Here is a 57,671-nt window from a genome sequence, read left to right on the forward strand (position 1 = left end):
CCTGGTCATCGAGCGCGCGGTGAGTGTGAACACTGCAGCGGCGGGTGGTAATGCAAGTCTGATGACCATTGGCTGAGGCTGAGGGTTGTTGACGAAAAGGGAGAGCTTCGGCTCTCCTTTTTTTTATGGGTGCTTGGCTTGGAATTGGATTTGGGCTGACAGGTGATCGGCACAACATTATCTGCGCTCGATCTCACAGGCGCAGAAAGCATCAAGGCAAGCACCTGTATGCCCCACCCGTTCTAACCCATATCACTTAAACCTATTAACCTCCCCCCTGACCAGCCGATTCCCTACACTCGCAGCATCCCGCCTCAGGACCGCCACCATGCCCGAGACCTTGCTCAGCCACCGCAACCTGGCCTTCGAACTCTACGAAGTCCTCGACGCCGAAGCCCTCACCCAGCGCCCGCGCTTCGCCGAGCACAGCCGCGAAACCTTCGACGCGGCGCTGTCTACCGCCCGCACCATCGCCGAAAAGTATTTCGCCCCGCACAACCGCAAGGCCGACGAAAACGAGCCGCGCTACGTGGACGGCCGTGCGGAACTGATCCCCGAAGTGAAGCCCGCCGTCGATGCCTTCCTCGAAGCCGGCTTCCTCAACGCCAACCGAGACTTCGAGGTCGGCGGCATGCAACTGCCCAACCTGGTCTCGCAAGCCTGCTTCGCCCACTTCCAGGCCGCCAACGCTGGCACCACGGCCTACCCGTTCCTGACCATGGGCGCGGCCAACCTGATCGAGAGCTTTGGCTCCGATGAACAGAAGCGCCTGTTCCTGCAGCCGATGATCGAAGGCCGCTACTTCGGCACCATGGCGCTGACCGAACCCCACGCCGGCTCGTCGCTGGCCGACATCCGCACCCGCGCCGAACCAGCAGGCGACGGCAGCTACCGGCTCAAGGGCAACAAGATCTTCATCTCCGGCGGCGATCACGAACTGTCGGAAAATATCGTACACATGGTCTTGGCCAAGCTGCCCGATGCACCGCCCGGCGTTAAAGGCATCTCGCTGTTCATCGTGCCCAAGTACCACGTCAACCCGGACGGCAGCCGTGGCCCGCGCAACGATGTGCTGCTGGCTGGGCTGTTCCACAAGATGGGCTGGCGCGGCACCACCTCCACTGCACTCAACTTCGGCGACAAAGGCCAGTGCATCGGCTATCTCGTCGGCCAGCCGCACCAAGGCTTGGCCTGCATGTTCCAGATGATGAACGAAGCCCGTATCGGCGTTGGCATGGGGGCGGTCATGCTCGGTTACGCCGGCTACCTGTATTCGCTGGAGTACGCCCGCCAGCGACCGCAAGGCCGGCTGCCGGACAACAAGGACCCACACAGCCCGGCGGTGCCGATCATCGAGCACACGGATGTGAAACGTATGCTGCTGGCGCAGAAAGCCTACGTAGAAGGCGCCTTTGACCTGGGCCTGTACGCCGCGCGCCTGTTCGACGACACCCATACGGCCGCTGACGAAAACGCCCGCAAACTGGCGCACGACCTGCTCGACCTGCTGACCCCGATCGTCAAATCCTGGCCCTCGGCGTTCTGCCTCAAGGCCAACGAACTGGCGATCCAGATTCTTGGCGGCCACGGCTACACCCGCGAGTACCCGGTTGAGCAGTACTATCGCGACAACCGTCTGAATCCTATCCACGAAGGTACCGAGGGTATCCAGTCGCTCGATCTGCTCGGCCGCAAGCTGGCACAGCACAATGGTGCCGGACTCAAGCAACTGATCCGCCTGATCGCCGCCACCTGCGAGCGCGCCAGCCATCACCCCAAGCTTGACGCACTGCGTCAGCCGCTGGAGCAACTGACCAACCGCCTGCAAAGCGTCACCCTGGCCCTGCTCGGTGACCTGGCCCACGGCAAGATCGCTGGAGCCCTGGCCAACTCTGCCTTGTACCTCAAGGCCTTCGGTCACTGCGTGATCGGCTGGCGCTGGCTGGAGCAGGCGGTTCACGCCGAGCTTGGCCTGCTCCAGGGAACCGCTGCTGATCGCGACTTCTACCTCGGCAAGCTGCAAGCTGCGCGTTATTTCCTGACCTGGGAAGTGCCAGGCTGCCATAATGAGCTGGCATTGCTCGAGGCACACGACGATACCTGCCTCGCCATGCAAGACGGGTGGTTCTAGGGGGAGCCACCGTGTACACGGAGGCATCCGCATGTTCGATTCCAGCGCCCTGCTGCGCCAGCGCTTTGCTGCGCTGCGCAGTACGGCCGAGTTGTTTTCACTGCGCCATGTAAAACAGTCGCACCAGGCGCTTTCGGTGCGACGCAACGTCGCCGAACCACCCTTCTTCAGCCAGGATGAGGGCGCCATGCTCACCGTGCGGGTCAATGGCGTGGAGGCCTACGCGGCCACCGCCGACCTGTCCCAGGCTGGCCTGCAGCGCGCACTTGAGCAAGCCGAGGTGCTGGCGCGGCAGATCGCCCGGCACAGCCTGCTGGACCTGCGCGAACACGCCGTGACCAGCGCACGCCACGACCATGTGTCGCCCAACTTCGACCAGCCCGTCCCCAGCCTTGCCGATTGCCTGGGCCTGCTTGCCGCCGAATCGGCCAGCGTGCCCAAGGACAGCCGCCTGGTGGACTGGCAGGCCAGCCTGGGCCTGAGCCTGGTCGAGCAAACCTATCTCAACTCGGCCGGCGCCGAACTGCGCCATGCCCAACGCTTTCTGTTCCCAGGCCTTGGCGTAACGGCCAGTGATGGCCAGGACAGCCAGAGCCGCAGCCTGGGACGCGACAACTTCGGCCAGCAGGGTGGTGTCGAGATCATCGAGCGCTGTGGCCTGGTCGGCGCGGCCAGTCGGGTGGCCGACGAAGCGCTGCGACTGCTGCTGGCACCGAACACCCCCAGTGGCCCGCGCGACCTGCTGTTGATGCCGGACCAGATGATGCTGCAGATTCACGAATCCATCGGCCACCCGCTGGAGATGGACCGCATTCTCGGCGACGAGCGCAACTACGCCGGCACCAGTTTCGTCAAAGCCAGCGACTTCGGCCATCTGCAGTACGGTTCCAGCCTGCTGAACGTGACCTTCGACCCGACCATTGGCGAGGAGCTGGCCAGCTACAGTCACGACGACGACGGCACCCCGGCCAGCAAACAGTTCTTGATCCGCGACGGTCTGCTGCTGCGCCCGCTGGGTGGCGCGCTGTCTCAGTTCCGCTCTGGCCTGGACGGCGTGGCCAACAGCCGTGCCTGCGGCTGGAACCGCGCGCCGATCGACCGCATGGCCAACCTCAACATCGAGCCGGGCGACCAGTCTTTCGAGCAACTGATCGGAGGCATCGAGCACGGCATCCTGATGCGTACCAACCGTTCCTGGTCCATCGACGATGCGCGCAACAAGTTCCAGTTCGGCTGCGAATGGGGCCAGCTGATTGAAAATGGCGAGCTCAAGGGCATCGTCAAGAACCCCAACTACCGCGGCATCTCCGCGCAGTTCTGGCGCAACCTGTCGGCGGTTGGCGACCGCAGCACCTTCCAGGTGCTGGGCACGCCCAATTGCGGCAAGGGCGAACCCAATCAGGTGGTGCGGGTCGGCCACGCCTCGCCGGCCTGTGTGTTCCGCCAGATCGATGTATTCGGAGGAGACGCCTGATGAAGCACGCTTTCGAAACCCTGGTCGGGGATGTACGTGCCGCCCTGCAAGCAGGCGAGCAGTTCACCCTCGGTTACAGTGCCGAGCAATCGCAGTTCGTGCGTTTCAACCATGCCAAGGTGCGTCAGGCCGGTGAAGTCAGCCAGGCCAGTGCGCAACTGCGGCTGATACGCGATGGCCGCCAGGCGGAGCAGCAGGTGACCTTGAGTGGCGACGGGCAGCTGGATCGCCAGCGTCTGAACGATGCGCTCGAGCAGCTGCGCCAGACCTTGCCGCTGCTGGCCCTCGACCCTTACCTGCGCCTGGACGAAAGTGCCTGGCTCAGCCATAGCCTGCAGGAACACCCCCTTCCCGCACTGGACCAAGTACTGGCCCTGCTGGCGCGTGAAGCAGGCGACCTGGACCTGGTCGGCATCTACGCCGCCGGCCCGGTCTGCCGCGGCTTCGCCAGCTCGTTCGGCGCCTTCGGCTGGCACCAGGCCAACAGCTTCAACGTCGACTGGAGCCTGTTCCACGAAAACGGCCAGGCGGTGAAGGCCAACTATGCCGGCCAGGTCTGGAGTGCCGACGACTTCATCGCACGCCTGCGCCAGGCACGGGAGCAGTTGGGTTTCCTCGGCCTCCCGGCAGTCACCCTCAAACCCGGCAGCTACCGCGCCTATCTGGCGCCTGCGGCCATGGACGAAATCGCCGGCATGCTGTGCTGGGGCGGTTTTTCCGCACAGGCCTTGGCCACTGGCAACAGCGCCTTGCAGCGCCTGTACAACGGCGATGCACGGCTTAGCCCGCTGGTCAACTTCACCGAGCAGGTCAGCGGCTCGCTGAGCCCGGCGTTTTCCGATGAAGGTGCGCCGCGCCTGGATGTGCCGCTGATCCGAGAAGGCGAGGCCCGGCAGCGGTTGATCAGTGCGCGCAGTGCGGCCGAGTTCGAGCTGCAGGCCAATGGCGCCGACGGCTACGAGTCGCCCTGTGCGCTCAGCCTGGCGCCGGGCAATCTGCCCAGTGCACAGATCCTTGAGCGGCTAGGCACCGGGCTGTACATCAGTAACCTGTGGTACCTGAACTACTCGGACCTGCCCGCGGCGCGCATGACCGGGCTGACCCGCTTCGCCACTTTCTGGGTAGAGGACGGGCGGATCCAGGGGCCGGTGAGTACCATGCGCTTCGATGACAGCCTGTACAGCTTGCTGGGCAGCCAGCTGGAGGACCTGACCCAGGAGCGCGAGATGATCCTGTCGACCAGTACCTATGGGCAGCGCAGTACCGGGTCGAGTCATTTGCCCGGGGCACTGGTCAAAGGCCTGACACTGACATTGTGACTGGATTTACCGGCCCTTTCGCGGCTAAAACCGCGCCTACAAGGAACGCGTAACCCTCGTAGGAGCGGCTTTAGCCGCGAAAGGGCCGGCACTGACAAACGAGGACGTCATGCCCGAACGCACCCCGCTGGACCCCGTCACCGCCCGCTGGATCCCTTGGGTGGTGGCCATCGCCTTCTTCATGCAGTCCCTGGACGGCACCATCCTCAACACTGCGCTGCCGGCCATGGCCCGCTCGTTGGCCGAAGACCCATTACGCATGCAGGGTGTGATCATTGCCTACATGCTCACCGTGGCCCTGCTGATCCCTGCCTCAGGCTGGATCGCCGACCGCTTCGGCACCAAGCGCATCTTCTTCAGCGCCATCTTGCTGTTCAGCTTTGGCTCGCTGCTGTGCGCGGCAGCCAACAGCCTTGGCTTCCTGATCTTCGCCCGCGTAGTGCAGGGCCTGGGCGGTGCGCTGATGCTGCCGGTCGGGCGGTTGGTGGTGCTGCGCGCCTACCCACGCAGCGAGCTGGTGCGGATCATGAGTTTCATCACTATCCCGGGCCTGCTCGGGCCATTACTGGGGCCAACGGTCGGTGGCTGGCTGGTGGAAATCCTCAGCTGGCACTGGATCTTCCTGCTCAACCTGCCAGTCGGCCTGCTTGGCTGCATTGCCGTGTGGAAGTTCATCCCGGACTTGCGCGGCGCCGAGCGCACCACCTTCGACGGCCCTGGTTTCCTGCTGTTCGGCGCAGCAATGGTACTGATCACCATTGCCATGGAAGGCCTGGGCGAGCTGCACCTGCCGCACTTGCGGGTAATGTTGCTGCTGTTCGCCGGCATGGCCTGCCTGGCCGCATACTGGCTGCGCGCCGGTCGCGACCCGGAGCCGCTGTTCTCGCCCAGCCTGTTCCGCGTGCGCACCTTCGCCATCGGCATCCTCGGCAACCTGTTCGCCCGCCTGGGCAGCGGCGCTCTGCCGTTCCTGGTGCCGTTGCTGCTGCAGGTCGCGCTGGGCTACTCACCCGCCCAGGCAGGCATGAGCATGATCCCGCTGGCGGCGGCGGCCATGCTGGCCAAATCCATCGCCCGACCGCTGATCGAACGGTTCGGATATCGCATCATCCTCACCGGTAATACCTTGCTGTTGGGCATCCTGCTGGCAAGCCTGGGCCTGGTGGACGAGCAGACCCCTTATTGGCTGCTGTTGGTGCAACTTGGCCTTCTGGGCGCAGTGAACTCCATGCAGTTCACTGCGATGAACACAGTGACGCTCATCGATCTCGACGACGCCAGCGCCAGCAGCGGTAACAGCTTGCTGTCGGTGGTCGCGCAACTGTCGCTGAGCCTGGGTGTGGCCTGCGCCGGCGCACTGTTGGGCGGCTTTACTGCGGCAGGCAGCGCCGAGGGCGTGGAAACCACCCTGGGCGCGTTCCAGCTGACCTTCGTCACCATCGGCGTCATGGCCATGCTGGCAGCGGCGATCTTCCTGCAGCTGGCGCCGACGGACGGAAGGCGTGCCCGTCGTCCGGAACAACACATGGAGCCGTAGGGCGAATGGCCACGAGGCTGGTAGACTATGCGGCATTTTTCGCTTCGCACCGCAGGCCCGCCTCGTGACCACCGAATCTACCGCCTTTGCCACCTTGCCGCTGTCCACTGCCATGCTGGCCAACCTGGAGGCCCTCGGCTATGCGTCGATGACGCCGATCCAGGCCCAGAGCTTGCCTGTCATCCTCAAAGGCCAGGACCTGATCGCCCAGGCCAAGACCGGTAGCGGCAAGACTGCCGCCTTCGGCATCGGCCTGCTCAACCCGATCAACCCGCGCTACTTCGGCTGCCAGGCGTTGGTGCTCTGCCCTACCCGCGAACTCGCCGACCAGGTGGCCAAGGAATTGCGCCGCCTGGCCCGTGCCGAGGACAACATCAAGATCCTGACTCTGTGCGGCGGCGTTTCGCTGGGCCCACAGATCGCTTCGCTGGAGCACGGCGCGCACATCATCGTCGGCACCCCAGGGCGCATCCAGCAGCATCTGGACAAAGGCACCCTTGTACTGGACGGGTTGAACACCCTGGTGCTGGACGAAGCCGACCGCATGCTCGACATGGGCTTCTTCGACGCCATCGCCAGCATCATCGGCAAGACCCCGTCGCGTCGCCAGACCCTGCTGTTTTCGGCCACCTACCCGGCCGGCATCAAGCAACTGGCCGCCGACTTCATGCGCAACCCGCAGCAGGTCAAGGTCGAGAGCCTGCATACCGACAACCAGATCGAGCAGCGTTTCATCGAGATCGACCCGCAGCAACGCCTGGAAGCCGTCACCCGCGTGCTCGGCCACTACCGCCCGCAGTCGTGCGTAGCGTTCTGCTTTACCAAGCAGCAATGCGAGGACGTGGTTGCCCACCTGACTGCCAAGGGCATCGTCGCCCAGGCCCTGCACGGCGACCTGGAGCAGCGCGACCGTGACCAGGTGCTGACCATGTTCGCCAACCGCAGCAGTTCGGTGCTGGTGGCTACCGACGTCGCCGCGCGCGGCTTGGATATCGATGGCCTGGACATGGTCATCAACGTGGAGCTGGCGCGTGATGCCGAAATCCACGTGCACCGCGTAGGCCGTACCGGCCGCGCCGGCGAGAAAGGCGTCGCGGTCAGCCTGGTGGCACCGGCCGAAGGCCACCGCGCCCAGGCCATCGAAGCGCTGCAGAAGAGCCCGCTGCGCTGGGACCAGCTGGACAGCCTGAAAAACAAGGGCGGCGAGCCCCTGCTGCCGGTGATGACCACACTGTGCATTGCCGCTGGCCGCAAGGACAAGCTGCGCCCCGGCGACATCCTGGGGGCCCTGACCGGTGATGCCGGCATCCCGGGCAAGCAAGTGGGCAAGATCGCCATTTTCGACTTCCAGGCGTTTGTGGCCGTGGAGCGGGCGCTGGCCAAGCAGGCCATGCAGCGCTTGAACAGCGGCAAGATCAAGGGCCGCTCCCTGAAAGTCCGCATCGTCTGACCTATTTTGGGGCCGCTTTGCGGCCCTTTCGCGACACAAGGCCGCTCCTACAGGGGATCGCGCACTCTTGTAGGAGCGGCCTTGTGTCGCGAAAGGGCTGCAAAGCAGCCCCGGCAATTCTGAAGAGGTAACACCGTGCACTCCACCGACGTGATCATCCTTGGCGCCGGCGCCGCCGGCCTGATGTGCGCCCAGCTTAGCGCCCGTCGCGGCCGCCGGGTGCTGCTGCTCGACCACGCCAACAAGCCAGGCAAGAAAATCCTCATGTCCGGCGGCGGGCGCTGCAACTTCACCAACCTGTACACCGAGCCGGCTAATTTCCTTTCGCACAACGCGCACTTCTGCAAATCGGCCCTGGCCCGCTACACCCAGTGGGACTTCATCGAACTGGTGTGCAAGCACGGCGTGGCCTACCACGAGAAGAAGCTCGGCCAGCTGTTCTGTGACAACAAGGCCAGCGACATCCTCGACATGCTGCTGGCCGAGTGCGACGAGGCCGGTGCCGAGATCCGCATGCACACCAGCATCGAACAGATCGAGAAGACCGAAAGCGGCTATCTGCTACAGACCAGCGGCGGCCAGTTCGCCTGTCAGTCGCTGGTCATTGCCACCGGCGGCCTGTCGATCCCGACCCTGGGCGCCACCGGTTTCGGCTACCAGGTGGCCCGCCAGTTCGGCCACACCCTGCTGCCAACCCGCGCCGGGCTGGTGCCATTCACCATCACCGAGCCCCAACTCAAGGCGATGTGCACAGAGTTGTCCGGCACCTCGCTGGACTGCACCGCCAGTTGCAATGGCACCAGTTTCCGCGAAAACCTGCTGTTCACGCACCGCGGCCTGAGCGGCCCGGCGATCTTGCAGATCTCGTCGTTCTGGGAAGCCGGTGATACGGTCGAGATCAACCTGCTGCCCGACCGGGATGCGCTGGCCTGGCTGCAACAGATGCAGGCCGAGCGCGCCAACGCCGAACTGAAGACCGTGCTGGGCGAGGTGTTCACTCGCAAGCTGGCTACCTTGCTGGCCGAGCAGTGGTTCGAGTCGAAGCCGATGAAGCAGTACACCCCGACAGAACTGGCGCACATCGCCGAAAAGCTGGCGAACTGGCAAATTGTGCCGGCCGGCACCGAAGGCTACCGCACCGCCGAAGTGACCCTGGGCGGCGTGGATACCCGCGAGGTGTCGTCCAAGACCATGGAGTCGCTGAAAAGCCCCGGCTTGTACTTCATTGGTGAAGTGCTGGATGTCACCGGCCACCTGGGTGGTTTCAACTTCCAGTGGGCCTGGGCATCGGCGAACGCCGCCGCGCAGTTCGTGTAGAGTAGAATCCTTTCAGCAGCACGGAACGCTTCTTGCTGGCCGTGCTGCAGTGCATTCTTCGCTCACCGCCTGGCAGGCCATCATGTCATCGAGCTCGTTCCGTCAGTCACTGCGTCGCCTGTGGGGCCAAGACAAGTTCAGCTACAGCATCCGGGTCACCATTGCCCTTACCGGCAGCCTCGCCCTGTGCTGGTACCAGAACGAGATGGCCCTGCTGATTCCGCTGTTCCTCGGCATCATCGCCAGTGCCCTGGCCGAAACCGACGACAGCTGGCAGGGCCGCCTCAGCGCCCTGGCCGTTACCCTGGTGTGCTTCGCTATCGCTGCACTGGCGGTCGAGTTGCTGTTCCCCTACCCCTGGATCTTCGTCATTGCCCTGGCCCTGGCTGCCTTTGGCCTGACCATGCTCGGGGCGCTGGGCGAGCGCTACGGCGCCATCGCTTCGGCCACCCTCATCACTGCGGTCTACACCATGATCGGCGTGGACCAGCGCGGCGGCCAGGTCACCGACTTCTGGCACGAACCGCTGCTGCTGGTGGCAGGGGCGGCCTGGTACGGGCTGTTGTCGGTGCTGTGGCAGGCGCTGTTTTCCAACCAGCCGGTACAACAGAGCCTGGCCAAACTGTTCTTCGAGCTGGGCAGCTACCTCAAGCTCAAGGCCAGCCTGTTTGAACCGGTCCGCACGCTCGACGTCGAGGCGCGGCGCCTGGAACTGGCCCAGCAGAACGGCAAAGTGGTGGCCGCGCTGAACGCAGCCAAGGAGATCATCCTGCACCGGGTAGGCAACAGCCAACCCAACTCGAAGGTAAGCCGCTATCTCAAGCTGTACTTCCTGGCCCAGGACATCCACGAGCGTGTCAGTGCCTCGCACTACCCCTACAACGCACTGACCGAGGCGTTTTTCCACAGCGACGTCATGTTCCGCTGCCAGCGTCTGTTGCGTAAGCAGGGTTCATCCTGCCAGGAACTGGCCCGCTCGATCCGCCTGCGCCAACCGTTCGTGCTGGCCAGCGGTTATCCAGAAGCCCTCGAGGACCTAAACGCCTCGCTGGAGCACCTGCGCATACAGAGCAACCCGGCCTGGCGCGGCCTGTTGCGCTCGCTGCGGGCACTGGCCGCCAACCTGGCAACACTGGACCGCCTGCTCAGTGCCGCCAGCAACCCGGACAGCCTGGCCGATGCCAGCGACAGCAGCCTGCTCGACCGGTCGCCACGCTCGCTGAAGGACGTGTGGACACGCCTGCGCACTCAGCTTACACCGACCTCGCTGTTGTTCCGCCATGCCTTACGCCTACCGCTGGCGCTGTCGATCGGCTATGGCATGGTGCACCTGATTCACCCGACCCAGGGTTACTGGATCATCCTCACCACGCTCTTCGTGTGCCAGCCCAACTACGGGGCCACGCGGCGCAAGCTGGTGCAGCGAATCTTCGGCACGGCCGTTGGCCTGACGGTGGGTTGGGCCTTGTTCGACCTGTTCCCCAACCCGGTCATCCAGTCATTGTTCGCCGTGGTTGCCGGGGTGGTGTTCTTCGTCAACCGCACCACCCGCTATACCCTGGCCACTGCCGCGATCACCCTGATGGTGCTGTTCTGCTTCAACCAGATCGGTGATGGCTACGGCCTGTTCCTGCCACGCCTGTTCGATACCCTGGTGGGCAGCCTGATTGCCATTCTTGCAGTGTTCCTGTTCCTGCCTGACTGGCAGGGCCGACGGTTGAACAAGGCGCTGGCCAATACCCTGGCCTGTGCCAGCGTGTACCTGCGCCAGATCATGCAGCAGTATGCCCACGGCAAACGCGACGACCTGGCCTACCGCCTGGCCCGGCGCAATGCCCACAACGCTGACGCGGCGCTGTCCACCACCTTGGCCAACATGCTGATGGAGCCGGGGCATTTCCGTAAGGAAGCCGACGTTGGCTTTCGTTTCCTGGTGCTGTCGCACACCTTGCTCAGCTACCTCTCGGGGTTAGGCGCGCACCGCGACACGGCGTTGCCAGCGGAGGTGCAGGAGCAGTTGATCGAAGGCGCCGGGCAAAGCCTGGCCAGCAGCCTGGACGAAATAGCCAACGGCCTGGCCGCACGGCTACCGGTGGCAATTCACAGTGATACCGAAGAGGCACTGGCCAATGCCCTGGAGCAGATGCCGGAAGACCTGGATGAGCATCAGCGGCTGGTGCAGACGCAGTTGGCGTTGATATGCCGACAGTTGGGGCCATTGCGGACCCTGGCGGCACACCTGATCAAGGAAAATACTCCGGCCTGAGCGTTTCATGGCCTGTGCTGGCCTCTTGGCGGGTGAACACGCGAAGAGGCCAGCACAGGCCACAACGCTCAAAAGCCATATTGATGCAGCAGCCGGGCATAGCTGCCATCGGCCTTCATCGCCGCTATCGCCTGCTCGAAACGCTCGACAATCCGCTTATGCTCCGGGTGCTTCAGGCTGACCAGAATATGCAGGGTGTTCTCCCCCAGCGGCGGATCCACCAGCATCACCCCATCACGCACGTCCTGCGGCTCACGCTGCAGGTAGTAGCGGGCCACGTACTCGTCTTCCACCGCCAGGCTTACCCGCCCTGCCGCCAACATGCGTACGGCAGAAGAAAAGTTGCGCACCGGCACTTTGTGCAGATGGGAATCCCCGTCGAATTCCGCTGAATAGGCGTAGTCGCGCACTACGGCAATGCTATAGCCATAAAGGTCAGACAGACGCTTGTAGCTAAACGCATCGCTCTTACGTTGCAGCAGGCGAATACGATTACTCAGGTAGGCGCTGGAGAATTGCCCGATATTGGCGCGCGAGTCGTTATACCAGGCATTGATCAGCACGTCGTAGCGCCCGTCACCTACCCCCAGCAACGCCCGCGCCCACGGCACCTCTTCATAGCCGCTGGCGTAGCCGGCACGGGTCAGTGCCGTGGTAACGATGCTGGTCGCAAGGCCGCCACCCGGCATCTTGGCATCGGTGAACGGTGGCCAGTTGTCGGCCACCAGGCGTAGCTTGGCGTGACCCAGGGAGGGTGTTGCCAGCATCGTTGCCAATAAACCCAGAACACAAAGCAGTGACCGCATGCTCACGTCCTTTCGCAATGGAGGGCAACACTGCCAGTGAGATTACACAAAGCGGTTGCCGAGGGCAGCGGCCAATAGTGTCATTTAGCCTCTATTTTGGCCGAAGCACATGCAGCATGCGATGATCGAGCCCCACCCAAGGAGTTAGTGCCCATGTCAATCGACTGGCTCTGCAAGCACCACACCGACCTCGGCAAGGAGCAACTCTATGCCATTTTGCGGCTGCGCACTGAAGTACTCGTGGTGGAGCAGCGCCACGCCTACCAGGAAGTCGATGGTCAGGACCTGACTGGCGATACCTTGCACCTCATGGCCTGGCAGGAAGACAAGCTGGTCGCCTACCTGCGCCTGCTGGATCCGCAGTCCCAAGGCGGGGATGTGGTGATCGGACGCGTGGTGACATCAGCGCAGGCGCGAGGTTTGAAGCTCGAAGAAAGCCTGCTGTTCAAGGGGCTGGAGGCGGCGGAACATTGTTGGCCGGGAGTGCCGGTTTATCTGTCGGCTCCGGCGCATTTGCAGGTTTTTTATGCCCGCCATGGGTTTGCGGTGGTGAGCGGGGAGCCTCTGGTGGACGGCATCTCGTCTATCGGAATGCGAAAGGGTTGAGGCCGCCCCCACGGACCGCGCAGGCTTTTCAAATCAAGGGTAGCCCAGCACTTCGCGGATCTGCCGCAAGTGACGGATGATCCACTGCTTGTCGATCGCCCCCCAATCATGAATGCGGTAATGCCCGGCGTGGTTGCGTGCGCCTTCCTGCTGTTCGAACTCGCAGAGGATGTCCAGGTCGGCCAACGCGGCGATGGTGTCCTGGGCTGTACGACGGGGCATGCCGGTGGCCTCCATCAGGGCGGGCACGCTGGTCGCGGTCTGGCTATCGATCAGCCAGGCCACGTACAGGCGGCGGTAGAAGCTGCTCTTGGTCTTGCTCACTTCCATGCTGCATGTTCCTTAGAGGTTGCCCGGCAGCTCCCGGTAGGTCAGGTAGACGCGCAGGTCGAATTCCAGTTGGTGATAGTCCGGCTCCATGTGCTGGCAGAGCTGGTAGAACGCTTTGTTGTGATCTCGCTCGCGCAGGTGCGCCAACTCGTGCACAACGATCATGCGCAAGAACTGTGGCGCGGCCTCCTTGAACAGCGAGGCAATGCGGATTTCCTTCTTCGCCTTGAGCTTGCCACCCTGCACCCGCGACACCGCCGTGTTCAGACCCAGGGCCCGATGCGTCAGATCGAGGCGGCTGTCGAACAGGACCTTGTCCAGATTTGGCGCACTTCGCAGGTACTGTTGGCGCAGATCCTGGGCATAGCCATACAACGCCTTGTCGTTTTGCACGTCATGGCGGTCAGGGTAACGGCGCTGCAGGTATTCACCCAGGCGGTCGCTGTCGATCATCTTCCGCACCTGTTCCTGCAGGTGCGGGGGGTAGGCTTGCAAGTAACGTAGTACGGTCATGGCGCTGTATTCGGCGTAACGAATGCCGATTCTAGCCAATCACGGCCCTGGCCAGGAGAAAATTGGCGGGAAGCCGCTAGCGTCAGTCGCGGTCATCGGATAAGCCACCAGGAAACCCTGAACGTATTCGCAACCATTGGCCTTGAGCCAGGCTGCCTGCGCCGGGGTCTCCACGCCTTCGGCGATCACTGTGATACGGTAGTCGGCGCACAGGCCGATCACGCTGCGAACCAACGCAGCATCTACCGACGAATCGGGCAGACGTGCCACCAGATGACGGTCGAGCTTGAGCGTGTCGATAGGCAGGTCGCGCAGCATACGCAACGAACAGTCACCCGCACCAAAGTCATCCAGGGCCACCCTCACGCCCAGCTCACGCAAGCGATGTATCTGTTTGACAGCCGCGTCGATGTTATACATCAGCGACGTTTCCGCCACTTCCACCTCCAACTGCGTCGGGACAAGCTGATAGAGCTGAATGACCCGTTGCAGCTCTTCGACCAGGCCAGGCATGACGAACTGCGCGCGGCTCAGGCTGATGCCGAGCACGACGTCCGGCGCAAACCTGTCATACCAGGCCTGCCGCTGCGCGGCCCCCTGCCGGTAGATCCAGCTGGCCAGGCGGTTGATCAGCCGCGCTTCTTCCAGCAACGGGATGAACAGCCCCGGCGGTACATCGCCAACGCTGGGGTGCTGCCAGCGCAGCAAGGCCTCGAAACCACGCAGGCGGCCATCGTGGAAGGCTACCTGTGGCTGGTACACCAAGGTAAAGTCCTGCTGCTCGATGGCCATCCGCACGCTATCCTCGAGCATCAATCGCGAGCGCGCCCGTCCGTTGAGTTCCTGGTCATAGAAGCGGTATTGCTGACGCCCCGCTTGCTTGGCTGCGTACATCGCTGCATCGGCCGAATGCAGCAGGCCTTCGACATTGGCGCCGCAGTCGGGGTAGGTGGCAATGCCGATGCTGACCCCAAGGCATACATCGAGCCCGTCTACCTCATGGCTGATGGAAACACGCTCGAGCAACCGTTCGGCATAACGCCCGGCCTGCTCCGGGTAGGGCAAGCTGTCGAACAGTGCAGTGAACTCATCGCCGCCCATACGCGCCAGCAAAGCCTCACTGCCCAGGCAGTCCTTGAGCTGCTCGGCAACCCAGCGCAACACCCGGTCGCCCGCGTCGTGGCCGAGCGAGTCGTTGATGCGTTTGAAACCATCCAGATCCATGTACATCAGCGCCTGCGCCTTGTCCGAGCGCTCGTTGCGCAGCAGAGCACCTTCAGCAGCCTGGTAAAAGCCACGGCGGTTGAGCAGGCCGGTGAGCGGGTCGGTAATGGCCTGATATTCCAGCTGCTGGTGCAGGTTACGCACCACCGACATGTCCAGCACGGTCACCACCATGGCCTGTCGGTCGGCCGGCAACGGCGCACAGGACAACGCCACCGGCACAAGTTCACCCCCTTGGGTACGCAGTTGGGCATCGTGTACGCGGAAGATCTGCCGCCCCTGGTAGGCCTTGTAGAAGTCCGACTCGCGCCACAGGCTGGTACTGGTCAGTTGCACAACGTCGAGCAATTGGGTGCCCTGCAGTTGTTGCACCGGTGCCGCCAGCAAACGGGAGACGGCCGGATTGACAAAACTGATGATGCCATGGGCATCAACCACCAGAATGCCTTCGGCGGCATTTTCCAGAATGGACGCATTGAATGCCCTGGCCGCCTCCAACTCGCGACTCAGTTGCTGCAGCATGCGCCGGTTGCGCTGCTGGTCGAGCAGCGCCTGGACTTTGGGCTTGAGAATTTGCGGGTCGAACGGTTTGAACATGTAGTCCACGGCGCCGCTGGCGTAGCCTTTGAGCACGGCCGCTTCGGACTGTTCGTTGGCGGTGAGGAAAATGATCGGGGTCAGCCGGGTACGCTGATTGCCGCGCATCAGCCGGGCGACTTCAAAGCCGTCCATTTCCGGCATCTGTACATCCATCAACACCAGGTCAACTTCGTACTCAAGCAACGCGCTCAAGGCTTCTATCCCAGAGCTTGCCGTTAATACTTGCCAATCCTGCCGGGCCAGCAAGGCCCGCATGCTGATGAGGTTCTCGGGGTAGTCGTCTACCACCAGAAGAACTGAGCTGCCATCCAGTGGCTGCTGTTGAGGGTAAGCGCCATCCATGCTGCTTCTCGATTATGTGACCGACTTCAAAATACGGTTGGATCCATTAGTACTCTAGCCTTGAGGCTGCAACACGCAATGCAATCAGAACGCTATCAATGGACAAACTGTACGGTAGCCGACTAACGGTCGGCCTGCCGGAATTATGTACAGGTTTCCATCGCCCATAAAAAAACCCGCATCGCTGCGGGTTTTTTCAGGGTTACCTGTCGATCAGTTGACCTTGGCGGCCAGTTCACCTTTCAGGTAACGCTGGTACATACCTTCCAGAGAGATCGGCTTGATCTTCGAAGCATTGCCTGCGGTGCCGAAGGCTTCGTAACGCGCGATGCACACGTCGCGCATGGCCTTGATGGTTTCACCGAAGAACTTGCGTGGGTCGAACTCGCTCGGGTTCTGCGCCATCAGGCGGCGCATGGCACCGGTGGAGGCCAGACGCAGGTCGGTATCGATGTTGACCTTGCGCACGCCGTGCTTGATGCCTTCAACGATTTCTTCGACCGGTACACCGTAGGTTTCCTTGATGTCACCGCCGTACTGGTTGATGATCGCCAGCCACTCTTGCGGTACCGAGGACGAACCGTGCATCACCAGGTGGGTGTTGGGGATGCGCTTGTGGATTTCCTTGATACGATCGATGGCCAGCACGTCACCGGTGGGTGGCTTGGTGAACTTGTAGGCACCGTGGCTGGTACCGATAGCGATCGCCAGGGCGTCGACCTGGGTCTTCTTGACGAAGTCGGCGGCTTCTTCCGGGTCGGTCAGCATCTGGCTGTGATCCAGCACGCCTTCAGCGCCGATCCCGTCTTCTTCACCGGCCATGCCGGTTTCCAGCGAACCCAGGCAGCCCAGTTCGCCTTCAACCGAAACGCCGCAGGCGTGGGCCATGGCAACGGTCTGCTGGGTAACGCGGACGTTGTACTCGTAGTCGGTCGGGGTCTTGCCATCTTCACCCAGCGAACCGTCCATCATGACCGAGCTGAAACCCAGCTGGATCGAGCGCTGGCAGACATCAGGGCTGGTACCGTGGTCCTGGTGCATGCACACCGGGATGTGCGGGAATTCTTCGATGGCAGCCAGGATCAGGTGGCGCAGGAATGGCGCACCCGCGTATTTGCGGGCACCGGCCGAAGCCTGGACGATCACCGGGGAGTCGGTCTTGTCGGCCGCTTCCATGATGGCGCGCATCTGCTCGAGGTTGTTGACGTTGAAAGCTGGTACGCCGTAGCCGAACTCGGCGGCGTGGTCCAGCATCTGGCGCATGCTAATGAGTGCCATTGTGTATCTCTCTCCCGACAAGCGTCGTTTGTTTCGTGCAAGCCTGCCGCAGGGGCGGTTGCTGTTCAAGTAGTGTGGGCCACCCTCGCGGCCCGGCCAGTCACGGTGCCTTGCAGCCCCGCCCAATCAGATCGTTGGTTGCCACCCAGTACACCAAGCCTTCTTCGCCCTTGGTGTGGAAGGCCAGCATGCCATCGCTGTACAGCGCACCCGAGGCGCCCGGTTCAGCCTTGAGCCGGTACACCTGGTCGCCGCCGCCAAGACGTACGTCAACCTGGTCACGTTGCGCATCGGCGAAGCGCCAGAGCACCTCAGCCTGGGTGTCGCAGACCCAACGGGTCCAGTTGTCTGCCGGGGCCGGTTGCGCCGGCTGCAGCAGTGAGCATCCTGCCAGTGTCGCCAGGGCCGTCACGGCCAAAAGCGCTTTCATTCAGCTTCCTCGATTTGGGACCGCTCAGCGGCCCCTTCTTCAAGACCACAAATCAACGTTCAGGTTGCCTATTACCCGATCAAGGGCAACCCGGCGCCTTGCGTTGGTGGTCTTCGTCGTACTTTTCCAGGCCTTCCGGGCCCACGCGCTTGCCGATGACCGGCACCGTCTCGGCCTGCCATTCGGACTGGTAGCAACCGCCCTTGTGCAACTGCGCCGGGTCGGCATCCGAGGCCGGGCTGCCCGCGCAAGCGCTCAGCAGACCGGCCAGCATCATCACAGGCAATTGTTTGACCACCAGGCCACTCCCTTTGCCAAGCGCCGACGTCATCAGGCCTTGGCCCGCTCTTCCAGGATTGCCACAGCTGGCAGGACCTTGCCCTCTACGAACTCGAGGAAGGCGCCACCACCGGTAGAAATGTAGGAGATTTCTTTGCTGACGCCATATTTGTCGATGGCTGCCAGGGTGTCACCGCCACCGGCGATGGAGAACGCGGCGCTTTCGGCGATGGCCTTGGCCAGTACCTTGGTGCCGTTGCCAAACTGATCGAATTCGAACACGCCGACCGGGCCGTTCCACAGAATGGTTTTCGATGACTTCAGCAGCTCGGCGAAGTTGGCTGCGGTTTGCGGGCCGATGTCCAGGATCATGTCGTCGGCAGCTACGTCGGCAATGGCTTTGACGGTCGCTTCGGCGCTCTCGGCGAACTCCTTGGCAACCACCACGTCGACTGGCAGCGGCACGCTGACCTTGGCGGCAATTGCCTTCGCGGTGTCGACCAGGTCAGGCTCGTACAGCGACTTGCCCACCGGGTGGCCAGCCGCGGCCAGGAAGGTGTTGGCAATACCGCCACCGACGATCAACTGGTCGCAAACACTGCTCAGGCTGTTCAGCACGTCCAGCTTGGTGGAAACCTTGGAGCCGGCAACGATGGCTGCCATTGGCTTGGCCGGGGCCTTCAGGGCCTTGCCCAGGGCATCCAGTTCGGCTGCCAGCAGCGGGCCGGCAGCGGCAACCTTGGCGAACTTGGCGACGCCATGGGTCGAGCCTTCGGCGCGGTGTGCGGTGCCGAAAGCGTCCATGACGAATACATCGCACAGGGCAGCGTACTTCTGCGCCAGCTCGTCGGCGTTCTTTTTCTCGCCCTTGTTGAAGCGCACGTTCTCGAACAGCACCAGTTCACCGGCCTGTACCGCGACACCGTCCAGATAGTCGGCAACCAGCGGCACGTCACGGCCCAGGGCCTTGCTCAGGTAGTCGGCGACCGGCTTGAGGCTGTTCTCGGCAGAAAATTCGCCTTCGGTCGGGCGGCCCAGGTGCGAGCAGACCATTACCGCTGCGCCTTTTTCCAGGGCCAGCTTGATGGTCGGCAGCGCTGCCAGGATACGCGCGTCGCTGGCTACCACACCGTCCTTCACAGGCACGTTGAGGTCTTCGCGAATCAGTACGCGCTTACCTTGCAGGTCGAGGTCGGTCATCTTCAACACGGTCATGAATGCAGTCCTTCAGGGCTGTTTGTTGCGGGTTGGGTGAACGACGTGCAGAAAGTGTTCGGCAACGTCGAGCATACGGTTGGCAAAACCCCATTCGTTGTCGAACCAGGCCAGCAGGTTTACCAGGCGGGGGCCGGAAACACGCGTCTGGCTGGCATCGACGATCGCCGAATGCGGGTCATGGTTGAAATCACAGCTGGCGTGCGGCAGCTCAGTGTAAGCCAGCAAGCCTTTAAGCGGACCTTCCAGCGCGGCCTCGCGCAGCACTCGGTTGACTTCGGCCGCACTGGTGTCGCGGGCGGTCTGCAGGGTGATGTCCAGGCACGAGACGTTGACGGTCGGTACACGTACCGCTTTGGCCTGGATTCGCCCGGCAAGTTCCGGAAGCAGCCGCTCGATACCACGCGCCAGACCAGTGGACACAGGGATCACCGACTGGAAGGCCGAACGCGTGCGGCGCAGGTCTTCGTGGTGATAGGCATCAATTACCGGCTGGTCGTTCATCGCCGAGTGGATGGTGGTGATCTGCACATACTCGATGCCGAACGCCTGGTCCAGCACACGCAGCAGCGGCACGCCGCAGTTGGTGGTGCACGAAGCGTTGGACACCAGGCGTTCGCTGCCGGTAAGGCAGGCCTGGTTGACGCCGTAGACCACCGTAGCGTCAACGTCGGCCTCACTGGCCATGGGCTGCGAGAACAGCACCCTTGGCGCACCGGCGTCGAGGAAACGCTGGCCGTCGGCACGGGTGTTATAGGCACCGGAGCACTCCAGCACCAGGTCGATACCCAGCGCAGCCCAGTCGATGCCTTCGGGGGTGGCACTGCGCATGACCTTCACGCAATCGCCATTGATGTGCAGACAGTCGCCGTCGACCTTGACCTCGCCGGGAAAACGCCCGTGGGTGGAGTCGAAGCGTGTCAGGTATTCCAGGCTGGCCTGATCGGCCAGATCGTTCAGCGCGACGATCTCGAAACCGGCCTTTGCCCCCCGCTCGAACAACGCGCGCAGGACACAGCGGCCGATACGGCCATAACCGTTGAGTGCAACTTTGTAGGGACGCGGGTGGGGCATTGGTTGGCTCGCTAACGCATGATGGCTTTGGGGCCGCGTTGCGGCCCATCGCGACGCAAGGCCGCTCCCACAGGGACCGCGCCATCCCTGAGGACAGCACCGTTTCTGTGGGAGCGGCCTTGCGTCGCGATGGAGGGCAAAGCCCTCCCCTTGCACGACCTGGAGGGCGTCACTGCCCTCCATTTGTTACATCAGTCTTCCAGCAGCTCTTCGGCAGTACCGAGGATGTTCTCCAGGGTGAAGCCAAATTCTTCGAACAGTGCCGAAGCCGGCGCCGACTCACCGTAGGTGGTCATGCCGATGACACGACCTTCCAGGCCGACGTACTTGTACCAGAAGTCGGCGTGGGCAGCTTCGATGGCGATGCGCGCACCGACTTCCAGCGGCAGCACGGACTGCTTGTAGGCTGCGTCCTGGGCATCGAACACGCTGGTGCACGGCATGGAAACCACGCGCACCTTGCGACCTTGCTCGGTCAGCTTGTCGAAGGCCTGCACAGCCAGGCCCACTTCGGAACCGGTGGCGATAAGAATCAGTTCAGGCTCGCCGGTGCAGTCCTTGAGCACATAGCCGCCGCGGCTGATGTCGGCGATCTGCTGGGCGTCGCGCGGTTGGTGCTGCAGGTTCTGACGCGAGAAGATCAATGCCGAAGGGCCGTCCTTGCGCTCCAGGGCGTTTTTCCAGGACACGGCGGACTCCACCGCGTCGGCCGGGCGCCAGGTGTCCAGGTTCGGCGTGCTGCGCAGACTGGTCAGCTGTTCGATCGGCTGGTGCGTCGGGCCGTCTTCACCCAGACCAATGGAGTCGTGGGTGTACACGTGAATCACGCGCTGCTTCATCAGGGCCGACATGCGCACGGCGTTGCGGGCGTATTCCATGAACATCAGGAAGGTCGCGCCGTAAGGCACCAGGCCACCGTGCAGGGCAACGCCGTTCATGATGGCGGTCATGCCGAACTCGCGCACGCCGTAGAACACGTAGTTGCCGCTGGCGTCATTGGCTTCGACGCCCTTGCAACCTTTCCACAGGGTCAGGTTGGAGCCGGCCAGGTCAGCCGAACCACCGAGGAACTCGGGCAGCAGCGGGCCGAAGGCGTTCAGGGCGTTCTGGCTGGCCTTGCGGCTGGCGATGGTTTCGCCTTTTTCAGCCACTTCGTTGATGTAGGCCTGGGCCTTTTCACTGAAGTCGGCCGGCAGCTCGCCGCTGGCACGGCGCTTGAACTCGGCAGCCAGCTCCGGGTAGGCCTTGGCGTAGGCGTCGAAGCGCTGGTTCCACTCGGCTTCAACCTTGGCACCGGCGGCCTTGGCATCCCACTCGGCGTAGATGTCGGCCGGGATTTCGAACGGGCCATAGTTCCAGTTCAGGGCCTGGCGGGTCAGGGCGATTTCGTCGTTGCCCAGTGGGGCGCCGTGGCAGTCTTCCTTGCCCTGCTTGTTCGGCGAACCGAAACCGATGGTGGTCTTGCAGCAGATCAAGGTTGGGCGATCGCTCTTGCGGGCAGTCTCGATGGCCATCTTGATTTCTTCGGCATCGTGGCCGTCGACGTTGCGGATCACCTGCCAGTTGTAGGCTTCGAAGCGCGCCGGGGTGTTGTCGGTGAACCAGCCGTGCACTTCGCCGTCGATGGAAATGCCATTGTCGTCGTAGAAGGCGATCAGTTTGTTCAGGCCCAGGGTGCCGGCCAGCGAGGCGACTTCATGGGAAATGCCTTCCATCATGCAGCCGTCGCCGAGGAATACATAGGTGTTGTGGTCGACGATAGTGTGGCCGTCACGGTTGAACTGGGCAGCCAGCACTTTTTCGGCCAGGGCGAAACCCACGGCATTGGCGATACCCTGGCCGAGCGGGCCGGTGGTGGTTTCCACGCCTGGGGTGTAGCCGTATTCCGGGTGGCCCGGGGTGCGGCTGTGCAGTTGGCGGAAACCTTTGATGTCATCGATGGTGACGTCGTAGCCGGTCAGGTGCAGCAGCGAGTAGATCAGCATCGAACCATGGCCGTTGGACAGCACGAAGCGGTCACGGTCGGCGAAGCTCGGGTTGCTCGGGTTGTGCTTCAGGTAGTCGCGCCAAAGCACTTCGGCGATATCCGCCATGCCCATGGGGGCACCTGGGTGGCCGCTGTTGGCCTTTTGCACGGCATCCATGCTGAGGGCGCGAATGGCGTTGGCACGTTCACGACGGCTGGGCATCGCTGATCTCCTGGGGGACTTGAATAGGTGGTGTCACGAAAAAGGCGGCCATTTTCGCCCACTGGGGGGGCTTGGGGCAATGACGTATGGTCGCAGTCGGGGGATTTTCCTGTGATTGGCATTCAATTCGTGGCAAAACCGGGATTACCGCCCCGCCTATCAGGCAATATCAAAACTTTTTGATATTGACCTTGCTAGGGCATCGATGCCTGTCTAGACTGCCGCCCCATGAATCTCCGTGCGCAATCGATCCCCGAGCAACGCGAAACACTGGCCGCCCTGTGCAAAGCCAGTGGCGATGCGTTGCGCCTGAATGTATTGCGCGCCTTGGCCAACGACTCGTTCGGCGTGCTGGAGCTGGCGCAAATCTTCGACATCGGCCAGTCGGGCATGAGCCACCATCTCAAGGTGCTGGCCCAGGCCGACCTCGTGGCAACCCGCCGCGAAGGCAACGCCATCTTCTACCGCCGTGCCCTGCCCGATGGCCTGCGCCTGGGGGGGCGGCTGCATGCGGCGCTGCTCGAAGAAGTCGACGACCTGGTCCTGCCGCCCGATGTGCAGGCGCGCATTGCCCATGTACAGCAGCGCCGGGCGGCCACCAGTCAGGACTTCTTCCTGCGCGTGGAAGAGAAGTTCCGTGCCCAGCAGGACCTGATCGCCGGCCTTCCACAGTACCGCGACAGCCTGCTGGCGCTGCTCGACAAACTGCATTTCGACCCGGCCGCCAGCGCGCTGGAAGTCGGGCCCGGCGACGGTGGTTTCCTGCCCGACTTGGCCCGGCGCTTCGCCCAGGTCACCGCCCTGGACAACAGCCCTACCATGCTCGAGCTTGCGCGCCAGGTGTGCCAGCGCGAAGGGCTCGACAACGTGAACCTGCAGTTGGCCGATGCACTGGGTGCAACGGATGTGGCCGCCGACTGCGTTGTGCTGAACATGGTGCTGCACCATTTCAGCGACCCGGCCCTGGCCTTGCGCCAGCTGGCCAAACGGGTGAAGGCAGGCGGCAGCCTGCTGGTCACCGAACTGTGCAGCCATGACCAGGGGTGGGCGCGCGAAGCCTGCGGCGACCTCTGGCTGGGCTTCGAACAGGACGACCTGGCGCGCTGGGCAAACGCTGCCGGGCTGGCCCATGCGGACAGCCTGTACGTGGGCTTGCGTAACGGTTTCCAGATCCAGGTCCGCCATTTCCAGCGGACGGCTGGCGACATACACCATCGGTAAATTTCAGGAACCTTCGAGATGAGCGAATACTCCCTTTTCACCTCCGAGTCCGTGTCCGAAGGGCATCCGGACAAGATCGCCGACCAGATTTCGGACGCTGTCCTTGATGCCATCATCGCCCAGGACAAATACGCCCGCGTAGCCTGCGAAACTCTGGTCAAGACCGGTGTTGCCATCATCGCCGGCGAAGTCACCACTTCGGCCTGGGTCGACCTGGAAGAGCTGGTGCGCAAAGTCATCATCGACATCGGCTACAACAGTTCCGACGTCGGCTTCGACGGCGCCACCTGCGCCGTGATGAACATCATCGGCAAACAGTCGGTAGACATCGCCCAGGGCGTGGACCGCTCCAAGCCGGAAGACCAGGGCGCCGGTGACCAGGGCCTGATGTTCGGCTATGCCAGCAACGAAACCGAAGTCCTGATGCCTGCACCGATCTGCTTCTCGCACCGTCTGGTAGAACGCCAGGCCGAGGCGCGCAAGTCCGGCCTGCTGCCGTGGCTGCGCCCGGATGCCAAGTCGCAGGTCACCTGCCGCTACGAGAACGGCAAAGTGGTCGGTATCGACGCCGTGGTGCTGTCGACCCAGCACAACCCGGAGGTTTCGCAGAAAGACCTGCAAGAAGCCGTGATGGAGCTGATCGTCAAGCACACCCTGCCGGCCGAACTGCTGCACAAAGGCACCCAGTACCACATCAACCCGACCGGCAACTTCATCATCGGCGGCCCGGTGGGTGACTGCGGCCTGACCGGTCGCAAGATCATCGTCGACTCCTACGGCGGCATGGCCCGCCACGGTGGTGGCGCGTTCTCCGGCAAGGATCCGTCCAAGGTCGACCGCTCCGCCGCCTACGCCGGCCGCTACGTGGCCAAGAACATCGTCGCCGCCGGCCTGGCCGAGCGTTGCGAGATCCAGGTGTCGTACGCCATTGGCGTGGCCCAGCCGACGTCCATCTCGATCAACACCTTCGGTACCGGCAAGGTCTCCGACGACAAGATCATCCAGCTGGTGCGCGAATGCTTCGACCTGCGTCCGTACGCCATCACCACCATGCTCGACCTGCTGCACCCGATGTATCAGGAAACCGCTGCCTACGGCCACTTCGGCCGTACACCGCAGCAGAAGACTGTCGGCGACGATACCTTCACCACCTTCACCTGGGAGCGCACCGACCGCGCCCAGTCGCTGCGTGACGCTGCCGGACTGTAAGCTTCCTGCCGCGCCAGACGAAAGCCCCTGCCGCGCGATCGGCAGGGGCTTTTTTGTGCCTGTCACGGACATTTTCATCACTCGTGAGTCGAGCGCCGCGCAGGTTTTTTGCTCCACTCGGGATTGGAGACGAGCACCCGCGAAATATCACCTGACAACTGCACGCACCACCCGCCCCGCTACCCGCCTACGCTAAGCGCTTCCCCGCCATGCAAGGATGCCAGGCCATGCCGTACCTGTTGTTGTTCGCCCTGCTATTTGCGCTGAACGCCCCCTTGGCCTGGGCTGCCTCATGCCCACAGTGGAACCCGCAACAGGCCAAGGCCGAAGTTGCGCAACTGCGCGCCACGCTCGCCCGATGGGACGAGCACTATCATCGCCAGGGCATAGCCCTGGTGGCCGACGAGCTGTACGACCAGAGTCGCGAGCGCCTGAACCACCTGCAGCAGTGCTTCGCAATGGGCCCCAGCCCCTCCCCCCTGGCCAGCGCTCGCGGCCCGGTCCCCCACCCCGTACCGCATACCGGCGTCGACAAACTGGCAGACCGCCAGGCCGTGGCGCGATGGATGGCCGGCAAGACCGGCGTGTGGGTACAACCCAAGGTCGACGGCGTAGCCGTTTCCCTCACCTACCAACATGGCCGATTGGTGCAGCTGACCAGCCGGGGGGACGGCGTAAACGGCCATGACTGGAGCCGACACATCCCGCAACTCGACGCTGTCACTCGGCAGTTGCCCGAGGCGGTCGACCTGCACTTGCAAGGGGAGCTGTATCTGCGCCTGGACGAACATGTGCAAGCCAAGGCAGGCAGCGCCAACGCGCGGGGTACCGTGGCAGGGCTGCTCGCACGCAAGCAACTGACCGGCGAACAAGGCAACGCTATCGGCTTGTTCGTGTGGGGCTGGCCGCACGGCCCCGAGCAACAGGCCGAACGCCTCGCCCAGCTGGCACGGCTGGGGTTTCCGGACAGCCAGCTTTACAGCATCGCCATCGACACGCTGGAGGATGCAGCACACTGGCGCGAGCACTGGTATCGCTCTGCTCTGCCCTTCGCCACCGACGGTGTAATCCTGCGCCAGGGCAGCCGACCACCTGCCGAGCGCTGGCAGGCCAAGGCGCCCTACTGGATCGCGGCCTGGAAATACCCCTATGCACAAGCCTTGGCCGAAGTACGTGACGTGCGCTTTCGGGTCGGCCGCACCGGCAGGGTCACGCCCGTTCTGCAAGTGCAACCCGTTACCCTCGATGACCGACGTATTACCCAAGTCAGCCTTGGGTCGCTGGCGCGCTGGCAACGCCTGGATATTCGCCCCGGCGATCAGGTGGCCATCAGCCTTGCCGGGCTGACCATTCCGCGCCTCGATCACGTCATGCACCGCGCTGTAGAGCGCCAACCGATAACCGCGCCAGCACACGACCAGCATCATGCCCACAGCTGCTGGCAGGCCAGCGAGGGCTGTGATGAACAGTTCATTGCCCGCCTCACCTGGCTTGGCGGTAAACAGGGCCTGGCGTTGCCGCGCACCGGGCCCGGCACATGGCGTCGTCTGGTCGAAGCCGGCCTGGTAACGTCCATGACCGATTGGCTGCAGCTCGATGCCGAGCGCCTGCAGCAGGCACCCGGCATCAGCAGGCTCACTGCGGCACACCTGATGGGCAGTTTCGACGAAGCCCGCTCACGCCCCTTCGATCAATGGCTGCGCGCCCTTGGCGTGCCCATTGGCAAGCATTTGCCACTGACTGGCGACTGGCAGGCGCTGGCCTCACGCAGTGCCGGGCAATGGCAAACCGTGCCCGGCATCGGCGCAAAACGCTCGCGCCAACTTGTGGAATTTTTCGCAGCCTCCGAGGTGCAAGCCATTGCCGCACAGTTGGCCGAAGCCGGCATAGAAGGTTTCCGGACCCCACCCCAGCGCATTGGGCAATGATTTTTTACCAAATAGTGCGTAGGAAAAACCCGAGACCCAGGCAGAAAACCTCACCAAGGGTTTCTAAATGGGCAAAACCAAGGCAGGATTTCCCCCAACTTTTGCTGCCCCGCCCCGTTCAGGAGGCTTTTCATGAAACGCATTTCGACTCTTTTCCTGCTCGCAACGCTGGGCCTGGCTGCGGTTGCTGCCCAGGCTGCCCAGCCGGATGCCGGGCTGACCGGTTGCGCGGCCAAGCGCAGCGCCATCGAAAACCAGCTGAAAATTGCCCGTGACCACGGCAACAGCGACCAGGTGGCAGGGCTGGAAGAAGCCCTGCGCGGTGTGGACAACTGCACCGAGGCCAGCCTGCGCAAGGAACGTGAGCAGAAGGTGCTCGATGCGCGTCATGAAGTGGCGCAGCGGGAAAAGGACTTGAAGAAGGCCGAGAAAAAAGGCGACGCCGAGAAGATCAACAAGCGCAAGGACAAGCTGGCCGATTCGCGTAAAGAGCTGCAGGAAGCGGTCGACGATCTCGACCGCTAAGGCATCTGGCCGGCAAGGCCGCTCTCACAGGAATTTGTATACGCCTCGAAGGTTTGCGCCAACAGCACAGCCATTCAATGATTACGAAATTCGCTATGACAGGCCTTGCACGCAGACTCGACCTTGTCCATCGATGCCTTCAGTTGCGAAGCATCCAGTGGCTGATTGCGGGTGACATCAACCAGCTCGCCGGTGACGCCCTCAAGCTGCCGAGCCAGGTCATGAAACCGCGCCTGGCGCTCCCACACTTCGGCGCGGGCGGCGCTGTCACCCCCATCGCGCACCTGTGGAAAATGCTGCCACGGCTGATGCGACAGGCTGTCCAGCTTCAGCGCACCGTCGGCAAACTTCACCCCGTCGAACGGCAACCGGCCACGCAGCATGCCACCCAGGTCTTCGCTGGTCTTGAGCATGTCCTTGAAGATCACCTTGCGCTTGCCCAGCGGCGAGTTCGGGTCAACCTGGTCACAACCCGTCAACGCCCCTGCCAGGGCAAGTGCAGCCAGCAGAACAACGGTCAATCGCTTCAACATCACGCTCACTTCGGCCTACGCAAATGGGCGGCCAGTATCGCTGCCACGGGGCCAAACACCAATAGCCACATAAAAGACAGGGGCGAACCTTCATGTTCGCTCACGACAGGAATGCACACATGAAATCTGCCCTGCGCCACCTGGCCTGGACACTGCCGGTACTCGCTTTGCTGGCCGGTTGCAACGGCGGCGAGAGCGCCAAGCCCGAGCCCCACGCAGTCGCCACCTATGCCCCGGCCACTTGGAAAGACTTGCCAGCCGTCAGCGATGAAGACCTGCTGGCTGGCTTTTATGCATGGCGCAACGGCTGCGAAAAGCTCAAGCGCGACCCGGTGTGGGCTGCCACCTGCGAAGCGGCCGGCAACGCCACAGCCAGCGCCGCCCAAGTGCGCACCTTCCTTGAGCAAAACCTGCAGGTGTACGGCCTGCGCTCTGCACAGAACAATGCCAACGGCCTGATTACCGGCTACTACGAGCCGGTCTACCCCGGCAGCCTGAGCCAATCGGCAACCCACCCTGTGGCGGTCTACGGCATCCCTGATGACATGATCGTGGTCGACCTGGCCAGTGTGTACCCCGAACTGAAGGGAAAACGCCTGCGCGGCCGCCTGGAGGGACGGGTGCTCAAGCCCTACGACACGGCCGAAGTCATCAACCGTAACGGCGTCAAGGCACCGGTGCTGGCCTGGCTGACCGACCCGATGGACCTGCAGTTCCTGCAAATCCAGGGTTCTGGCCGGGTGCAACTGGAAGACGGCCGTCAACTTCGCCTGGGCTACGCCGACCAAAACGGCCACCCCTACCGGCCGATTGGCCGCTGGCTGGTGGAACAGGGCCAGCTGAAGAAAGAAGACGTGAGCATGGGCGCCATTCATGCCTGGGCCCAGGCCAATCCGCAGCGCGTACCAGAGCTGCTGGCCAGCAACCCCAGCTACGTATTCTTCAGCACCCGCCCGGACAGCAACGAAGGCCCGCGCGGCTCGCTGAACGTACCGCTTACCGCCGGCTACAGCGTGGCCATTGACCGCAAGGTAATTCCCCTGGGCAGCTTGTTGTGGCTGTCTACCACACGCCCGGACGGCTCGCCGGTGGTTCGACCGGTTGGCGCGCAGGACACCGGCGGGGCGATTACCGGCGAAGTGCGTGCCGACCTGTTCTGGGGCACAGGGCCAGAAGCCGGCGAGTTGGCCGGGAACATGAAACAGCAAGGGCAGATCTGGATGCTGTGGCCCAAGGGTCAGCCACTGCCTGAGGTGCCCAAGGTACCTTGATCACTGCTGCCTTCTTCGCGGGAGCTGCCCGCGAAGAAGGCCACTCGGCTTCAGATGGAAACCACGAAGAACGACACGATCAGTGCCAAGCCGGCAAGCCACACCAGCGACCGCAAGGCAGCCCAGTCGGCCAGGTAGCAGATGATGTAAAGCAAGCGGCTGGTGATATACATCACTCCCAGTACATCCTGGGTCACCTGCTCGGCATTGCCGACGATATCCGCCACAAGCACCGCCGCAGCAAATGCCGGAAACGCTTCGTAGCCATTCTGCTGCGCAGCATGGGCACGCCGTGGCAGGCCCGACAGGGTATCGAGGAAGGCTCGCGGATCGTGATTGTCCTTGAGGCCGAAGCGGCCACTGCCCGCCTTGGCGATCAAGGCACAAAGCGGGTTCAACAGCAGGGCGATCAGGATGCACCACAGGGCAACAGTCATGGACAGGACTCCTTGTTCAGTCTTCAGGTCAAAGCTTCATTACCAGCATGCCGGCCAACACCAGCCCGCAAGCTAGGAGTCTGGGCCCGCCAAAAGGTTCTTTGAGGTAGCGCATACCCAGCAGCACCACCAGGATCACGCTCAACTCCCGCAGTGCCGCCGCTTCGGCCACAGACCCCAGGTGCATGGCCCACAGCACCAGCGCATAACTGAACAATACGCAGAACCCGACCGCCAACCCAAGGCGCCATTGGGTCCGCCAGAACAGTACGAACGGCGCCCGCCGCGCTACGCCCGCCAACAGCGGGAACTGCCAGGCGCTGAGCAGGGTCAGCCAGACCAGGTAATCCCACGGTTTACCCCACAGGCGCACGGCCTGGCCGTCGAACCAGGTGTAGCAACCAATGCACAGGCCAATCAAGGCAACCACCGGCAGCATCGACCATGGCAGCCGGTCACCGCCGCCGCCTTGCCACAACAGGCAGGCCATGCCACAGGGGATCAACAGGATACCGATGATCTGCTGCTGGCTCAGCGATTCCCCGGCAAAGGCCAGGGTCAGCCCCAGCACCACCAACGGTGACAGCCCGCGCATCAGAGGATAGACCAGCCCCAGGTCGCCCACGCGGTAGGCCTGGATCAGCAGGTAGCGGTACAGCTGCTCGGCCAGTGCCGAGGCTAACAACCAGGGCCAGATTTCAGCAGGCGGAACATCGACAAAGGGCACCGCCAGCACCGCGAAGGCCAGCGCTACGGTGTCCATGCTGGCAATGACCAGCAGCCGCTCGCCGCTGAATTTGATCAGGGTATTCCAGGTCGCATGCAGCAGGGCGGCGACCAGCACCAGAAATGTTGCCAACACGCCTTCTTATCCTTGTGCGGGATTTCGGAGGTTGACTATATAGCGTTCCCGAGCACCGCTGTGCGCCTCTTGTTTGGGAACGTTTCAAAGGAATTCGGTCAAACCCTGTGCCCCGAACCCCGCTCCAGGTCATCAAAGAACTGCCCGAGCCATTCGGGTTGAGACTTGGAAGCCACTGTCACAGGATTCAGGATGCTTGAACTCGTTGCTGCGTTTATCTGCCTCACCACCCTTCTTACCTATGTCAATTACCGCTTCATCGGCCTGCCCCCCGCCATCGGCGTGATGGTCACTGCGCTGCTGTTTTCCCTGATGTTGCAAGGCCTGAGCCTTATCGGCTTCCCTGGCCTGGAAGAGCGCGTCGAAGGGCTGATGAACCAGATCGACTTCAACGACCTGCTCATGCACTGGATGCTGGCGTTCCTGCTGTTTGCCGGCGCTCTGCACGTCAACCTCAGCGACCTGCGCAGCTACCGCTGGCCGATCGGCCTGCTGGCCACCTTGGGCGTGCTGATCGCCACCGTGGTCATCGGCTACCTGTCGCATTGGGTGTTTGCCCTGTTCGGCTGGCAGGTCCCCCTGATCTACTGCCTGCTATTCGGTGCACTGATCTCACCGACCGACCCGATTGCCGTGCTTGGCGCGCTGCGTACGGCCAATGCGTCCAAACCGCTTAAAACCACCATCGTCGGCGAGTCACTGTTCAACGACGGCACGGCAGTCGTGGTATTCACCGTGTTGCTGGGCATCATCCAGCTGGGTGAAACACCGAGCATGACCGACACGGCGATCCTGTTCGCCCGCGAGGCCATTGGCGGTGTGCTGTTCGGCGGCCTGATCGGCTACGCCACCTACCGCATGATCAAAAGCGTCGAGCAGTACCAGGTGGAAGTCATGCTGACCCTGGCGCTGGTAATCGGTGGTTCGGCGATGTGCTACGAGCTGCATGTGTCGGCACCGATCGCCATGGTGGTGGCAGGCCTGATCATCGGCAACCTGGGGCGCAACCTGGCGATGAATGACATGACCCGCCGGTACATGGACGGTTTCTGGGAACTGATCGACGACATGCTCAATGCCTTGCTGTTCGCATTGATCGGCCTGGAGCTGTTGCTGCTGCCGTTCAATTGGATGCACCTGGCGGCCGGCGGCGTGCTGGCGCTGGCAGTGCTGCTGTCGCGCCTGCTGACGGTGGCCCCGGCGATCGTGCTGCTGCGGCGCTGGCGCCCGGTGCCCAAAGGCACGGTGCGGGTGCTGACCTGGGGTGGCCTGCGCGGTGGCGTGTCGGTGGCACTTGCGCTGTCGCTACCGCTGGGCGAGGAACGGGACCTGCTGCTGTCGATTACCTACATCGTGGTGCTGTCGTCGATTCTGGTGCAGGGGTTGAGCATTGGCCGGGTGGTGCGAAAGGTGAGCGCCCAGCCTTGAGTCCTGGGGCCGCTTTGCGGCCCATTCGCGGGTGAACCCGCTCCTACGGGGATCGCTTACCCCTTCAGGAGCGGGTTCACCCGCGAACGGGCCGGCACAGGCAACCAGAATCTATTCGACTGCCGAATCCGGGAACTGGTCATGCACATACTTGATCTCGGTACGCCCATGGGCTGCCGGCAAGCCATCCTCACCCAGGTTGACGAACACCATCTTGTCGACAGTCAGAATGCTCTTGCGGGTGATCTTGTTACGCACTTCGCATTTGAGGGTGATCGAGGTGCGGCCGAACTCGGTCGCTGTAATGCCAAGCTCGATGATGTCGCCCTGACGCGAAGCACTGACGAAATTGATTTCCGACATGTACTTGGTCACCACACGCTGGTTGCCCAGCTGGACGATGGCGTAGATCGCCGCCTCTTCATCGATCCAGCGCAACAGGCTGCCACCGAACAGGGTGCCATTGGGGTTGAGGTCTTCGGGTTTAACCCACTTGCGGGTGTGAAAGTTCATCTGTACTCCTGACCTGCTTGGCTAACGTGTAGCAATGATGGCAGAGCGGCTGCCTTCGCTCCATTGAACATCGACTATCGTCGCGATTAATCGACGGAAAACCTTGGGCAAGCCGGCGGGGGCAGCTATAATCTGCGCCGTTTTACATGGTTGCCCACAGCGGTGCCATGCCCGCCACCTGTCCGAGGGGCGCTGCAGCAGGCTAGGCCTGTCAGGCTCGGATGGGGCGTTGCTCGCTCTCGCGAGCGCTTAACGCACAACGGCGCCCATTCGCACATTACGAATGGAGGCTCTCATGAGCGCTGCAAACATGCCTGCTGGTTTTACCGATTACAAAGTCGCCGACATCTCCCTGGCCGCCTGGGGCCGTCGCGAAACCATCATTGCCGAATCGGAAATGCCTGCGCTGATGGGCCTGCGTCGCAAGTACCTGGCCGAGCAACCGCTCAAGGGTGCGAAGATCCTGGGCTGCATCCACATGACCATCCAGACCGCCGTGCTGATCGAAACCCTGGTTGCCCTGGGTGCCGAAGTGCGCTGGTCGTCCTGCAACATCTTCTCGACCCAAGACCAGGCTGCCGCCTCGATCGCCGCCGCCGGTATCCCGGTGTTCGCCTGGAAAGGTGAAACCGAAGAAGAGTACGAGTGGTGCCTGGAGCAGACCATCCTGAAAGATGGCCAGCCATGGGACGCCAACATGATCCTCGACGACGGCGGTGACCTGACCGAACTGCTGCACAAGAAGTACCCGCAGGTACTGGACCGTGTGCACGGCGTGACCGAAGAGACCACCACCGGCGTACACCGCCTGCTGGACATGCTGGCCAAGGGCGAGCTGAAAGTCCCGGCGATCAACGTCAACGACTCGGTCACCAAGAGCAAGAACGACAACAAGTACGGCTGCCGTCACAGCCTGAACGATGCCATCAAGCGTGGTACCGACCACCTGCTGTCGGGCAAGCAGGCCCTGGTGATCGGCTACGGTGACGTGGGCAAGGGCTCGGCCCAGTCCCTGCGTCAGGAAGGCATGATCGTCAAGGTCTCCGAAGTTGACCCAATCTGCGCCATGCAGGCCTGCATGGACGGCTTCGAGCTGGTCTCGCCGTTTATCGACGGTATCAACGACGGCACCGAAGCCAGCATCGACAAGGCTCTGCTGGGCAAGATCGACCTGATCGTGACCACCACCGGTAACGTCAACGTCTGCGACGCCAACATGCTCAAGGCCCTGAAAAAGCGTGCCGTAGTCTGCAACATCGGCCACTTCGACAACGAGATCGACACCGCCTTCATGCGCAAGAACTGGGCCTGGGAAGAGGTCAAGCCGCAGGTTCACAAGGTCCACCGTACCGGCGCTGGCAGCTTCGACCCGCAGAACGACGACTACCTGATCCTGCTGGCCGAAGGCCGCCTGGTCAACCTGGGCAACGCCACTGGCCACCCAAGCCGCATCATGGACGGCTCGTTCGCCAACCAGGTTCTGGCACAGATCTTCCTGTTCGAGCAGAAGTTCGCTGACCTGCCGGCCGAGAAGAAAGCCGAGCGCCTGACCGTTGAAGTGCTGCCGAAGAAACTCGACGAAGAAGTGGCCCTGGAAATGGTCCGCGGCTTCGGCGGCGTGGTCACCAAGCTGACCAAGCAGCAAGCCGACTACATCGGCGTGACCGTCGAAGGCCCGTTCAAGCCGCACGCCTACCGCTACTAAGCGGCAAGCCTGAAGCTGCAAGCGGCGAGCAAAGGCAGACCGTGCCGGTGCCACTTGCAGCTTCAGAAACACAGATCTTGAACGACGCCAAGCCAGACCGGCCATCACCGATCTGGCTTTTACTTGCAGCTTGCCGCTAGACGCTTGTTGCCAGAGGAACGCCTGATGTCACAAGAACGCCGCTACAGTTTCGAGTTCTTCCCGACCAAGACCGACGCCGGTCACGAAAAGCTGATGGGCGTCGCCCGCCAGCTGGCCACCTATAACCCGGACTTCTTCTCCTGCACCTACGGTGCCGGTGGCTCGACCCGCGACCGCACGCTCAATACCGTGCTGCAGCTGGAAAGCGAAGTGAAGATACCTGCCGCGCCGCACCTGTCGTGCGTGGGCGATACCAAGGCCGAATTGCGTGCCCTGCTGGCCGAGTACAAGGCCGCCGGCATCAAACGCATCGTCGCTCTGCGCGGTGACCTGCCGTCGGGCATGGGCATGGCCAGTGGTGAACTGCGCTATGCCAGTGACCTGGTCGAGTTCATCCGCCAGGAAACCGCTGATCACTTCCACCTGGAAGTGGCTGCCTACCCGGAAATGCACCCGCAGGCGCGCAACTTCGAGGCGGACTTGGCCAACTTTGTGCACAAGGTCAAGGCCGGTGCCGACAGCGCCATCACCCAGTACTTCTTCAACGCCGACAGCTACTTCTACTTCGTCGAGCGTGCACAGAAGCTGGGCGTGGACATTCCGGTGGTACCGGGCATCATGCCGATCACCAACTACAGCAAGCTGGCCCGCTTCTCCGATGCCTGTGGTGCCGAGATCCCGCGCTGGATCCGCAAGCAGCTGGAAGCCTATGCCGACGACACCGCCAGCATCCAGGCCTTCGGCGAAGAAGTGATTACCCGCATGTGCGAACAGCTATTGCAAGGCGGCGCGCCGGGCCTGCACTTCTATACCTTGAACCAGGCTGAGCCGAGCCTGGTGATCTGGAACAACCTGAAGCTGCCGCGCTGAAATTTTTTGGCAAAGTCTGCTTAAGAAATGATTAAGGCTTTGGTCATAGACTAAAGCCTTATTCAATTTCGGGTTAAACAGGTCTCGCCTGCCATGCAGCACCTCCAGCCTTCGCGCCCACAGCTTGTATACCTGGCTTTTGGCCCGGCAACCTACCATCAGGAAGCCTGCTTCAGCATCGTCAGCGCCCTCGCCCAATTGGGCAGCGCAGCCGGCGAGGCCATGGACATTCAGGTTTACACCGACAATGCGCAGCCCTACGCCAGGCTGCCGGTCACCGTCCACCTGCTGGACGAGGCCACGCGCCAGGCATGGAATGCCCCGCACGGTTATCACTTTCGCAGCAAGCATGTGCTGTTGCGCAAGGTACTGCAGCAACACCCGCTGGCAGTGCTGATCGACACAGACACCTTCTTCCGCACCTCGCCGTTGCATCTGTTCGCCCGTGTGGCGCCCAACCGCCTGCTGTGCAACGCCATCGGCACGCGCTACGGCGCAAACCAGAAGTGCCTGTTGTACAAGAACCTGCTGACCATTCTCGAGTCCCGGGGACTGGCCGACTGTCAGATGCCGCTCGTCAATTCCGGCGTTATCGGCCTCACTGCCGAGGATTGCGGTACCCTGGACCGCTCCATCGCCATGATGGACGAATTCTACCCCTTGGCTCGCGAGGCCTATACCCTTGAGGAGTTCTGCCTGGCAGTGGCGGCCTACCGCAACCTGGAGCTGGCCGAGTGTACCGATGTCATCCATCACTACTGGAGCCGGAAGGCGCAGTTCCGCGCCAAGATCCAGGCCTGGCTGCGCAAGCACGACCACGACCCACTCAGCCCCTCGGCCCTGGCCGACGTTGCACGGGTCAACGACCAACTGCCGCGGCCACCCACCCTGCACCGCTTGGGTTACAAGGCGCTGACCCTGACCCTGCCCAGCCACGAGCGCCAGTTCGCCCGCGAATTGCTCTATGGCTGCTACCCCTACCCCAATGAGTTCGACCGTGCCTGCGCGTCCGCCTGGTGGGACAAGGCCCTGGAAAACCTCAATGACCGCTACGGCTACATGGAGCCCGAGCGGCTGCGTCAGTGCCTGCGTCATCCGGGGTTGCGGTTGTCATTGGGCGAGCGGCGCAAGGATATCGAGGCGCATCTGCTGCGAACCACACAAGCCTGATGGGCCCGCAAAATTCACTGTCTTGCGCGGTTTTGTGGGATCGGGCGTGCATGCCTTTACCGTACACCGGCCGAGCGCGTAATCTCCGGCCATGCCACAAATCGCCCGTCTGTTCTGGATCCTGCTGCTCGTTTGCCTGAGCCCGTTGGCTCTGGGCGAGCGCTTGCGCCTGGTAACCGACGACTGGGCACCCTATGTGTTTCAGCACAACGGCCAACCACGGGGCATCGACTATGAAGTCGCCAGCCAGGTCTTCGCCCGCCTCGGCATCGAGGTGGAGTGGCAATTCCTGCCTTGGAAGCGCTGCTTGGCGATGGCTGAGCAGGGCCTGGCCGATGGCATTCTCGACATCTTCCAGACGGACGCACGCCAACCCTACATGGTGTACGGCGACGAACCCATGTCGGAGGTCGAATTCGTCCTGTTCCAAAGCCGCTCACGCCGCCATGCCGTCATCCACCTGGACGACCTCGCCGGCCTCACCGTCGGCACATCGCCCGGCTACGTCTACGGTAAAGGGTTCACTGAGGCCCCGCACTTCAAGCGCGAAGCCGCCCCCACCCAGGAAGCCAACTTCGGCAAGCTGATGCTGGGCCGCATCGACCTGGTGATCACCGACCGCAGGGTGGGGCATTACCTGCTCCGCCAGCTCGGCCTGCAACAGCAAGTCGAAGAACTGCCGCTGGTAATCAGCCGCCAGGCGCAGTACCTGGGCCTGGTGCGCAAGCCTGGGCGCGAGGCACTGGCCGTGGCCTTTGCCCAAGAGCTGCAGCGGTTCAAGCAGGAACCGGCCTATGCTGCGATCAGCAACCGCTATACAAGCGACACTGGAAACATTCTCAACGCCGTTGAGCAGCAGGAAAGCAGCACAGCGCGATAGCTCTGTTATACTCGGGCCTTCCCGCCCGGCTCACGCCCGGACGCTCGGCCTCGCAACAGGCATCCCGATCGGCACCGACGCCCCTTCGCGTCCAGCCTCCGTTTCCCGGATGTGCAGTGAGAGCCCAGCTGGACCGGACGCGATCGCATTTCACCGATGCCCGTCGCGCCAGGCAGAACATCCCAACGGGCCCAGCCCACACGAGAACAGGATCGCCCATGTCCTTTGCTTCCCTCGGTCTCTCCGAGGCTCTAGTCCGCGCTATCGAGGCTGCGGGCTACACCCAGCCGACCCCCGTGCAACAGCGGGCAATTCCCGCCGTGTTGCAAGGCCGCGACCTGATGGTTGCCGCACAGACAGGTACGGGTAAAACCGGCGGCTTCGCCCTGCCGATTCTCGAGCGTCTGTTCCCGGCCGGCCATCCCGACAAATCGCAGCGCCACGGTCCGCGCCAGCCTCGCGTACTGGTCCTGACACCGACCCGCGAACTGGCAGCCCAGGTGCATGACAGTTTCAAGGTCTATGCCCGTGACCTGCCACTGGTCAGCGCCTGTATCTTCGGTGGCGTTGGCATGAACCCGCAGATCCAGGCCATTGCCAAAGGCGTTGATGTGCTGGTGGCCTGCCCGGGCCGCCTGCTCGACCTGGCCGGCCAAGGCAAGGTCGACCTGGCCCACGTGGAAATCCTGGTACTGGATGAAGCCGATCGCATGCTCGACATGGGCTTCATCCACGACGTCAAGAAGGTGCTCGCCCGCCTGCCGACCAAGCGGCAGAACCTGCTCTTCTCGGCAACCTTCTCCAAAGACATCACCGACCTCGCCGACAAGCTCCTGCACAACCCGGAGCGTATCGAGGTCACCCCGCCGAACACCACCGTCGAGCGTATCGAACAGCGGGTGTATCGCCTGCCTGCCAGCCACAAGCGTGCCCTGCTGGCGCACCTGATCACCCTCGGCGCCTGGGAACAGGTGTTGGTGTTCACCCGAACCAAGCACGGTGCCAACCGCCTGGCCGAGTACCTGGAAAAGCAAGGCCTGACCGCCGCCGCGATCCACGGTAACAAGAGCCAGAACGCCCGCACCAAGGCTTTGGCCGACTTCAAGGCCAACAGCGTGCGCGTATTGGTCGCCACCGACATCGCGGCCCGCGGCCTGGACATCGACCAGTTGCCCCACGTTGTCAACTTCGAGCTGCCGAATGTCGAGGAAGACTACGTCCACCGGATTGGCCGTACCGGCCGTGCCGGTCGCTCGGGCGAAGCAATTTCCCTGGTCGCGCCAGATGAAGAGAAGCTGCTCAAGAGCATCGAACGGGTGACCAAGCAGCGCATCGCGGATGGCGACCTGATGGGCTTCGACGCCAGCCAGGTAGAAGCCGAGAAACCCGAAGCACGCGAGCGCCCGCAGAACAACGGCCGCGGTGGCCGTAACCAGCAAGCCCGTGGCGAAGGTGGTAAAGACAGCAACGGCGGCCGCAAGGACAAAGGCAAGGACAAAGGCAAAGGCAGGCAGCAAGCTGCGGCCAAGCCGGACGACAAGGAAAAGAGCGGTGACAAGCCGCAGCAACCGCGCAAGCCGCGTGACAAGAAGCCACGCCCACAGCAGGCCAGCAACACCGGCGTGCCGAAACCGCCGGCAGACCGCGACCCGGAAGAATTCCTGGACGACGAGGTCGATAACTTCGGTAACCGCGCCGACTATGTCAGTCCGTACCAGGGCAAGAACCAGGGCCGCAACCGCCGCCCAGGTGGTGCTGGCCAAGGTCAGGGGCAAGGCAATGGTCAACGCAGCAACGCTGGCGGCCAAGGCCAAGCCCGCAATGGCGGCCAGCCACGTGGTGGCAGTGCCGGCGGAGAGAAACGCCCGCCCCGCGCCAACAACGGTGGCGGTGCCCGTCGTGATGGCGGCGGTGGCCGTGGTCGCCCTGCGCGTGACGATGCTGCCCGGCAAGAGCCGGCCGTGCGCAACCCGCGTCAGCCGGAAAAACAGCCAGTGATCATTCGCAAGGAGTCCAAACTGGACCGCTTCCCGACGCCTGAGCAACTGGATGACCTGCCAAGCCGCCCACGCGGTGAGCGCCCGGCGCTGCTGACCCGCAAGGGCGGATAGAAATACCGAAGGGGCTGCTTTGCAGCCCTGTCACGACAAAGGCCACGCCCTGCAGAGGTCAAGAAACGCTCTGCTGGCCGTGGCCTTTGTCGTGACAGGGCCGCAAAGCGGCCCCCTCGGTCTTAAGCTGGCAGAAATTACTTCTGCTTCACACCTTCAATACTGATATCCAGGTCCAGGGTCTGCGAAGTTGCACCTGGGCCTTTGATGCCGAAGTCGTTCAGGTTCAACGTCGTGGTGGCGTTGAAGCCTGCGCGCTCACCACCCCATGGGTCCTTGCCTTCACCATTGAAGGTAGCCTTGAACGTCACCGGTTTGGTGACACCGTGCATGGTCAGGTCGCCGGTCACGTCAGCCGTCTTGTCGCCAGTCGACTTGACGCTGGTGGAAACGAATTTGGCGTCCGGGTACGTCTTCACGTCGAGGAAGTCGGCGCTGGCAATGTGCTTGTCACGCTCGGCGTGGTTCGACCACAGGCTGGCAGTTTTCAAGTCGACGCTAATCTTGCTGGCTTCAGGCTTGGCACTGTCCCAGCTGAAGTTGCCGTCGAAATCCTTGAAAGTACCGTGGATGAAGCTGTAGCCCAGGTGGCTGATTTTCCAGTCAACGAACGCGTGCTGGCCTTCCTTGTCAATCTTGTACTCGGCAGCCATGGCCTGGCCAGCCGAGAGCAGAGCGGTACCGAGCGCCAGTGCGGCAAAAGTCTTTTTCAACATCCTGTTTCTTCCTGTGTAATTGAGGTTGAGAGTCAAGCTTTGCGGCCCAGCATGCGAGTCAGGGTCGCGTCACGGTCGATGAAATGATGCTTGAGCGCGGCAAGGGCATGCAGCACGGCAAAAATCACCAGCCCCCAAGCCAGCCACAAATGAACCACACCCGCCACATCTGCCTGGTCAGGCAGGTCGCTGATCAGTGCCGGCACTTCGAACAGGCCGAACACCGGTATGCCGACGCCGTCGGCGGTGGAAATCAGGTAACCGGCAGCCATCACCGCAAACAGACCCAGGTACAGGGCCAGGTGGCCCAGCTTGGCCGCCAGACGTGTGACTGCGCCGTGGTTGGTTGGTGCCGGTGGTGGCGGGCTGATGAAACGCCAGACCACCCGCAGCAGCATCACCGCCAGCAACACCAGGCCGATGCTCTTGTGCAGGTCCGGGCCAGCTTTGCGCCAAGGGCTGTAGTAGTCGAGGCCGACCATCCACAGGCCCAGGCCGAACAAGCCGAAGACTGCCAGCGCCACGCCCCAGTGCAGGATGATGCTGACCACGCCGTAGCGAGAAGGTGAATTGCGCAGTTGCATGTTGCGTGTTTCCCCGTGAAAGCTATGCACAGACTAACGCGTAACGTATCGAAGAAAAGCGGAAAAAATTGCTTTGGATTATCGAGGAATCCGATATTTATTCTGTGAGCTAACCATTAAGAAAACATTAACGATAGTCGGAGAGTTCGGGTTGCAGTGTCGGCCCTTATGCTGCGAACAGGCCGACACTGTCGATTGATCAGCCCGCCTTGGCCTGGGTATTGGTTACAGCCTTCTTCGCAGGCTCCGACTTGGCTGTCGCCTTCTTCGCCTCGGCAGGCTTGTGGGCTGGCTTGTGCGCGGGTGCGTGCTTGGCGGGAGCGGCCTTGGTTGCCGCAGGCTTGGCAGCCGCTTCCTTGGCTACAGGCGCGGGCGCTGCAGGAACAGGAGCCGCCTGTGGAGCGGGCGCAGGGGCAGGCACCACTTCCTCAGCCTTGGCTAATGGCTCAGCCTTCACCTCTGGCGTTTGCGCCCCGCCAAACAGGCGCTTGAAGAAGCCTGGCTTGTCCTGCTGGGCCTCTTCGGCCTGCTTAGGCTCAGCTTTGGCCGGCGCCTTGTCAGCTTTGTCGCCCTTGTCGGACGAACCGCCGAACATATTGGAGAAGAACCCGCCCTTGCTCTCCTTGGCGGCCACCGCACCTGCCGCCGCCGCAACCGGCAGCGCCTTGGCCGGGTCGAACGACTTGCCGGCCAACAGGTCCTGTGCCTGGCTGGCCGCGCGCTGGCCACTGCGCAGGGCGCCTTCCAGGGTGCCCGGATACAGGGCATCCGTGTGCTCACCGGCAAAGGTCATGCGCTGCACCGGACGTTCCCACAGGCGCCAGTATTTGCTGATCTGCCCAGGGCCGTAGGCCAGGTAGGCACCCCCCGTGCCAGCGTCCGCGCTGTATCGCTTGACCTCATAACCGGTGAAAGCACCACGGGCCTGGGGGTAGAACGCATGCAGACGGATCAGCACCTGGTCGACCATCTGCTTTTCACCAAAGGCCTGCAGCAGGCGAGCGTTATCGCCGGACAGGTTGATCACCACATTGGCGCCGCCCTTGAGCGCCGGCTCGACCCACAGCATGCCAAGGCCGGCGTTACTGAAGATTTCGCCCGACATGCGTGCACGGCTTTCCCATACGGGTTTCTTGAACTTGAGCATGATCTGGTCGCGCCAACCATAATTGGTGCTCTTGAGCGCCGCCAGGTGTTGGCTGTCCAGCCCAGGGGTCATCTGAATCTTGGCCAGCGCGCGCAGGGGCACAGCCATGACCAGATAGTCCGCCTTGTAGCCGACGCTGCCGACTTTTACCGTGACACCATCCTTGTCCTGGACAATGGCGGTAACCGGCGAGCTTGTCTTGATGGTTTTCAACTGCTTGACGAACGCCTGGGCCAGCACCGGGCTGCCACCGGGCAGGCGTGCAGCGCGCAGGTCGCGGTCGCTGACGCCGCGGTAGACACGGTTCTGCTGGGCGAAGTACAGCAGCGACAGGCGCGACGGTTCATCGTAGCGGGTGCGGATCTGCTGATTGATCAACTGACGGGCGGTGGCCGGCAGTTGCAGTTTGTCCAGCCAGGTGGAGACGTTGATCTGGTCAAGGGCGAACAGCGTGCTGGTGGCCTGCGGGTTCAGCGGGTCATCGATCGAACGGGCCAGGTCATCGAGGGTTTTCTCGTAACGCTTGAGCGCCTCGGCCGTGGCCGGTTGCTTGGTGGCCAGGTCGCTGGCGCTGAAGTACTCGCCGTCGATCAGGTAACCCGGGGTACGCACGAACTCGGGCGCCGGCAGTGTTTCAAGCTTGAAACGGTCGAGGTACTGGTTGAGCACCGGCTGTGCCTTGGCGTTGCCGATCCACTCGCTGGTGGCCAGGCCCGAACGCCCGCCCATGCCGGCCTTGGCCTCCAGCAGGGTCACCTGCCAGCCTTTGTTCTGCAGCTCGTAGGCTGCCGTCAAGCCCGCCAGGCCACCACCCACGACAATCGCCGTGGGCGTCTTGTCTTTTGCCAGCGCGGCGCCGCTGGACACACCAATCAATACCAACGCGCACAGGCGCACCCAAGCAGCAGCCATGTCGGCGAACTCCGAGTCAGAGGTTACAGAAACGGGGAGAGGCAGGAATGCCCCAGGAAGATGCGTTAAGAATACGTCAGGTCCGAGCACCCTGCCAGCGCAGTGACATCAAGTCCTTTTGGCAGCTCATATTTTTGTCAGTAGCCATGCCACACAGTGGCAGGGGATCTCTGCATGATCCTGGTGACTTCGCACAGCCTCAGGCCTGAGCCTTGACTCCGGCAACTCACCCTGCAGGGCTTTGCCCGTGCCTGACAGCACGCTCGAATGGACCGGCACCCACCGCCATTGAACGGCAGCGGTTGTCCTGCCCTGCGGCATTGCTTAGGCTTACGCGGTCGAACCACGCCGCAAAGCCAGGAGAAGTGCCCATGGGCCTCAATGATCAGTGGATGCAACGCGACCTCAAGGTCCTGTGGCACCCCTGTACCCAGATGAAAGACCACGAGCAGCTGCCGCTGATCCCGATCAAGCGCGGCGAAGGCGTGTGGCTGGAGGACTTCGAGGGCAAACGCTACCTGGATGCGGTGAGCAGTTGGTGGGTCAACGTGTTCGGCCATGCCAACCCGCGCATCAACCAGCGTATCAAGGACCAGGTCGACCAGCTCGAGCACGTGATCCTGGCTGGTTTCAGTCATCAGCCAGTTATCGAGCTGTCCGAGCGCCTGGTCGCCATGACCCCGGCCGGTCTCGACCGGGTGTTCTATGCCGACAATGGCTCGTCGTGCATCGAGGTGGCGCTGAAGATGAGCTTCCACTACTGGCAGAACATCGGCAAACCGGACAAGAAGCGCTTCGTCACCCTGACCAACAGCTACCACGGCGAAACCATTGCCGCCATGTCGGTGGGTGATGTGCCTCTGTTCACCGAAACCTACAAGGCGTTGCTGCTCGACACCCTCAAGGTGCCAAGCCCTGACTGCTACCTGCGCCCCGAGGGCATGAGCTGGGAAGAGCACTCGCGCAACATGTTCCAGGCCATGGAGCAGACCCTGGCCGAACACCACGCTTCGATCAGCGCGGTGATCGTCGAGCCGCTGATACAGGGTGCCGGTGGCATGCGCATGTACCACCCGGTGTACCTCAAGTTGTTACGCGAAGCCTGCGACCGCTACGACGTGCATCTGATCCACGACGAGATCGCCGTGGGCTTCGGCCGCACCGGCACGATGTTCGCCTGCGAGCAAGCCGGCATCCGCCCGGATTTCCTGTGCCTGTCCAAGGCCCTGACCGGCGGCTACCTGCCGCTGGCCGCCTGCCTGACCACCGACAAGGTGTACCAGGCGTTCTACGACGACTACCCGACACTGCGCGCATTCCTGCACTCGCACAGCTACACCGGCAACCCGCTGGCTTGCGCTGCAGCGCTGGCGACCCTGGATATCTTCGAGCAGGACAACGTGATCGAGGCCAACAAGGCCCTGGCCACGCGCATGGCCACAGCCACTGCACATTTGGCCGATCATGCTCATGTCGCCGAAATCCGCCAGACGGGCATGGCCCTGGCCATCGAAATGGTTCAAGACAAGGCAGGTAAGGTTGCCTACCCCTGGCAGGAGCGCCGTGGCCTGAAGGTGTTCGAGCACGCCCTGACCCGCGGCGCGCTGCTGCGACCGCTGGGCAGCGTGGTGTATTTCCTGCCGCCGTACGTGATCACCCCCGAGCAGATCGACTTCCTTGCCGAAGTGGCCAGCGAAGGCATCGATATCGCCACCCGCGATAGCATCAGTGTCGCAGTGCCGGCCAACTTCCACCCCGACTTCCGCGACCCAGGCTAGGCCTGAAAGCCCGCCGCCTAGCCCCGTAGGAGCGGGTTTACCCGCGAATGCGTCGGTAATCCCACCATCGCATTCGCGGGTAAACCCGCTCCTACGGGGGTCACATGATCCCTTTCCGTCCGAGCTGAACCATGAGACTGTCCCGCTTCTTCATCGACGCCCCCTTGAGCCTTGGCGAGCACGACCTGCCCGAGGCCCAGGCCCATTACATTGGCCGCGTGCTACGCATGGCCCCCGGCGACGCCGTGCAGCTGTTCGATGGCAGCGGCCAGGAATACCGTGGTCAGTTGCTTGAGGTGGGCAAGAAAACTGTCCGCGTCAGCCTTGACCAGGCCTTTATCGGCCAGGCCGATTCACCGCTGCATGTGCACCTGGGCCAGGGCCTCTCGCGTGGCGAGCGCATGGACTGGGCGATCCAGAAGGCCACCGAGCTTGGTGCCAACGAAATCACCCCGATCGTCAGTGAACGCTGCGAAGTGCGCCTGAAAGACGAACGCGCCGACAAGCGCCTGGCCCACTGGCGCCAAGTGGCGATCAGCGCCTGTGAACAATGCGGGCGTTCTACCTTGCCAGTCATCCACCCACCCGTGACCCTGGCTGAATGGTTGAGCAGCACCAAGGCTGACCTGAAGCTGGTCCTGCACCCGGTGGCCGAACCGCTCACCCGCCATGAAAGGCCCGCAACCCTGGCCTTCGTGATCGGCCCCGAAGGCGGCCTGAGCGAAGCCGAAGTCGAGCAGGCCAAAGCCGCCGGCTTCCAAGCAGCTCGCCTTGGTCCGCGCGTGCTGCGCACCGAGACCGCGCCGGTGGTGGCGCTGTCGGTGGCACAGCAGTTGTGGGGCGATTTTTAACTAGCGCACGTAGAACGACACCGCCACAAAGTGCATCAGGCTGCCAGCGATCACGAACAGGTGCCAGATGCCATGCCAGTGGCGGAAACGGCTGTCGAAGGCGAAAAAGATGATGCCGACGGTGTAGAACATACCGCCGGCAGCCAGCCAGGCGAAGCCGGCAGTGCCCAGCGAGTTCAGCAATGGCTTGACTGCCACCAGCACGATCCAGCCCATCACCGCATAGATGATGATCGACAGGATCCGCGCCTCGGAGCGCGGCTTGATCTCTTGCAACATGCCGATGATCGCCAGCCCCCAGACCACGCCGAACAGGCTCCATCCCCAAGGGCCGCGCAGGCTGACCAGGCAAAACGGCGTGTAGCTGCCGGCAATCAGTAGATAGATCGACAAGTGGTCGAGCTTGCGCATGATCACTTTCGCCCGCCCACGGGTGCTGTGGTACAGGGTGGAGATGCTGTACAGCAACAGCAGCGTGCCGCCGTAGATGGAAAAGCTGACGATCTTCCACGGGTCCCCTTGCAGGCCCGCGACCACGATCAGCCAGATGGCACCAATAGCAGCGAGGACGGCACCGACCAGGTGGGTCCAGGCGTTGAAGCGTTCACCGTAATACATGCAAACACAGACCTCCTGAGATGGGCTGGGTTCCTGATGAGATGCTGATGGCCTCGCTCTTTGTGGGAGCGGCCAGGCCCTGTGCCTTAACATCCTACCCAAGATCAGGTTGCAGATCCGCGTCACGCACCAGCCGTTCCAATGCGACCAGGTCCGGCACCCGCGCCACCTGCTCACCCACCTGCACCGCCGCCAGCTCCAACCGGCCCAGCGCCACATCCACGTAGTTCAGCTGACTGTCGAGCTTGCACGAGCGCGGAATGTCCTGCAGCAACAGCGCCAGGTACCGCAAACCGGTATCGCCCAAAGCATTGAGCACCACCACCCGAGCCCGCTCACCACACGGCGTCTCACCACCGCACGCAGCCTCGAAACCGATCAACGGCAGGCGTTGCTGACGCCAGTCGATCCACCCCAGGTGCCAGGCGGGGTCGCCGTGCTGGCACACCAGGTTACGCTGCCCGCTCAACTCGGCCACCGCCACGTTGGGCAACACCAGCGTGCGGTCCCCCAACGGTAGCAACAGCCCGGTCAGGCTGCTGCGCTGGCCGGAAATCAGTTCAAGCATGGGCCTGGCTCCAATGGGCGATGCTCTGCAACAGCAGCGATTCCTGATACGGCTTGCCCAGGTATTCGTTAACGCCGATGGCCATGGCGCGGTCCCGGTGCTTCTGCCCCGTGCGCGAGGTGATCATGATGATCGGCAAGTCTTTCAGCCGCGCGTCACGGCGCACGCGTGTGGCCACCTCGAAGCCGTCCATGCGCGGCATTTCGATGTCCAGCAACAACACGTCGGGCCGGTGCTCTTCCAGCAGGGCCATGGCATCGACGCCGTCCTTGGCCGTGAGCACGCTCATGCCGTGGCGCTCCAGCAGGCGGCTGGTCACCTTGCGTACGGTTACCGAATCGTCCACCACCATCACCAGCAAGGCACGGCGCGGTGCCGGGCCAAGCAACTGGCGTTGGCTACCGCCTCCGGGCAGCCGGGCTAGCCGTCTCTGCTGGCCGCGCAGCTGGCCCAGCAGGTCAAGAATCAGTACCACCCGGCCATCGCCTAGCAGTGTCGCCCCCGACAACCCGGCAACTGCGGCAAACTGCGGCCCCAGGCTTTTCACCACGATCTCACGGCTGGGCGACAGGCTGTCGGCCTGGATGGCGAACGACTGCTCCTTGGAATGCACCAGCAGCACCGGCAACGGCACGCTCTGCCCCAGCAGCGTCGGACGCGGCAGGCCTTGCAGCAACTCGCCCAGGTAGCGCAGCTCGTATTCGTGGCCGGCATAGACATAACGGGGCGAGTCCAGCTGGTAGCACGCCGCAAGCTCGGCGGGTGGCACGCGGACGATGCCCTCGATGGTATTGAGCGGAATGGCGTATTGCTCTTCACCCAGGTGCACCATCAGTGCACGGTTGATCGACACGGTGAACGGCAGGCGGATCAGGAAACGCGCCCCCTTGCCCTGTTCCGACTCGATACTCATTGAGCCACCCAGCTGCTTGACCTCCTCGTGCACCACATCCATGCCCAGCCCGCGCCCGGAAATCTGGGTAATCTTTTCGGCGGTGGAAAAGCCTGGCCGCAGGATGAATTGCAGGATCTCGTGGTCACTCAACTGCGCCTGCGGGTCCAGCAGGCCGCGCTTGATAGCCTTGCGCCGCACCGCTTCCAGTGGCACACCCGCACCATCATCCGTCATTTCGATGACGATATCGGCGCCCTCATGCAGCAAATTCAGGTGAATGGTGCCCTGCTCCGGCTTGCCGGCGGCCAGGCGCATTGCGCGGCTTTCCAGGCCGTGGTCAACGGCGTTGCGCAGCATATGCTCCAGCGGTGCCACCATACGTTCCAGCACGCTGCGGTCCAGTTCGCCCTCGGCATTGCCAACCACCAATTCCACCTGCTTGCCCAGCTCGCTGGCCACCTGCCGCACCACGCGCTGCAAGCGCGGCACCAGGCGTTCGAACGGCACCATCAGGGTGGCAGTAAGGCCCTCCTGCAACTGGCTGTTCACCCGTGCCTGCTGTTGCAGCAGGCTGTAGGCCTCCTGAGCGCGCTGAGCCAGGGTTTCCTTCAGGTCGAGCAGGTCCGAGGCAGACTCGAAGAGAGCCCGTGACAGCTGCTGCAACTGGGAGTGGCGGTCCATTTCCAGAGGGTCGAAGTCGTCATAGGCATCGCCTTCGAACTGCTGCCGGCTGGAGATTCGGCCCTGGGTCTCGACATCCAGACGCAGCAACTGATCACGCATGCGCTCGAGTGTGGTTTCCATCTCGTTGAGGGCAAACTGCGCGTCGTTGACCTGCTGCTCGATGCGCCCACGGATGATCGAGTGTTCGCCGGCCAGGTTACCCAGGTCGTCGAGCAACTCGGCGTCGACCTTGACCATGTCACCGGGCGCCCGCTCTGGTGCTGCTGCCGGCACTTCGGCGGTTGCAGCTTCTGGCACCCCCTGGCCCGCGGCACTGTCTGTCAGCGCCGCGCTGCTGAAGTTGCGAATGTAGTCGATCAGCGCCGTCGCGGCATGCAGCGGCTGCCCCAGGCGCACAGCGTCAAGCATATGCGCCAGCCGATCGTGGCAGTTCTGCAGCAGGGCGAACAGGGGCGCGCTTGGCGGCAATCTACCCGCAGCCAACAGCTCGTAGAGGAACTCCAGTTCGTGAGCCAGGTCGCCGATCGGGGTGATTTCGACCATGCGCGCCACGCCCTTGAGGGTGTGCAGGTCGCGCATCAGGTTGTCCACCTCGACGCTGCTGCGCGGGTCGGCCTGCCAGCGCGCCAGAGCCGCCGCGGCGCTCTCGACGATGTCCGAGCTTTCTTCCAGGAACACTTCCAGCAGCTCTTCGCCGGGGCTTTCCGGCTTCCCGGCAAACGGTTCTGCCACCTGCGGCTGCACCGGCGGGTGTGGCAACCCCAAGGTATCGGCCAGGTCCATGTCCGGGTGCAGCGGTGTGACCGTATCGATGCCCACCAGGCCGGTGGCATCCGGCGCCAGGGCCTGGTCCAGCAGGTTACGCAGGCTGCCGACCAGCTCCGGGCGCGGTGGAATATCCTGCCCGGCCGCCACTTCGTCCAGCATGTCCAGCAAGGCTTCATGGGCCTGCTGCGCCTGGCTGAAGAAGCGGGAATCGGCAGGCAGGCTGCCCTCCTCCACAGCGCCATACAGGTCCAGCAACGCCTCGCACACCTCATCCATCTGCCACAGGTCGGCCAGGTGCGCGGCGTGCCCCAGGGTGGTCATCTGGTCGAGCAGGTTGTCCAGTGCGTCACGTTGGCCGGGCTGTTGCTGCCAGCGCGACAACAACGTCTCTGCATCGAGCAGAATGTCCATGGCCTGCGCCAGGAAGCTGGCGACCAACTGCGGGTCACGCTTGCTTCGCCCGGCAGGGTGCGAGTCTGCATGCAGACTCGCCAGGCGGCCGTCCACGGCCTGGCCCACTTGCTCGATCAGTACCGCGGCGCCGGGAATGGCGGCCAGCGGTGTGCTATCGAGTTGCGCCAAGCCCAGATGGAACAACGACCGCGCAGCTTCCAGCCACTCCATCTCGGCCATACGCAGTGGCAGTTGGTGGCCCTTGTATTCACGGGCCAGGCGGTCGAAGGCGGTGGCCAGTTCGGCGACCGGCATCACCCCGGCCATGGCGGCACTGCCTTTGAGCGTGTGCAAGGCACGCTGCAAGTCATCACTGACCGGCGTGTCGTGGTCGCCGGCGCTTTGCAGATAAACCTCAAGGCTGGCCAGATGGCCCTGCGCCTCGGTACGAAAAATGCCCAGCAACTGCGGGTCGAGGCCATCGACACCGCCAGCCGCCGGGGCATCGTTTTCAGCCAGGCTGTGCAGGTGCCCGGCCAATTGCTCGATTTCAGTCAGTTGCGGCAACTGGCCGGCGGCAAAGTCGGCCAGCAAGTCAGGCAGGTGAACGAACACCTGCTGCAGCGCTACGACCCCCTCCGGGGTGAGCACGCTGCGGCCCTCGAGCACCCGGTTCAGCAGGTGCTCGGCGCCCCAGGCCAGTTCAGCCACCGCCTCGGCATGCACCATGCGGCCGCTGCCTTTGAGTGTATGCAACGCGCGACGCACTTCGCCCAGTGCATCGCGCTGCTGGTTGTCGGCACGCCAGCGCAGCCAGTGGCGCTCGATTTCCGGCAGCAGCTCGCCGGCTTCATCAAGGAACACTTGGCGAAGCTCGTCATCGATGCCATCGCCATTGCCGTCCTGATCTGGGCTGGCCCCGACCACCGCGCACTGCACACCCAGCGCCGCCAGGCTGGCCCGTGCCATCTCGATAAAGGGTTGGCCATCGGCCAGCGGGTCTGCCGCTCGCCATTGCAGGTAGCATTCGGCGGCGCTCAGTGCTTCGGCCAAGTGCGTCAGCTCATCAATCGGCGGCTCTTCCTCCAGTTGCTGCAACCAACGCTGCACATAGCTTGCGCAGCCGACAAACAGCTCGGCCACGGCGGGCAGCATCAACATGGCCAGTGCCCCGCGGATCTGCTGCAACAGCCCTGGCAAGGGTTGCAGGCGTTGCCGCGGCCAGTCGGACTCCAGGTAATCGCCGATCAGATCCTTGGCCTGCTGCAACACGTTCAGCGCTTCATTCAGTACCAGCTGGCGTATCTCGGCCAGGTCCGAGCCCGGCAGGCTGCCCTGGCCGTTTTCCTCCAAAGGGCCGACCATGCCGTTCAGGGAGGCCTCCACGTACAGCAGGGCCCCCGCCACATCCATCAACACCGCGTCGTCCACCGCCCGCTCGCCCTGAGCCAATGCCTGCAACGCCAGCACCTGGTCGATGATCACCCGCCGCGGCTGCTGAAAGCCCAGTACCGCCAGGGTGTCAGCCACGTGGCGCAACGGCGCCAGTAGCGCATCGAGCTGCTCGCGGTGCTGACGGTCGCCGCGGCCGTACTGGTCCAGGCGCTCCTTGATGCGCATCAAGTCGTCGCACAGTGCAGTCACCACCGAACGCAGCGCATCGCGCCCCGACCCAGCCTGCAGCTGGTCACGCCAGTTGCCCAGCGACAGGTCGAGGTTGGCAAGGTCATCGTCACCCGCAAAGCGTTGGGCGGCACCGGTCATCAGGCTGGCCTGGGCCAGCGGCTCCTCCCCACGGCAGGCACGCAGCTGGTTGAGCAACGGCAGCATGACCAGCGGCAGGTCGTGGCGGGCACCGCGCAACCGCTCCAGGTACGAGGGCAACTGCTCCAGGCCGCGGAACAGTGCGCCCAGGCAATCACCCCGGGGGCTGACCTGGCCTTCGGCCAACGCCCTGGCGAACAGCTCCAGCTCCTCGGCCAGGCGCGTGGCGCCGCGCAGTTCGAGCATACGCAGGCAGCCATGCACCTGGTGCAGGTTGTCGACAACGAAAGCCATCATCGACAGGTCGCCCGTCTCGCCGGCAAAGCGCTCCAGCGCCTGCCGCGCCTGGCCCAGGCAATCGAGGATGGCGGCCTTGGTCCAGGCCAGCGCCACTGTTTCGTGACGCTCGGGGCTTACTGCAGAAGCCATGGTCACTATTCCTCAACGCGGCTCGGTAGGGGGTGGCAGGGTGAAACCGGACACCGAACGGCGCATCTCGCTGGCCATGCGGGCCAAGTGGCGGATGCTGTCGGCGGTGGCACCGGAGCCGGCGGAGGTTTGCGCAGTAATCTGCTGGATCACCGCCATGGTGTGCGAGATCTGCCCAGCCGACGAGGTCTGCAACTGGGCGGCGTCGGAGATGCTGTGGATAAGGTCGGCGAGGTTCTGCGATACCCCTTCGATCTCGGCCAGCGCCACCCCGGCATCCTGGGCCAGGCGTGCGCCACGCACCACTTCGGCGGTGGTCTGCTCCATGGAGATCACCGCTTCGTTGGTATCGGCCTGGATGGTACGCACCAGCGCCTCGATCTGGCGGGTGGCAGACGATGAGCGCTCCGCCAGGCGCTGCACCTCGTCGGCAACCACGGCAAACCCGCGGCCCGCCTCACCGGCCAGCGAGGCCTGGATGGCGGCGTTCAGGGCAAGAATGTTGGTCTGGTCGGCAATGTCGTCGATCAGGCTGACGATGTCGCCGATTTCCTGGGAGGACTCGCCCAGACGCTTGATCCGCTTGGCGGTGTCCTGGATCTGCTCGCGAATGTTGTCCATGCCGTTGATGGTGTTGTGCACCACCTCGTTACCCTTGTTGGCAATGGCCACCGAACGCTCGGCCACCTTGGCCGATTCGTAAGCATGCGCCGAAACCCGATCGATCGACTCGACCATGTCACCCACCGCCTCGGACGCCTCGCTGATCTGTGCAGCCTGGTGCTCGGAGGCCTTGGCCAGTTGCCGCGCAGTGTTCTGCGTGTCCTGCACGGCGGCAGCGACCTGCACTGCACTGTGGTTGATGGTGGCGACCAGGTCGCGCAACTGGTCCACGGAATAGTTGATCGAGTCGGCAATGGCGCCGGTAAAGTCTTCAGTCACCGATACGGTCACCGTCAGGTCGCCATCTGCCAGCTCTTCGATTTCGTCGAGCAGGCGCATGATGGCCTGCTGGTTGCGTTCGTTCTTTTCTGCGGTCTCGCGCAGTTGGCGGTTGGTGGTGCGCACCATGACCAGGCCGATGAGGATGATCGAGGCCAGCGCCAGGAGCCCCAGGGCATAGCCGCCAACGGTGTCGAGGGTGCGCCCGCCGGCCAGGTTCTCGAAACCGTTTGCCAGGTGCGAGGCCTCGTCGAGCAGGGTTTGCGACAGGCTGAAGATGTTGCCCGCGGCCTCCCGCACACGGAACAGTTCGGGCGAGGTTTCGAGGATTTCATCCACCGAACCGGCAACGAACTGGAACAACTCGGCAATTTCGGCCAGCCGCGCACGCGCGTCGGCGTCCTCGACACGGGTTACCTGGATTGTCGCATTGCCATTGAGCATGCCCTCCAGCACCTGGCCAAAACGCCCGGCGTCACGGCCGAAGGCATCGGCCGCCTGGGCGGCGCTGTCGTCACCGGCCAGCACGGTGTTGACCGAGCCAAGGATACGTTCGGCCAGCAACAGCTGGCGCTGGGCCACCGCAACCTGATTGGCCGGGGCACCGCTCTGCAGCAGGATCTCGACCACCTTTTCGTATTCCACCTGCAGCTGCGGCACAGTCTCGGCCAGGGTCGCTGCCACCTGGTGCAGCGACAGCACGGTCTGCTCGCTGGCCAGGATGATGTCGGTGTTCTTGCGCAGGTTTTCCCAGTCGCGGCGTACCGATTCCATCTCGTCACGCACCGAAGGTGGCGCAGGCGGCAGCCCAGTGGACTTGTCACCCTGGCGCAGGTAGCCCCAGCGCCGTTCGAAATCATTGCGTGCATCCGACAGCAGCTTGAAAGCCAGGGCCTTGCCGGTGGCCGCCTCGGTGGCGTTCTTGGCGATACGCTGCGACAGCACGCGCAGCTCGCCGGCATGGCCGATGTACTGCTTGTCGTAGTTGGATTGGGTATTGAGGTAAGCAAAGTTGGCGAACAGCAGGATGATCGAAAGGATCAGGATCAGGAACAGCACGGTGATCTGCGCGATGCTGCGGGTACGTGGGCTCACGGTAGTGGCAGTGACGGGGGTGGCAGGCTTGTTCACGTTCGCAGGTCCTATAACGCCACATCGAGAAAGCCCGGCGCCTGGGCCAAGGCAAATGGGCTGAAGATCGCCCAGTTACGTTCACGCGGAAAATACCCCTGCACAAAGCGCGCAGCGGCATGGATCAAAGGCTGCGGCGGCGACAGCTGCAGGCTGTCGAGGGCAAAGTGCTGAAGGCCCAGCACCTCGTCGACCAGCAAGCCGACAAACAGGTCGTCGTGATCCAGCACCAGCACTCGCCGCTGCTTGCCCGGTGCGGCGTGGCCAAGGCCGAAGAAGCAGCTCAGGTCCATCACCGGCAACAGCCGGCCACGCAGGTTGGCCACGCCGCATACCCACGGCTGCACGCCGGGGACGCGGCTACTGCGCGGTTCGCGCAGCACCTCGGCCACTTCGCCCATGGGCGCGACGAACCACTGCCCGGCAATGCGAAAACCAATGCCGCTCCACTGCTGCACGCGGTTGTCCTGCGGCGGCTGGTCGGCGACCAGCAGGCGACAGCGCCGGTCGATGTCCAGCAACAACTCAAAGGCGGTCAGCGACGCGCCTTGCGGACGGGTGGTCAAGCCCCCAGCACTTCTTTGAGCTTGGCGATCAGGTCGTCTTCTTCCACAGGCTTGGTCACGAACCCTCTCGCGCCTTGGCGCTTTGCCCAGATGCGATCGGTTTCCTGGTCCTTGGTGGTAACGACCAATACCGGAATGGCGCTGGTCTCGGGGTCCTTGCTCAATTGCCGGGTCGCCTGGAACCCGTTGAGAACAGGCATGACGATATCCATCAACACGGCATCGGGCTTTGCCTGGCGCGCCAGCGCCACGCCATCGGCACCGTTGCTGGCTTTGAGCACCTCATGACCGTGCTTTTCAAGCCATCCGGCCAATTTGTACATCTCTGTCGGCGAGTCGTCGACAATCAGAACTCGGGCCATGCTGTTTCCCCATCAGGAAAGTAAAGCCGTGCCATGGCGGGGCGCGGTCAGGGTGCGTGTTGTTGAGTCGCGGAAAACCCGGGCACGTGGGCACGGATCGCGTCGAGCAGCTCTTCTTTGCTGAACGGTTTGGTGAGGAACTGATCAGAGCCCACCACCCGCCCCCGGGCCTTGTCGAACAGCCCGTCGCGCGACGACAGCAGGATGACCGGGGTGTCCTTGAAAGCACTGTTGTGCTTGATCACGGCGCAGGTCTGGTAGCCGTCCAGGCGCGGCATCAGCACATCGACAAAGATGATGCTGGGCTGGTGGTCGACGATCTTGGCCAGGGCATCGAAGCCATCACTGGCGGTGATCACCTCGCAGCCCGCTTCACCGAGCAACATCTGTGCGGTGCGGCGGATCGTGCGCGAATCGTCGATCACCATCACCTTCAGGGGTTGTTCCATAGACGCCTACCAATGGAAATTAGCTGCATTTTTAGCATACTCCGGGTGGCCATTCCATCTGCGCCGCCCCTTGACCGGCAGCGTTCGCGGCGCCACCCTGAGCCACTTTTCTTTCGATCCACTGCGGCCACCTGCCGCCAAGAGGAACCACCCCATGAGCGTTCGCCTCGGCATTGTCATGGACCCCATCGCGTCCATCTCCTACAAGAAGGACAGTTCGCTGGCCATGCTGCTGGCCGCCCAGGCTCGCGGCTGGAGCCTGTTCTACATGGAACAGCAGGACCTGTACCAGGGCGAAGGCAAGGCCCGCGCCCGCATGCGCTCGCTGAAGGTGTTCGCCGACCCTGTACGCTGGTTCGAACTGGGCGAGGAGCAGGACAGCTCGCTGGCCGAGCTGGACGTGATCCTGATGCGCAAGGACCCGCCCTTCGACATGGAGTTCGTCTACAGCACCTACCTGCTGGAACAAGCCGAGAATGACGGCGTACTGGTGGTAAACCGCCCGCAAAGCCTGCGCGACTGCAACGAGAAAATGTTCGCCACCTTGTTCCCGCAGTGCACCACCCCCACCCTGGTCAGCCGCCGCCCGGACATCATTCGCGAATTCGCCGCCAAGCATGCCGACGTGATCCTCAAACCACTGGATGGCATGGGCGGTACGTCGATCTTCCGTCACCGGGCGGGCGACCCCAACCTGTCGGTGATCCTGGAAACCCTGACCGCACTGGGCAGCCAGCAGATCATGGCCCAGGCCTACCTGCCGGCAATCAAGGACGGCGACAAGCGCATCCTGATGATCGATGGCGAGCCGGTGGACTATTGCCTGGCACGCATTCCGGCCAGCGGCGAAACCCGTGGCAACCTAGCCGCGGGCGGACGTGGCGAAGCCCGCCCACTGACCGAGCGCGACCGCTGGATCGCCGCCCAGGTCGGCCCGACACTGCGCGAGAAGGGGCTGCTGTTCGTTGGCCTGGACGTGATCGGCGACTACCTCACCGAAATCAACGTCACCAGCCCTACCTGTATCCGCGAAATCGATGCCGCCTACAACACCGATATCGGTGGCAAACTGATGGATGCCATTGATCGCAAGCTCAAGGCACGCTGACAGCCAACGCGAAGTAAAGCCGTAGAGTGGGGTATGATGCCGGTCCTATTCGACTGAGCTGCTGCCCCGCCCTGCGGTTGCTGGATACCTGATGACGCTGCCCGCTGACGTCCCTCCCGACCTGCTGCCTCCCCGTGTTCGCCCTGCGGACCGGCTTGGCTTCACCCTGTTCCTGGCTGCGCTGGTGCACCTGGCGCTGCTTCTTGGCGTCGGCTTCACCGTGGTCAAGCCTGCCGAAATCCGCCACACCATGGACATCACCCTGGCCACCTTCAAGAGCGAGAAACCGCCCGAGAAGGCTGACTTCCAGGCCCAGGACAACCAGCAAGGCAGCGGCACCCTGGACAAGAAGGCGGTGCCCAAGACCACCGAGCTTGCGCCGTTTCAGGACAGCAAGATCAACAGGATCACACCACCGCCCGCGGCCAGGCCCGAGGTGGTCCCACCCCCTACCCCGAAAAAGTCGGCGGTGGTGACGACTGCGCCCAAGCCGCACAAGGTCGAACCCAAACCCAAGGAAAGCAAAGCACAGCCCAAGCCAGCCGCACCGGCGCCGGACTTCGACAGCTCGCAGTTGTCCAGCCAGATCGCCAGCCTGGAGGCGGAGCTGTCCAACGAGCAGCAGATGTACGCCAAGCGCCCGCGCATCCATCGCCTGAACGCCGCGTCGACCATGCGCGACAAGGGCGCCTGGTACAAGGAAGAGTGGCGCAAGAAGGTCGAGCGCGTGGGTAACCTGAACTACCCCGACGAAGCACGCCGACAGCAGATCTACGGCAACTTGCGCATGATGGTGTCGATCAACCGCGATGGTTCGCTGTACGAGGTGCTGGTGCTGGAATCGTCCGGGCAGCCCGTTCTGGACCAGGCGGCGCAGCGCATCGTGCGGCTTGCCGCGCCGTTTGCACCGTTTACCGGAGACCTGGCCGAGTTCGACCGGCTGGAGATCATCCGCACCTGGCGCTTTGCCCGTGGGGACCGTTTGTCCAGTAATTGAGTTTAGCCTTGGTGTAGGGCTTTCGGGGTGTGCTGGCGCGGATATCGAGCGCCGCGCGGGCGGCGCTCGATTTAAAAGGCGCCAAAAACCTCACGACAAGCGCCAACCAGACGACACAAATCCGCACCTTGTCAGTCTCGCCACCTGGCGCCACACTATCCCCCATGAAAACCCTCGCACCCAGTTACCTCAAGCACCAGTTCCTGATCGCCATGCCGCACATGGCCGATCCGAACTTCGCCCAGACCCTCACGTATATCGTCGAGCACAATGAGCATGGCGCCATGGGCCTGGTGGTCAACCGACCACAGGAACTGAGCCTGGCCGACATCCTCGAGCAGCTGCGCCCGGACGAAACGCCACCGGCCAGCACCTTGCAGGTGCCGATCTACCAGGGTGGCCCGGTACAAACCGACCGCGGCTTCGTGCTGCACAGCAGCGAATGCAATTTCCAGGCCAGCGTGGCGCTGGAAGGGCTGTCGCTGACCACGTCACAGGACATATTGCTGGCTATCGCCGCCGGCGTGGGCCCGAAACAGAGCCTGATCACCTTGGGCTATGCCGGCTGGGAAGCGGGCCAACTGGAGGCGGAACTGGCCGACAACGCCTGGCTGAACTGCCCGTTCGACCCGGAAATCGTCTTCGGCATGGCCAGCGACCTGCGCCTGGAGGCTGCAGCCGCCAGCCTGGGGATCAACCTGCACCTGCTGACCAGCCAGGCGGGCCACGCCTGATGGCTGAGCTACGCCTGCTGCTGGGCTTCGACTATGGCAGCAAACAGATCGGCGTGGCCGTCGGCCAGGTGATTACCGGCCAGGCCCGCGA

General features: G+C 63.1%; 50 protein-coding genes and 1 riboswitch (2 of these 51 cut by a window edge). Of the genes, 26 read left to right on the plus strand and 24 right to left on the minus strand.

Translation table 11 applies throughout. The features are described from left to right. From putA to yccS, 8 genes are all read left to right on the plus strand, one after another. Positions 1-76, plus strand: partial view of a trifunctional transcriptional regulator/proline dehydrogenase/L-glutamate gamma-semialdehyde dehydrogenase gene (gene putA, locus LVS58_RS01040; RefSeq protein WP_233689538.1) — the 3' end only. The gene continues 3,878 nt to the left of window position 1, outside the view; 76 of the gene's 3,954 nt are visible here — the last part of the coding sequence; its start codon lies off the left edge, out of view; its stop codon occupies positions 74-76. A 252-nt stretch (positions 77-328) separates the two neighbouring features. Continuing rightward, entirely contained in the window at positions 329-2,131 is a 1,803-nt protein-coding gene (locus tag LVS58_RS01045; protein WP_233689539.1) for an acyl-CoA dehydrogenase, read from the plus strand. A 31-nt stretch (positions 2,132-2,162) separates the two neighbouring features. Then, positions 2,163-3,605: a TldD/PmbA family protein gene (locus tag LVS58_RS01050; RefSeq protein ID WP_233689540.1), complete on the plus strand. Its 1,443-nt coding sequence runs from the start codon at positions 2,163-2,165 to the stop codon at positions 3,603-3,605. Then, positions 3,605-4,924: a TldD/PmbA family protein gene (locus LVS58_RS01055; RefSeq protein WP_233689541.1), complete on the plus strand. Its 1,320-nt coding sequence runs from the start codon at positions 3,605-3,607 to the stop codon at positions 4,922-4,924. Before LVS58_RS01050 ends, LVS58_RS01055 begins: the two co-directional genes overlap by 1 nt. A 109-nt stretch (positions 4,925-5,033) precedes the next feature. Beyond that, positions 5,034-6,461, plus strand: a complete 1,428-nt coding sequence (gene mdtD / locus LVS58_RS01060) for a multidrug transporter subunit MdtD (RefSeq protein ID WP_233689542.1) — start codon at positions 5,034-5,036, stop codon at positions 6,459-6,461. 112 nt (positions 6,462-6,573) lie between these two features. Beyond that, entirely contained in the window at positions 6,574-7,911 is a 1,338-nt protein-coding gene (gene dbpA / locus LVS58_RS01065; RefSeq protein ID WP_233689856.1) for an ATP-dependent RNA helicase DbpA, read from the plus strand. Between the two features lie 135 nt (positions 7,912-8,046). Then, complete coding sequence (locus LVS58_RS01070; RefSeq protein ID WP_233689543.1) at positions 8,047-9,228, plus strand: NAD(P)/FAD-dependent oxidoreductase; 1,182 nt, start codon at positions 8,047-8,049, stop codon at positions 9,226-9,228. Positions 9,229-9,310: 82 nt separating this feature from the next. Then, on the plus strand, positions 9,311-11,494 hold the full coding sequence (yccS, locus tag LVS58_RS01075; RefSeq protein WP_233689544.1) for a YccS family putative transporter: 2,184 nt from the start codon (positions 9,311-9,313) through the stop codon (positions 11,492-11,494). 68 nt (positions 11,495-11,562) lie between these two features. On the opposite strand, the gene LVS58_RS01080 is transcribed toward yccS, so the two are convergent. Next, positions 11,563-12,300, minus strand: coding sequence for a substrate-binding periplasmic protein (locus tag LVS58_RS01080; protein WP_233689545.1), 738 nt, complete (start codon positions 12,298-12,300; stop codon positions 11,563-11,565). A 153-nt stretch (positions 12,301-12,453) separates the two neighbouring features. On the opposite strand from LVS58_RS01080, the gene LVS58_RS01085 reads away from it, so the two are divergent. Next, positions 12,454-12,906, plus strand: a complete 453-nt coding sequence (locus LVS58_RS01085; RefSeq protein ID WP_233689546.1) for a GNAT family N-acetyltransferase — start codon at positions 12,454-12,456, stop codon at positions 12,904-12,906. 33 nt (positions 12,907-12,939) lie between these two features. Here LVS58_RS01085 and LVS58_RS01090 read toward each other — a convergent pair whose 3' ends face one another. From LVS58_RS01090 to tkt, 9 genes are all read right to left on the minus strand, one after another. Continuing rightward, positions 12,940-13,236, minus strand: a complete 297-nt coding sequence (locus LVS58_RS01090; RefSeq protein ID WP_233689547.1) for a winged helix-turn-helix domain-containing protein — start codon at positions 13,234-13,236, stop codon at positions 12,940-12,942. A 12-nt stretch (positions 13,237-13,248) separates the two neighbouring features. Beyond that, complete coding sequence (locus LVS58_RS01095) at positions 13,249-13,749, minus strand: M48 metallopeptidase family protein (RefSeq protein WP_026031844.1); 501 nt, start codon at positions 13,747-13,749, stop codon at positions 13,249-13,251. A gap of 39 nt (positions 13,750-13,788) precedes the next feature. Then, positions 13,789-15,915 (minus strand): putative bifunctional diguanylate cyclase/phosphodiesterase, encoded by a 2,127-nt coding sequence (locus LVS58_RS01100; RefSeq protein ID WP_233689548.1) that lies wholly within the window; start codon positions 15,913-15,915, stop codon positions 13,789-13,791. Between the two features lie 213 nt (positions 15,916-16,128). Beyond that, complete coding sequence (gene fba, locus LVS58_RS01105) at positions 16,129-17,193, minus strand: class II fructose-bisphosphate aldolase (RefSeq protein WP_010955535.1); 1,065 nt, start codon at positions 17,191-17,193, stop codon at positions 16,129-16,131. Between the two features lie 100 nt (positions 17,194-17,293). Continuing rightward, positions 17,294-17,623, minus strand: a complete 330-nt coding sequence (locus LVS58_RS01110; RefSeq protein ID WP_004576614.1) for an MliC family protein — start codon at positions 17,621-17,623, stop codon at positions 17,294-17,296. 79 nt (positions 17,624-17,702) lie between these two features. Beyond that, on the minus strand, positions 17,703-17,954 hold the full coding sequence (locus tag LVS58_RS01115; protein ID WP_233689549.1) for a hypothetical protein: 252 nt from the start codon (positions 17,952-17,954) through the stop codon (positions 17,703-17,705). Next, the gene (locus LVS58_RS01120) at positions 17,954-19,117 is read right to left on the minus strand and encodes a phosphoglycerate kinase (protein WP_176683087.1); all 1,164 of its coding nucleotides are present in this window, start codon (positions 19,115-19,117) and stop codon (positions 17,954-17,956) included. The genes LVS58_RS01115 and LVS58_RS01120 overlap by 1 nt, the downstream gene beginning before the upstream one ends. Positions 19,118-19,129: 12 nt before the next feature. Then, entirely contained in the window at positions 19,130-20,191 is a 1,062-nt protein-coding gene (gene epd, locus LVS58_RS01125) for an erythrose-4-phosphate dehydrogenase (RefSeq protein ID WP_233689550.1), read from the minus strand. Positions 20,192-20,382: 191 nt separating this feature from the next. Then, positions 20,383-22,380 (minus strand): transketolase, encoded by a 1,998-nt coding sequence (tkt, locus tag LVS58_RS01130; protein WP_233689551.1) that lies wholly within the window; start codon positions 22,378-22,380, stop codon positions 20,383-20,385. A 228-nt stretch (positions 22,381-22,608) separates the two neighbouring features. Here tkt and LVS58_RS01135 point away from each other — a divergent pair, with 228 nt between their 5' ends. The 4 genes from LVS58_RS01135 to LVS58_RS01150 all read left to right on the plus strand — a co-directional run bounded on the left by LVS58_RS01135 (position 22,609) and on the right by LVS58_RS01150 (position 27,263). Continuing rightward, a complete protein-coding gene (locus LVS58_RS01135; RefSeq protein ID WP_233689552.1) occupies positions 22,609-23,601 on the plus strand; it encodes an ArsR/SmtB family transcription factor in 993 nt (330 codons plus the stop codon). Between the two features lie 18 nt (positions 23,602-23,619). Continuing rightward, positions 23,620-24,810, plus strand: a complete 1,191-nt coding sequence (metK, locus tag LVS58_RS01140; RefSeq protein WP_233689553.1) for a methionine adenosyltransferase — start codon at positions 23,620-23,622, stop codon at positions 24,808-24,810. 227 nt (positions 24,811-25,037) lie between these two features. Beyond that, positions 25,038-26,738 carry an NAD-dependent DNA ligase LigB gene (ligB, locus tag LVS58_RS01145; protein ID WP_233689554.1) on the plus strand — a complete coding sequence of 567 codons (1,701 nt, stop codon included), beginning with the start codon at positions 25,038-25,040 and terminating at the stop codon, positions 26,736-26,738. Between the two features lie 132 nt (positions 26,739-26,870). Next, entirely contained in the window at positions 26,871-27,263 is a 393-nt protein-coding gene (locus tag LVS58_RS01150) for a DUF1090 domain-containing protein (protein ID WP_233689555.1), read from the plus strand. A gap of 74 nt (positions 27,264-27,337) precedes the next feature. Here LVS58_RS01150 and LVS58_RS01155 read toward each other — a convergent pair whose 3' ends face one another. Then, entirely contained in the window at positions 27,338-27,796 is a 459-nt protein-coding gene (locus LVS58_RS01155; RefSeq protein ID WP_233689556.1) for a c-type cytochrome, read from the minus strand. A 119-nt stretch (positions 27,797-27,915) separates the two neighbouring features. Between LVS58_RS01155 and mltA the strand changes: the two genes are divergently transcribed. Next, a complete protein-coding gene (gene mltA / locus LVS58_RS01160) occupies positions 27,916-29,067 on the plus strand; it encodes a murein transglycosylase A (protein WP_233689557.1) in 1,152 nt (383 codons plus the stop codon). Between the two features lie 50 nt (positions 29,068-29,117). Here mltA and LVS58_RS01165 read toward each other — a convergent pair whose 3' ends face one another. Continuing rightward, the gene (locus LVS58_RS01165; protein WP_233689558.1) at positions 29,118-29,504 is read right to left on the minus strand and encodes an MAPEG family protein; all 387 of its coding nucleotides are present in this window, start codon (positions 29,502-29,504) and stop codon (positions 29,118-29,120) included. 28 nt (positions 29,505-29,532) lie between these two features. Continuing rightward, complete coding sequence (locus LVS58_RS01170) at positions 29,533-30,366, minus strand: EamA family transporter (RefSeq protein WP_233689559.1); 834 nt, start codon at positions 30,364-30,366, stop codon at positions 29,533-29,535. Between the two features lie 192 nt (positions 30,367-30,558). On the opposite strand from LVS58_RS01170, the gene LVS58_RS01175 reads away from it, so the two are divergent. Continuing rightward, the gene (locus LVS58_RS01175; RefSeq protein ID WP_233689560.1) at positions 30,559-31,794 is read left to right on the plus strand and encodes a cation:proton antiporter; all 1,236 of its coding nucleotides are present in this window, start codon (positions 30,559-30,561) and stop codon (positions 31,792-31,794) included. Between the two features lie 111 nt (positions 31,795-31,905). Here the strand turns inward: LVS58_RS01175 and LVS58_RS01180 are convergent, their stop codons facing one another. After that, the gene (locus LVS58_RS01180) at positions 31,906-32,307 is read right to left on the minus strand and encodes an acyl-CoA thioesterase (protein ID WP_325175968.1); all 402 of its coding nucleotides are present in this window, start codon (positions 32,305-32,307) and stop codon (positions 31,906-31,908) included. A gap of 178 nt (positions 32,308-32,485) precedes the next feature. Further along, positions 32,486-32,582, plus strand: a riboswitch (S-adenosyl-L-homocysteine riboswitch). A 20-nt stretch (positions 32,583-32,602) separates the two neighbouring features. Here LVS58_RS01180 and ahcY point away from each other — a divergent pair. From ahcY to LVS58_RS01205, 5 genes are all read left to right on the plus strand, one after another. Continuing rightward, entirely contained in the window at positions 32,603-34,012 is a 1,410-nt protein-coding gene (gene ahcY, locus LVS58_RS01185) for an adenosylhomocysteinase (RefSeq protein WP_233689561.1), read from the plus strand. A 165-nt stretch (positions 34,013-34,177) separates the two neighbouring features. Continuing rightward, a complete protein-coding gene (metF, locus tag LVS58_RS01190; protein WP_233689562.1) occupies positions 34,178-35,023 on the plus strand; it encodes a methylenetetrahydrofolate reductase [NAD(P)H] in 846 nt (281 codons plus the stop codon). Between the two features lie 93 nt (positions 35,024-35,116). Continuing rightward, positions 35,117-36,193, plus strand: a complete 1,077-nt coding sequence (locus tag LVS58_RS01195; protein WP_233689563.1) for a hypothetical protein — start codon at positions 35,117-35,119, stop codon at positions 36,191-36,193. A 91-nt stretch (positions 36,194-36,284) separates the two neighbouring features. Next, positions 36,285-37,073 carry a substrate-binding periplasmic protein gene (locus tag LVS58_RS01200; RefSeq protein ID WP_233689564.1) on the plus strand — a complete coding sequence of 263 codons (789 nt, stop codon included), beginning with the start codon at positions 36,285-36,287 and terminating at the stop codon, positions 37,071-37,073. A gap of 218 nt (positions 37,074-37,291) precedes the next feature. Beyond that, the gene (locus LVS58_RS01205) at positions 37,292-39,184 is read left to right on the plus strand and encodes a DEAD/DEAH box helicase (RefSeq protein WP_233689565.1); all 1,893 of its coding nucleotides are present in this window, start codon (positions 37,292-37,294) and stop codon (positions 39,182-39,184) included. Positions 39,185-39,321: 137 nt separating this feature from the next. On the opposite strand, the gene LVS58_RS01210 is transcribed toward LVS58_RS01205, so the two are convergent. The 3 genes from LVS58_RS01210 to LVS58_RS01220 all read right to left on the minus strand — a co-directional run bounded on the left by LVS58_RS01210 (position 39,322) and on the right by LVS58_RS01220 (position 42,543). Then, positions 39,322-39,900, minus strand: coding sequence for a YceI family protein (locus LVS58_RS01210; protein ID WP_233689566.1), 579 nt, complete (start codon positions 39,898-39,900; stop codon positions 39,322-39,324). 32 nt (positions 39,901-39,932) lie between these two features. Next, positions 39,933-40,484 (minus strand): cytochrome b, encoded by a 552-nt coding sequence (locus LVS58_RS01215; RefSeq protein WP_233689567.1) that lies wholly within the window; start codon positions 40,482-40,484, stop codon positions 39,933-39,935. A gap of 199 nt (positions 40,485-40,683) precedes the next feature. Further along, complete coding sequence (locus tag LVS58_RS01220; protein ID WP_233689568.1) at positions 40,684-42,543, minus strand: flavin monoamine oxidase family protein; 1,860 nt, start codon at positions 42,541-42,543, stop codon at positions 40,684-40,686. A 371-nt stretch (positions 42,544-42,914) separates the two neighbouring features. On the opposite strand from LVS58_RS01220, the gene LVS58_RS01225 reads away from it, so the two are divergent. After that, a complete protein-coding gene (locus LVS58_RS01225) occupies positions 42,915-44,321 on the plus strand; it encodes an adenosylmethionine--8-amino-7-oxononanoate transaminase (RefSeq protein ID WP_004576720.1) in 1,407 nt (468 codons plus the stop codon). Between the two features lie 131 nt (positions 44,322-44,452). After that, positions 44,453-45,172, plus strand: coding sequence for a 16S rRNA (uracil(1498)-N(3))-methyltransferase (locus LVS58_RS01230; RefSeq protein ID WP_233689569.1), 720 nt, complete (start codon positions 44,453-44,455; stop codon positions 45,170-45,172). On the opposite strand, the gene trhA is transcribed toward LVS58_RS01230, so the two are convergent. From trhA to LVS58_RS01265, 7 genes are all read right to left on the minus strand, one after another. Further along, entirely contained in the window at positions 45,173-45,790 is a 618-nt protein-coding gene (trhA, locus tag LVS58_RS01235) for a PAQR family membrane homeostasis protein TrhA (RefSeq protein WP_233689570.1), read from the minus strand. Positions 45,791-45,884: 94 nt separating this feature from the next. Then, complete coding sequence (locus LVS58_RS01240; protein WP_003249336.1) at positions 45,885-46,358, minus strand: chemotaxis protein CheW; 474 nt, start codon at positions 46,356-46,358, stop codon at positions 45,885-45,887. Further along, entirely contained in the window at positions 46,351-51,291 is a 4,941-nt protein-coding gene (locus LVS58_RS01245; RefSeq protein WP_233689571.1) for a hybrid sensor histidine kinase/response regulator, read from the minus strand. The genes LVS58_RS01240 and LVS58_RS01245 overlap by 8 nt, the downstream gene beginning before the upstream one ends. A gap of 12 nt (positions 51,292-51,303) precedes the next feature. After that, complete coding sequence (locus LVS58_RS01250; protein WP_233689857.1) at positions 51,304-53,328, minus strand: methyl-accepting chemotaxis protein; 2,025 nt, start codon at positions 53,326-53,328, stop codon at positions 51,304-51,306. Between the two features lie 47 nt (positions 53,329-53,375). After that, a complete protein-coding gene (locus LVS58_RS01255) occupies positions 53,376-53,930 on the minus strand; it encodes a chemotaxis protein CheW (protein ID WP_233689572.1) in 555 nt (184 codons plus the stop codon). Next, entirely contained in the window at positions 53,927-54,292 is a 366-nt protein-coding gene (pilH, locus tag LVS58_RS01260; protein ID WP_016489541.1) for a twitching motility response regulator PilH, read from the minus strand. Before pilH ends, LVS58_RS01255 begins: the two co-directional genes overlap by 4 nt. Positions 54,293-54,339: 47 nt before the next feature. Beyond that, positions 54,340-54,741 carry a response regulator gene (locus tag LVS58_RS01265; RefSeq protein WP_233689573.1) on the minus strand — a complete coding sequence of 134 codons (402 nt, stop codon included), beginning with the start codon at positions 54,739-54,741 and terminating at the stop codon, positions 54,340-54,342. A 154-nt stretch (positions 54,742-54,895) separates the two neighbouring features. Here LVS58_RS01265 and gshB point away from each other — a divergent pair, with 154 nt between their 5' ends. The 4 genes from gshB to ruvX form a co-directional block, all read left to right on the plus strand. Then, positions 54,896-55,849: a glutathione synthase gene (gene gshB / locus LVS58_RS01270; protein WP_233689574.1), complete on the plus strand. Its 954-nt coding sequence runs from the start codon at positions 54,896-54,898 to the stop codon at positions 55,847-55,849. 91 nt (positions 55,850-55,940) lie between these two features. Next, positions 55,941-56,846 (plus strand): energy transducer TonB, encoded by a 906-nt coding sequence (locus LVS58_RS01275; protein ID WP_233689575.1) that lies wholly within the window; start codon positions 55,941-55,943, stop codon positions 56,844-56,846. Between the two features lie 164 nt (positions 56,847-57,010). Continuing rightward, a complete protein-coding gene (locus LVS58_RS01280; protein WP_233689576.1) occupies positions 57,011-57,580 on the plus strand; it encodes a YqgE/AlgH family protein in 570 nt (189 codons plus the stop codon). Then, positions 57,580-57,671: the beginning of a Holliday junction resolvase RuvX gene (gene ruvX, locus LVS58_RS01285; RefSeq protein ID WP_003249316.1), read on the plus strand. The gene runs 334 nt beyond the window's last position; only the first 92 of its 426 coding nucleotides appear in the window; the start codon lies at positions 57,580-57,582; its stop codon lies off the right edge, out of view. Before LVS58_RS01280 ends, ruvX begins: the two co-directional genes overlap by 1 nt.

It is taken from the genome of Pseudomonas sp. JR33AA (genome assembly GCF_021378985.1).
Lineage (GTDB): Bacteria > Pseudomonadota > Gammaproteobacteria > Pseudomonadales > Pseudomonadaceae > Aquipseudomonas > Aquipseudomonas alloputida.

What these genes read in the sequence shown, in the direction of transcription:
- LVS58_RS01055 (WP_233689541.1), top strand. Translation starts at nt 3,605, where the DNA reads ATGAAGCACGCTTTCGAAACCCTGGTCGGGGATGTACGTGCCGCCCTG.
- metK (WP_233689553.1), top strand. Translation starts at nt 23,620, where the DNA reads ATGAGCGAATACTCCCTTTTCACCTCCGAGTCCGTGTCCGAAGGGCAT.
- LVS58_RS01180 (WP_325175968.1), bottom strand. Translation starts at nt 32,307, where the DNA reads ATGAACTTTCACACCCGCAAGTGGGTTAAACCCGAAGACCTCAACCCC.
- ligB (WP_233689554.1), top strand. Translation starts at nt 25,038, where the DNA reads ATGCCGTACCTGTTGTTGTTCGCCCTGCTATTTGCGCTGAACGCCCCC.
- LVS58_RS01150 (WP_233689555.1), top strand. Translation starts at nt 26,871, where the DNA reads ATGAAACGCATTTCGACTCTTTTCCTGCTCGCAACGCTGGGCCTGGCT.
- LVS58_RS01275 (WP_233689575.1), top strand. Translation starts at nt 55,941, where the DNA reads ATGACGCTGCCCGCTGACGTCCCTCCCGACCTGCTGCCTCCCCGTGTT.
- LVS58_RS01220 (WP_233689568.1), bottom strand. Translation starts at nt 42,543, where the DNA reads ATGGCTGCTGCTTGGGTGCGCCTGTGCGCGTTGGTATTGATTGGTGTG.
- LVS58_RS01090 (WP_233689547.1), bottom strand. Translation starts at nt 13,236, where the DNA reads ATGGAAGTGAGCAAGACCAAGAGCAGCTTCTACCGCCGCCTGTACGTG.
- LVS58_RS01045 (WP_233689539.1), top strand. Translation starts at nt 329, where the DNA reads ATGCCCGAGACCTTGCTCAGCCACCGCAACCTGGCCTTCGAACTCTAC.
- tkt (WP_233689551.1), bottom strand. Translation starts at nt 22,380, where the DNA reads ATGCCCAGCCGTCGTGAACGTGCCAACGCCATTCGCGCCCTCAGCATG.
- LVS58_RS01100 (WP_233689548.1), bottom strand. Translation starts at nt 15,915, where the DNA reads ATGGATGGCGCTTACCCTCAACAGCAGCCACTGGATGGCAGCTCAGTT.
- LVS58_RS01230 (WP_233689569.1), top strand. Translation starts at nt 44,453, where the DNA reads ATGAGACTGTCCCGCTTCTTCATCGACGCCCCCTTGAGCCTTGGCGAG.
- LVS58_RS01155 (WP_233689556.1), bottom strand. Translation starts at nt 27,796, where the DNA reads ATGTTGAAGCGATTGACCGTTGTTCTGCTGGCTGCACTTGCCCTGGCA.
- ahcY (WP_233689561.1), top strand. Translation starts at nt 32,603, where the DNA reads ATGAGCGCTGCAAACATGCCTGCTGGTTTTACCGATTACAAAGTCGCC.
- LVS58_RS01200 (WP_233689564.1), top strand. Translation starts at nt 36,285, where the DNA reads ATGCCACAAATCGCCCGTCTGTTCTGGATCCTGCTGCTCGTTTGCCTG.
- LVS58_RS01280 (WP_233689576.1), top strand. Translation starts at nt 57,011, where the DNA reads ATGAAAACCCTCGCACCCAGTTACCTCAAGCACCAGTTCCTGATCGCC.
- pilH (WP_016489541.1), bottom strand. Translation starts at nt 54,292, where the DNA reads ATGGCCCGAGTTCTGATTGTCGACGACTCGCCGACAGAGATGTACAAA.
- gshB (WP_233689574.1), top strand. Translation starts at nt 54,896, where the DNA reads ATGAGCGTTCGCCTCGGCATTGTCATGGACCCCATCGCGTCCATCTCC.
- LVS58_RS01205 (WP_233689565.1), top strand. Translation starts at nt 37,292, where the DNA reads ATGTCCTTTGCTTCCCTCGGTCTCTCCGAGGCTCTAGTCCGCGCTATC.
- metF (WP_233689562.1), top strand. Translation starts at nt 34,178, where the DNA reads ATGTCACAAGAACGCCGCTACAGTTTCGAGTTCTTCCCGACCAAGACC.
- epd (WP_233689550.1), bottom strand. Translation starts at nt 20,191, where the DNA reads ATGCCCCACCCGCGTCCCTACAAAGTTGCACTCAACGGTTATGGCCGT.
- LVS58_RS01195 (WP_233689563.1), top strand. Translation starts at nt 35,117, where the DNA reads ATGCAGCACCTCCAGCCTTCGCGCCCACAGCTTGTATACCTGGCTTTT.
- LVS58_RS01240 (WP_003249336.1), bottom strand. Translation starts at nt 46,358, where the DNA reads ATGCTTGAACTGATTTCCGGCCAGCGCAGCAGCCTGACCGGGCTGTTG.
- mltA (WP_233689557.1), top strand. Translation starts at nt 27,916, where the DNA reads ATGAAATCTGCCCTGCGCCACCTGGCCTGGACACTGCCGGTACTCGCT.
- fba (WP_010955535.1), bottom strand. Translation starts at nt 17,193, where the DNA reads ATGGCACTCATTAGCATGCGCCAGATGCTGGACCACGCCGCCGAGTTC.
- LVS58_RS01210 (WP_233689566.1), bottom strand. Translation starts at nt 39,900, where the DNA reads ATGTTGAAAAAGACTTTTGCCGCACTGGCGCTCGGTACCGCTCTGCTC.
- LVS58_RS01110 (WP_004576614.1), bottom strand. Translation starts at nt 17,623, where the DNA reads ATGAAAGCGCTTTTGGCCGTGACGGCCCTGGCGACACTGGCAGGATGC.
- trhA (WP_233689570.1), bottom strand. Translation starts at nt 45,790, where the DNA reads ATGTATTACGGTGAACGCTTCAACGCCTGGACCCACCTGGTCGGTGCC.
- yccS (WP_233689544.1), top strand. Translation starts at nt 9,311, where the DNA reads ATGTCATCGAGCTCGTTCCGTCAGTCACTGCGTCGCCTGTGGGGCCAA.
- LVS58_RS01215 (WP_233689567.1), bottom strand. Translation starts at nt 40,484, where the DNA reads ATGCAACTGCGCAATTCACCTTCTCGCTACGGCGTGGTCAGCATCATC.
- LVS58_RS01050 (WP_233689540.1), top strand. Translation starts at nt 2,163, where the DNA reads ATGTTCGATTCCAGCGCCCTGCTGCGCCAGCGCTTTGCTGCGCTGCGC.
- LVS58_RS01135 (WP_233689552.1), top strand. Translation starts at nt 22,609, where the DNA reads ATGAATCTCCGTGCGCAATCGATCCCCGAGCAACGCGAAACACTGGCC.
- LVS58_RS01265 (WP_233689573.1), bottom strand. Translation starts at nt 54,741, where the DNA reads ATGGAACAACCCCTGAAGGTGATGGTGATCGACGATTCGCGCACGATC.
- LVS58_RS01085 (WP_233689546.1), top strand. Translation starts at nt 12,454, where the DNA reads ATGTCAATCGACTGGCTCTGCAAGCACCACACCGACCTCGGCAAGGAG.
- LVS58_RS01115 (WP_233689549.1), bottom strand. Translation starts at nt 17,954, where the DNA reads ATGACGTCGGCGCTTGGCAAAGGGAGTGGCCTGGTGGTCAAACAATTG.
- LVS58_RS01080 (WP_233689545.1), bottom strand. Translation starts at nt 12,300, where the DNA reads ATGCGGTCACTGCTTTGTGTTCTGGGTTTATTGGCAACGATGCTGGCA.
- LVS58_RS01165 (WP_233689558.1), bottom strand. Translation starts at nt 29,504, where the DNA reads ATGACTGTTGCCCTGTGGTGCATCCTGATCGCCCTGCTGTTGAACCCG.
- LVS58_RS01225 (WP_004576720.1), top strand. Translation starts at nt 42,915, where the DNA reads ATGGGCCTCAATGATCAGTGGATGCAACGCGACCTCAAGGTCCTGTGG.
- LVS58_RS01175 (WP_233689560.1), top strand. Translation starts at nt 30,559, where the DNA reads ATGCTTGAACTCGTTGCTGCGTTTATCTGCCTCACCACCCTTCTTACC.
- LVS58_RS01095 (WP_026031844.1), bottom strand. Translation starts at nt 13,749, where the DNA reads ATGACCGTACTACGTTACTTGCAAGCCTACCCCCCGCACCTGCAGGAA.
- dbpA (WP_233689856.1), top strand. Translation starts at nt 6,574, where the DNA reads ATGCTGGCCAACCTGGAGGCCCTCGGCTATGCGTCGATGACGCCGATC.
- LVS58_RS01245 (WP_233689571.1), bottom strand. Translation starts at nt 51,291, where the DNA reads ATGGCTTCTGCAGTAAGCCCCGAGCGTCACGAAACAGTGGCGCTGGCC.
- LVS58_RS01120 (WP_176683087.1), bottom strand. Translation starts at nt 19,117, where the DNA reads ATGACCGTGTTGAAGATGACCGACCTCGACCTGCAAGGTAAGCGCGTA.
- mdtD (WP_233689542.1), top strand. Translation starts at nt 5,034, where the DNA reads ATGCCCGAACGCACCCCGCTGGACCCCGTCACCGCCCGCTGGATCCCT.